Genomic DNA, 57,671 nt, shown 5'->3' with positions numbered 1-57,671 from the left:
ATAAACTGGGTAGTCAATTTGTGTGGTGAGCCCTTCGGCAACTAAGTGCATCATTCGATAGCTCGTAAATAACACAAAACAACGCCCTTGCGCTGACTTTATAAGCTCAAGTGTTAATTTTACAATCGCATGGGGCATATTATCAGCGTGCGATTCAGGTAAGTAACGCGGTAAACACAGCAGCGCCTGATTAGGGTAATCAAACGGGCTATCGACCATCATGCTTTGCTTTGGTTTTAAACCAAGGCTTGCATTAAAATGCTCGAGTTTGTTATCAACCGAAAGTGTTGCTGAAGTGAATACAAAGCCTGCGCCCGTGTCTTGCATCATTTGAGCAAACTTAGCTGATACATTTAATGGCGTTATATTAATTGTTAAATAACGGCGCGTTGTTTCATACCAATAACTAAAGCCGGTTTGGGCTGTATCAAAAACCCGCTCTAACTGCCCTTTAAACGCAAGTGCACGCTCAAACGGATGCTCAATTTTGTCGCTTCTATCTAGGCAAAGTTTAAGTACTTGATAAACAAAATCTAAATCACTAATGACACGATGAAGTGCCGCGCATATTTGTTTATCACTTAGCTTTTCTCGCCAATCGCCTCTACTGCCATCAACACCAAACTGTAATCGTAAATCAGCAACGCTTGTTTCAAGCTTATTTAAGCTTTTACCTAGCTGCAGCATATCGGGAATTTCGGCTCTATAAATAGCACGTAAATCATTAATTAAATCCACCAGCTTTTTAGTACTAATACTCTCACCAAAATAATCACTGGCAATTTCGCTTAACTGATGGGCTTCATCAAATATATACGCGTCAGCTTTTGGCATAAGTTCAGCAAAGCCACTTTCTTTTACAGCCATGTCGGCAAAAAATAAATGATGGTTAATAACAACCACATCAGCATCAGCTGCTGTTAATCGTGCTTTGCGTATATAACAGCTTTGAAAATCTGGACACTCTTTACCTAAGCAATTATCGGCTGTTGAATTTACATAAGGCAGTACTTTCGCGTCATCTTCTATACCAATACAATCGGCCAAATCGCCCGATTGCGTTTCACTGGCAAACTTAGCCACCATCGCTAGTTGGTGCATTACGTCGGAGTCATCAGTAGGTACATGCGCAACATGCTGATTAAGTCGGTAGGTACATAAGTAATTGGCACGCCCTTTTAATAAGGCGGTTTTTTTAGAAGCACCAAGCGCTTTCACTAATTGAGGTAAATCGCGGTGATATAACTGTTCTTGTAAGGCTTTAGAACCAGTCGATATTATCGTTCGGCCTTTTGATTTAAGTGCAGGGGCTAAATATGCAAATGTTTTACCAGTACCCGTGCCTGCTTCAACAACTAATTGCGAACTGTTTTTTAATGCATCTGCAACAGCTACTGCCATATCAATTTGTGGTTGGCGAGGCGTATATCCATCTAATGATGACGCCAAAGGTCCGGTTGCACTAAACAGCTGTTTGATAATACCAATCACTTTAAAATAAATAATAGCGGGATTTTACGTAAGCAAAGCATTTAGGGCAAGTAATTACAAAATCGACTTTTATTTTATGATGCAACACACGTTTCAATAATGTGATTAACCACTAAAGTTTACAACAAACACTGTATTTATAACGTACATTTAATTTAATAATGACAATATTTACAAAGCCACATTTCCTATTAACTCTTACTAAAAACAATCCGTATTAAAAGCTATATTTAGGCATAAATACTGTGACTCTCAAATATTACAGGAGTAACATACGCGGGTTTATAATCCTCCTTTTTGTGTGTCGTTTAAAAAATAGTTAAGGTTAATCAATGAATGCTTGGTACCTCATTTGTTTTCTCTCTGCAATTGCAATTTTTATAGCCTTTGCAAACCAGTACATCCTCAAAATGCAAACTACCATTGCCATTACTACTGGCTCTGTGGTTATTTCTTTATTACTGATTATTGCAGTAAAATTATTAGGCGATCAGAACGCATTAGCAATGACCCAAATTGTTTCCAGTATTGACTTTAACGAGTTACTACTTAAAGGCATGTTGGGGTTTTTACTTTATGCGGGTGCGCTCGAAATAAACCTACTTGCCCTGCGTAAGCAGCGGTGGGAAATTACTGCCCTGGTCTTGTTTTCAACCATTGCCTCCACATTTATAGTGGGTTATTTAAGCTTTTATTTATTTTCAGTTTTTGGTTTTGATGTCCCTTTTATTTATTGTTTACTGTTTGGTGCGCTTATTAGCCCAACCGACCCTATCGCTGTACTTGCTATTATTAAACAAATGCGAGCGCCAGAAGGCATCTCAGTTCAAGTAGAAGGTGAGTCGCTATTTAACGATGGTATTGGTTTAGTTATATTTACCACTATATTTTCTGTTGCTTTTTATGGCACAGATGCACAATTTGGTGACATAGCAGAGCTATTCTTTGTTGATGCAATAGGGGGCATTGCGTTTGGTTTAGTCATTGCATTAGTAGGCCACTTTTTAATTATTAATAGCCGCGATGTAAATATTCGCCTATTAATTACCTTAACTATCCCAACAGCAGGTTTTGCTGCAGCAAATATTTGGGAAATATCTGGCGCACTTGCCATGGTAACCAGTGGCATATTGATGGGTAATATTACCCGCACTAAAGCAACCGAGCGTACGGGTCCCGAAGACACCCGCTACGTAAAAGATTTTTGGCATGCAACCGACAGCTTTCTAAATGCTCTACTGTTTTTAATAATAGGTATGCTAATAGTCACTATGCCAATCACGCTTGGCGAAATTGGTTTAGGGTTATTAATGGTACCTGTTGTACTGCTAGCACGCTTTATAAGTGTAGGCGCACCATTTGTAATTTTTAAACGCTTTAGAACTTACGATAAACACAGTGTTAAAATTTTGACCTGGGGTGGACTACGTGGTGGCCTTGCCCTGGCAATGGCGGCAGCAATCCCACGCGAGCAAGTTTTTGTAGGCGGTTCAGACCTACATAACCTAATCGTTATTGTTACTTACGTAGTGGTTATATTTTCTATTATTGTACAAGGCTTAACTATTTCGCCGCTTATTCAAAGTAGCATTAAGTCAGCTGAGCAAGCCAAGTAATAAATGCTTTGTCTGCAACATATTCAGTAACCAAGTTATTATAAAAATCACTTGGTTACTGTTACTCACGTGTTACAAAAACACTTTAAAGTTCTATAAATTGTTATCCTTTTTATTTATCTGCTTTGTTTAAATTAATCCGCTTGAAATGCAAATGAAAACAATTATAATTTTGACTTTTCCTCTACAGGGCTTTTCGATGTCCATAAATAATTCTCACATGTTTTTAAATTTGGTGTCTCTGAGCAAACGACAATTTCAATGTTTTTTTATGCTTTTTATAATGGTCATGGCAAGCTTTAGTGTTTCAGCCTCGCCTAATGAGCAAACAAAAATAAAACAAATTGCACAGCTTGCAGAGTATGTAGGTGTTGATTACGTGGCAGCTGTTGGGAATGGTGAAATACTTGATCCTGACGAATATCAAGAAATGACTGAATTTTCGCACGTTATTATTGAGCAAGCTGGACAGCTATCAAGCCAAACAAATGAGTTTGATACAGTAAAAGCACAAGCTAAAGCCCTGCATACAGCGATTGCCAATAAAGCGAGTGTTGCCGATGTACGTGCAGCAAGCTCAGCGCTTCGTGAGTCGCTACTGACCTTTATGCCGCAACTATCGTTACCTACATCACTACTTCCTGTTGAGCAAACCAAAGCGCTTTTTGCTGCTAACTGTTCAATGTGTCACGGCCCTAGTGGTCAAGGCGACGGCCCGCTTGCAAAAAACTTATCACCAGAGCCTACCAATTTTACCGATGAAGAACGCGCAACTAACCGCTCATTAATGGGTTTATTTGACGCTGTAAGTAACGGTATTAACGACACGCCAATGGTTGCTTTTACTCAATTTAATGAACAACAACGTTGGTCTTTAGCTTTTTATGTAGGTAGCTTGGCATTTAAAGATGTTCAAAAACCACAAAATCTAGAGCAAAACATTACCGCTTCGCAGATTGTAAACTTAAACCCTGCACAATTATCGGCAGGTCAAAGTGAAGCACAAGCACATTACGTTAAATGGCTTCGTGGTAATCCAGAGCAACTATTTACCGGTAAAAAGAATCCGATAACGGTTACTCGCACACAGTTGCTTGCAGCGCAAGCCGCGCATGCTAAAGGCAATTACTCACAAGCAAGTGATTTAGCAATTAGCGCTTACCTAGATGGCTTTGAGCTTGTTGAAAACAACTTAAATGCCTACGACGAAACACTGCGTAAAAACATCGAAGTACAACTGATGAACCTGCGCCAAACATTTAAAAACGAGAAAGATACAGCCATCGTTGGCGAAAAAGTAAGTGCAGCGCTAGCTCAACTCGCTAAAGCAGATAGCATGCTAAACGAAACCAAACTAACTGATGGTGCACTCCTCTCAGCGAGTTTAGTTATATTACTACGCGAAGGCCTAGAAGCACTCCTCGTTATTATTGCCCTTATGACCGTACTTATTAAAACTAAACGCCAAGACGCACTTAAATATGTACATATTGGTTGGGTAAGCGCACTTCTTGCAGGTGGTTTAACGTGGGCTGCGGCGCAAACATTAATAGAAATAAGTGGTGCAAGTCGCGAAGTTATGGAAGGTGCTGGTGCATTGTTTGCCGCTGTAATTTTACTTTATGTTGGCGTATGGATGCACAGTAAAACCAGTGCGCAGCAATGGCAAAAATACATCAAAGACAATATAGATAAGCGTCTTGAGTCGGGTACATTATGGGGTTTAGCAGGGCTTTCGTTTATAGCCGTATACCGAGAAGTCTTTGAAACTGTATTGTTCTATCAGTCTTTATTAACGCAAAGCTCGCCTGCCCAATATTCATCTATTGCTTCGGGTTTTGCGATAGCTGTAGCAATACTGGCTATTATTACGTGGGTATTAATTAAGTACTCAATTAAATTACCGGTTGCTAAGTTTTTTGCCATTACCACTTACCTATTATTTGCACTCTCGTTTGTGCTTATGGGCAAAGCTGTTATTGCATTACAAGAGGCCGACATAATAGGTATTGCGCCGCTACCAATGAGCTTTGATATTGCATGGCTTGGTATAAAGTCAACATGGCAAGGTATTGTGGCTCAAGTATGCGTGTTCGCTATATTTAGCTTTTATATATTAAAAAGCAAAAACCAAGAGTAATGCCAATCTGCTTAAGAGTTTAAGCTAATTGGCATAAGCAAAATACATAGTAAAAAGGCCCGCAAGGGCCTTTTTGAGTTAATTGCTTATGTATTTAGTAAAGTTGGTATTATCAAGCCCATGTATCTAAATGGGTGTTTTCGTCATCATCTAGGTTAGACTTTTTTTTATTATTTTGATCATCAAGCATATTGAGCTTTTTCTTTTTCTGTAACTCACGCCTTTTTTTATTCTCTAGTTCAACTTTTTCAGTAGCCGATCCACTTTGTACACCCGCAATATGAAAAGCACTTTTTGACTCAACTTCTAGCCTGGTGATTTTTCCTAAATAAGGGATCATGATATCCATACGTACTTCCTTATTTAACTGTTTGATTATCAAAATGCTAAATTTGAATGATAAACAAACAATTATTCGCTAAAATTGCGCTTATTATCTTAATATTATCGACAGTTATAACATATGCTTTAATTAAGCTAAAAAAAACTTGCCATAATATAGCTGTTTATGTTTTTATGAATGCGAAATTTATTTAAACAGATAACAACTGCACGTTAACAAAGCAACGGGCAGTTATATAGGATAAAAAATGCGCTTAAACCTGACAACAGTACATCATCACCACCATTCACCGGAATAACCTGTCAGGTCTTTCGCTGAGAGGTTATTCCTAAAAGGAACCTCTGGCGATTCAAATAACATTGATTCATTTTCGCCCTGAGGTTCCCCTCGGGGTTTTTAGTTTTTAAATTAAAGGAAAATGAATAATGAACAACAGTAATCGTCTACGTATCGCCATCCAAAAAGGCGGCCGCCTATCTAAAGATTGTCAAGATCTGCTTAAACAGTTAGGTGTTAAACTTAACCTTCGTGAACAACGCTTAATTGCACACTCAACTAATATGCCAATTGACGTACTACGTGTGCGCGATGACGATATTCCGGGTTTAGTAATGGACGGTGTATGTGACTTAGGCATAGTTGGCGAAAACGTACTTGTAGAAGTTCAAGCAGAACGTGAACGACAAGGTGTTCCAAGTGAAGTAACCAAACTTTCAAAACTAGACTTTGGTTACTGTCGTCTTGCACTTGCATGGCCACAAGAGCTTGGCGCTCGCGATAAGAGCTGGTTTGAAGGCAAACGTATTGCGACTACCTACCCAGAAATTTTAACTCAGTGGTTAAAGCGCGAAGGCATTAACGCAAGTACAGTAATGCTTACGGGTTCTGTTGAAGTAGCACCGCGTGCAGGTTTATCTGATGCAATTTGTGATTTAGTATCTACTGGCGCAACACTTGAAGCTAACGGCTTGATTCAAGGCGAAACAATTTTAGAATCAAACGCGTGTTTAATTCAAAATAAAGATCTTCAAGATGCTGACAAACTAGCACTAATCAATAAGCTTATGCCGCGCCTACGTGGTGTTAGACAAGCTAAAGAAAGCAAATACATCATGCTACACGCACCAAAAAACAAACTTGATGAAATTTGTGAAATTTTACCAGGTTCTGGTCAACCTACTCTGCTTGCCCTTGCTGGTAACGATGAATACGTAGCACTTCACATGGTAAGCAGCGAAACATTATTTTGGGAAACAATGGAGCAGTTAAAAGCCCTAGGCGCTAACTCTATTTTAGTTATGCCAATTGAAAAAATGATGGAGTAAGTGCCATGCTTCGTTGGAATGAGGAATCTTCACAAGTACAAGCAGCGGCGCTAATGCGCCCTGCAGTTTCTGCCAGTGCCAAGGTTGAAGCTATATGTAAAACTATTTTAGCTAACGTAAAAGAGCAAGGCGATGAAGCCTTACTTAGTATGGCTAAAGAGTTTGATAATAGATCTAACCCTCGCTTATGTGTTCCGCTTGATGAAATTAACGCATCAGAGCAAGCACTGAGTGCAGAGCTTAAATACGCAATTGATACTGCTTATGCAAACGTTAAACGTTTTCACGAAGCGCAATTGCCAAAAGATATTAAATTATCGACCCAACCAGGCGTTGTATGTGAACTGAAATATCAAGCCATCGAAGCAGTCGGTATTTATGTACCCGGTGGCAGTGCTCCACTGCCATCGTCGGTTATTATGCAGGGTGTATTAGCGCAGTTAAGCGGCGCAAAAACCGTTGTACTTGCTACACCAGTACAAGGTGATAAAGCGATTAACCCTGCTATTTTATATGCAGCTAAGTTATGTGGCATTACTACTTTGATAGAAAGTGGTGGCGCAGGCGCAATTGCAGCAATGGCTTATGGCACCGAATCGGTTCCTAAAGTGAACAAAATATTTGGCCCAGGTAATAGCTTTGTAACAATGGCTAAACAGCTCGTTGCGCAAACTATTCCAGGTATGGCAATTGATATGCCAGCAGGTCCGTCTGAAGTACTTGTTATTGCAGATGAACGCGCAAACCCAGAATTTATAGCCGCCGATTTACTCTCACAAGCAGAGCACGGCGCAGACTCGCAAGTTATTTTATTATGTAACAGTGAGAGTATTATAGAACAAACTCAGCAGGCACTTACACGCCAGCTGGCTAATTTGAGCCGCAAAGAAACAGCCGAGCAAGCGCTCGCTAATTCTTCACTTATTTTAGTTGATTCAATTGAGCAAGCATTTGATGTATCTGCGCAGTACGGACCAGAGCACTTAATTTTACAACTAGGCGATGCAACACCTTACCTAGATAAAGTTAAAAACGCAGGCTCAGTATTTGTAGGTGACTACACGCCAGAATCTGCAGGCGATTACGCATCGGGTACTAACCACGTGTTACCAACATATGGTTATAGTGCAACTTACTCGAGCTTAAACTTACTTGATTTTTTTCGTACATACACAGTGCAAACAATTACTAAAAGTGGTTTAACGCAGCTTTCAAAAGCTATTTTACCACTTGCAGATGCAGAAGGCCTTGATGCCCACGCTAATGCGGTTTCAATTCGTTTAGAGGCAATTAAAAATGAGCAATGAGAGCGCACAAGCGTCTAGCTTATTACCTAAAAATATTGCAGCCCTTGCTGCATACAGCTCTGCAAAAAGTGAAAAGCTAACCGGTACTACGTGGCTAAATGCTAACGAAAGCCCGTATGCTAGAAATCTTGAACTGAGTATTGAGGATTTAAATCGCTACCCCGATCCACAACCGCAACTGGTTATTGACAGGTACGCCGCTTATACAGAGCTTGAAAGCGAAAATATATTAATGACGCGCGGCGCAGATGAAGGCATTGAGCTTTTAGTGCGCACATACTGTGAGCCAGCTAAAGATAGTATTGCGCTATTTTTACCAACCTACGGTATGTACAAAGTTACCGCCGATACACACAACGTTGGTATTAACGCGCTTACCCAAGAATTATTATTAAGTGGCAGTGCTGACGAAATAGTTGCAGCTGTTGGCAGCTCAAAACTAGTATTTATTTGTAACCCAAATAATCCAACGGGCAGCCTAACACCACTTGATAAAGTAAAAGCGATTGCTACAGCACTTGCGGGTTCTGCATTAGTTATTGTTGATGAAGCCTATATAGAGTTTTGCCCAGAGCAAAGCGCGACTAAGCTTATTAATGAGTTTAGTAATGTAGTCGTATTGCGTACGCTTTCTAAAGCCTTTGCGCTAGCGGGCCTTAGAACAGGCTTTACCCTTGCACAAGCAGCAACTCTTGCGCCAATTCGTAAAGTCATTGCGCCGTATCCGGTATCGGGCGTAGTAGCAAGTATTGCAGCGCAAGCAATTGCACCTGATGCAATTACATCAATGCGCCGCCAAGTTACTATTTTAAATAGCTTAAAAGCTAAATTAGTGGATTGGCTAAACGCCTCCCCTGCTGCATTAAAAATTCTCACTGGTGAAGGTAACTTTGTTACTTTAAAATTAGCCGATAAAAACTACTTTAAAATTGCACTTGAGCAAGGTTTGGTTATGCGCGCTTTTACGCTATACGGTGAAGACGACTGGCTACGAATTTCAATTGGTAGTGAACAAGAACTTGAACAAGTAAAAATTTGGTTAGATGGCTTACAAACGCCAGCTTCCACAGCATCTTTAGCAGGAAACGAAGTATCATGAGTAACCCCTATTTATTTATCGACCGCGACGGCACTATCATTGAAGAGCCAATTACCGACAAACAGGTAGATAGCCTTGAAAAGCTAGCATTTTTACCTGGCGTTATCCCTGCGTTATTACAATTACAAGCTGCAGGTTACCGTTTAGTTATGGTATCTAACCAAGATGGTTTGGGCACAGATAGCTTCCCTATTGCTGATTTTGATATAGCACAAGACAAAATGATGGACATAATGCAAAGCCAAGGCATTAGCTTTGACGAAGTATTAATTTGCCCTCACTTTAACGAGCAAAACTGCGATTGCCGTAAACCTAAAACAGGCTTACTTACCGAGCTTATGCGCTCAGGCAAAGTAGACTTAGCGCGCTCTTTTGTTATTGGCGACCGTGAAACTGATATTGGTCTTGCTCAAAATCTATGTTGTGAAGGTATTTTATACGATGGCGATTGGAGTGCCATAGTAACTAAATTGACCACCGCAAACCGCGAAGGTCGTGTTACACGCAATACCAAAGAAACCCAAATTGATGTGGCAATAAACTTAGATCAAACTAAGAATGGCAGCATAGACACCGGTCTTGGCTTTTTTGATCACATGCTTGATCAAATTCGCACGCACGCAAACATTGGTTTAAACATTAAAGCCAAAGGCGATTTACACATAGACGAGCACCACCTGGTTGAAGACATTGGTATTGCTCTTGGTGTCGCACTTAAACAAGCGCTTGGCACTAAATCGCAAATTGCGCGCTATGGTTTTGCTCTTCCTATGGATGAATGTAAAGCTGAAGCACAAATTGATTTATCGGGTCGTGCATCATTTGTATTAAACGCTAACTTTAGCCGCGAAAAAGCCGGTGATTTAGACGTACAAATGGTTGAGCACTTTTTCAAAAGCTTAAGTGATAACGCCGCCATTAGCCTTATTTTATCGGTAAGCGACGGTAACTGTCATCACCAAGTAGAAGGCTTATTTAAAGCGTTTTCACGCGCCCTTCGTATGGCAGTAGCACAAGATACGACCCAACAAACAGCCAGCTCTAAGGGATGTTTATGATTGCCATAATTAATACCGGTTGTGCCAATATAAATTCAGTACGTTTTGCGTTTGAACGCTTAGGGCAAACGCCAACAGTAATTACATCACCAGAGCAATTAGCGGGTTTTGAGCGCGCTATATTGCCAGGTGTAGGTCACGCGTCGGTTGCTATGAAACGCCTAGTCGATAATGGTTGGCAGCAAGCTATTAACGAGTATCAACGCCCGCTAATGGGGATTTGTTTAGGGATGCAGTTGCTGTGCGAAAGCACCGAAGAAGGCAACGTGCAATGCTTAGGTAAAATACCAGGCCTAGTAAAAGCACTGGATGTAGGTAGTTTAACGTCACCGCATATGGGGTGGAATAACTTATCTATCCAACAAGCGCACCCACTAACCAAAGGCTTACATAAAGACGATCAGGTTTATTATGTGCACAGCTTTGCGCACACCGTTAACGATGCCACTTTAGTCAGTAGTGAATACGGGCAAACTTTCTCAGCCATTGTCGCTAAAGATAACTATGCCGGTATGCAATTTCACCCAGAGCGAAGCGCGAAAGTAGGCACCCGTTTATTACAAAACTTTCTAGATTGGCAGTTATAAGCTGCCCATTAACTAACAAAAAAGAGATTATTTGTGATTATTCCAGCATTAGACGTATTACAAAATCAAATTGTGCGCTTGTACCAAGGTAAATACGACACAGCACAGTTTTACCCTTTCGAACTTGGCGCGCGTTTAAAAGAATACGCCGACAGCGGCGCAGGTAAACTACACCTTGTTGATTTAGAAGGTGCACGCGATCCAAGTAAAAAGCAGTGGAAACATATTCAAGCTGCAACCAAAGCACTTAACGTACCGTACCAAGTGGGCGGCGGTATTCGCTCAGAGCAAGACGTGAGCGATTGGCTAAAAGCCGGTGCAAACCAAGTGGTTATTGGTTCTATGGCAGTTGAAAAGCGTGAACAGGTTAAAGCTTGGATTGAAAAGTTTGGCGCTGAGCACTTTGTAATTGCCCTTGATGTTAATAAAACAGAGTCCGGTTGGGCGCCTGCAACCCATGGTTGGTTAAATGAATCTGAGTTTGGGCTATTTGAACTTATTGATTTTTATGTTGAGCTGGGCATTATTGATTTTTTATGCACGGACATCAGTAAAGACGGCACCATGACAGGCCCTTCATTTGAACTATACGAAGACCTAGTAAAGCACAACGCTGATATTAAAGTACAAGCCTCAGGTGGTGTGAGTTCGTTGGATGATATTAAAAAGCTAAACGAACTTGGTGTGGGCGGCGTAATTTTGGGTAAATCTTTATTAGATGGTGCCTTTAGCGTAGAAGAGGCGCTTAAATTAAGCTAAACAGATAGGTCTAAGCAGCTAAATCAAAAAAGGCACAGGTGCGAGCGCATCTGTGCCTTTTTTGTATAAAACAATCAGTTTATTTATGCTTACCCGGCAACATAGAGCCTAATACGCCATCTTGCTTTATTAAACCATGGTAAAGCGCGGCACTAACATGCATAAAAATAAACAATAAAAATGCATAAGCAATAAACCCATGTGCTTCACGGAAAAAAGCATATAGTTCAATATCTTTACTTACTAGGCTAGGCAAAGTAAATAAACCAAAAAAGCTCACATGGCGGCCATCAGCGCTTTGCATTAACCAGCCTGAAATCGGCATTAAAATCATAGATGCATATAAACCCACTTGGGTTAAATGCGCTGCTAATGCCTGAGCTTTAGGCACACTGGGTGGTAATGCAGGGCTGGTGGTGACTAGTTTATTGATTAATCTAATAGCAACTAACACTAACGCTAAAACACCAAACGACTTATGCAGCGCAATGGCCTCTACTTGCCAAACCGCTAAACTTTGCACCATCGACAGACCAAGAAATAACATAGAAAGTATGATTAATGCCATCGCCCAGTGAATAAGCATACTCGACGCTGAGTATTTATTAATTGTTTTCATTCGATATTTCCTGTTATTAATTATTTAAAAGTACTTCTTTAGCACGACGACGAAATGACTCAGCATAAGCCGCGCCACGGGCACGTAATATAGGATCGGCGCTTGGCTCTATCCCTGTAGGAAGTACCAAGGGATCAAAGTTCATATCAGCACACACGCCTCCTTCTTGCGCCTGAAGGCTTGAGATAACTAATGTGCCTGCGTTAATTGTTTTGCGTGATTGTGGCCATAAAACAGTTGGGTTATTTTCATCATCTTCAGCGGTTGCAAAGCTAAACAGCATGTCGAATTTAACGGGGGCTTGTGCTACTTGATCTTTAAGTTGTAGCTGCAATGCATCGACTGAATCATTATTAAGTGGTTGAATGTTTTCATCATTTAATTGTGGTTTAGCAATCCAGCGTACGGCGTGCTTTTTACCGTGTTCATCAACCAAATAAAAAGCGTTAATGCTGTGGTATTGCTCAGTGGCAAAACTGCTGGTTGGTTTGTAACTGGCTTTCCAGTTATTAAATGCGGCACTTTCTGGATGCGCAGCAAAAAAGGCTTTAATTTTTTCAGGGCTGCGTTTTTTGGTTACCGGATCAGGGGATAGCGCTTGTAACTGTTTAAAAAACGCATCTGGCGTCGCTACAGCCATAACTGGAGGCGTATTCATTGCCACGCGCCATTCTTGGTTATCATCGGTAGTTATAGAAAACGCTAAACTGCGCACCGGTGCTTTTAAATCAGGCGCGGTTGGGTTATTCCCTGCAATAGAAAAACGGCCAACAAAAGGAGTGGCGCCTAAATCAAATACCTTGGCTTGTGAATATATAGCAAGCTCACCGGTAGACTCAAAAGACCCCGCTAAACAAATACCTTTAGCGTGAGCACGACGAAAACCCGCATGGGCTTGATCACCTTGTTGTAAATTAACAAAACGCTGCGCAGTAACCGCATCGCTGTTAAAAGCGTCGGTAAAATATAAAATCGTCAGTGCAAATAAAGTGATTATTGCAATTAAGGTGATTTTTTTACTCATGGTAGGATTAGACCTCGTATGATTATTTTCATGATGATTATGTTTGGAATTTTTCATAGTTTTAATTACGTCTTTAAATTAATGGCTAACCATTACTGAGATATGCTTTAGATCGGATAGCTTTTATTTAGTTATACCGACACGACACTCACAAGACCGACCCCAAGCAATTAATATTTCAATTCAATTAATAAAAATCCCACTTTAAGTATTTTAAATTCCAAAAATATAATCTTTATAAGCTGCGCTTTAAAAAAACCGATTGTTAATTATACTAATGTTGATACAAAGCAAGCATTGGGGTGCTGATTTATTACGTTCTACAAAATCACACAAATTAAAACAAAACCGTACAGCAATAATAAACTGTTGAAATTAAAATATTATTTATTACTCACTAGTTATCTACTGCTTTTTTCAAGTAGTAAGTAGTTATAGCTTAATAAACAGCATTACAGGTAAATTCGAAAATAAACACATTTACGCATTTTATAATTTTAAACCACACAAAAATGCCAACGATTAACACCGCACTTTTTATTTAAGGTAAGCAAGATGATCAATAAACGATGTTTTACTAAATTTAATTTTATTAGTATTGCGCTACTGTTTTTGTTAGCCGGTTGTTCAGATAGCGAAGTCAGCACTCAAAAACAAAAAAAGCCTCGTCCTGTTAAGTTAATAACCATTGATGATGGGTCTCAATCAAAAACACTCACCTACCCTGCCACTATAGATACAATAAACAGCTCAAAACTGGCCTTTCAGGTCAGTGGTAAACTAGAAAAGCTCAACGTTATTGCCGCGCAAAACGTAAAAAAAGGAGACGTAATAGCCGCATTGGAGCAACGTAATTTTGTTAATGAAGTTAAATCAAGCAAGGTACAGTTTGAAACGGCCGACAATGACTATCAACGTGGTTTACAGCTTGCAAAAGATGGGGTTATTTCACAGCGAGATATAGAGCAACTAAAATCTAAAAAAGAAGTAGCCGAATCACAGTATGACTCAGCGCAAAAAGCCTTAACGGATAGCACTATTGTTGCTCCTTATGATGCCATTGTTGCAGAAGTTCCGGTAAAGCAGCTTGAAAACATCAGTGCTGGGCAACATGTAGTTACCCTTTTTGGTAAAGGTGAAATGGAAGCGGTTGTAAATATTCCCGCTTCAGTTGTGGCTACGGTTGATTCTAAACAAAACAATTCAGCGACTGTTATTTTACAAGATGTATCGGCTCCCCCTATTGCTGCCACATTTAGACGTGCCAATTTAGAAGCCGATTCTGCCAGTCAAACCTATGAAGTACGCTTTTCGTTTGCTGTGCCCAATAACCTTAATATATTACCTGGCATGAATGCCAGCCTAAAAATAGAGCGTCAAACGAGTTCAACTGCTACACGACTGGCGGTACCTACCTTTGCCATTTTTGAAGAAAACGGCCAGCATTTTGTATGGACTGTTGACCAACAAACAATGCAAGTATCAAAAACACTCGTCACTATTGAACAAGGTATTGGCGAACAACTGATTATTACTGCGGGGTTAAAAGCAGGTGATGTGATTGTAGGTGCAGGTGCAAACTATGTGACTGAGGGTATGAAAGTACGTCCTTGGACTAAAGCATAGGAGCGCAGTAATGGATTTAGCAAAGTGGACAATAAATAATAAATTAATTAGCACTATACTCATCATTTTAACGCTTGGCTTTGGTTTTTCGTCATACAAAAACATGGCTCGGTTTGAAGACCCCGAATTTATAATTCGCACCGCACAAGTATTTGTTTCTTATTCAGGCGCGAGCCCGCTTGAGGTTGCTAAAGAAGTGACCGAGCCGCTTGAGCGTGCCATTCAAGAGTTACAAGAAGTCGATACTATATCGTCGACCTCATCAACGGGCTTATCTGAAATTAAAGTAGAAATTAAATCAGAATTTTCGCCAACCAAATCTGAGCTACAAGTTATTTGGACTAAACTCAGAAACAAAATTAACGATACTCGCCCAACACTTCCTCCTGGTACAGGGACCCCCAAAGTGTTTGATGATTATGGCGATGTATATGGCTTGAGTTATTTAATTACTGCCGAAGGTTACTCCCCCGATGAACTGCATGCCTATGCTAAAACGCTACAAAGTGACATTTTACAAGTAGACGGTGTAGCAAAAGTTGCCATGACGGGCGTACAACAAGAGGGGATATTTGTAGAAATAGCCCGAGAAGAGTTAGCTTCTTTAGGCGTGTCTATTAATAACATTTACGGTATTTTGGATGAACAAAACGCCGTATTGAGTGCAGGTAATACCCAAATTGGCGATCAACGTATTTTTATTGATCCCACCGGGGAAATAAACTCCGTTGATACCATTAAAAACCTACTGGTAAGTGCCAGTGCTAAAGGTAAAACCATTTACCTAAAAGATATTGCCAATGTATACCGCGGTTTTCAAAGCCCAGCAACCAAGTTAGTGCGCTACAACTCCAAGCCTGCCATATCACTGGGAGTTGCCAGTGTATTAGGCGCTAATGTGGTAAAAGTATTTGACCGCGTTGATGACAAAGTAAAGCAAACTGAAAACCTAAGACCGCTTGGCATCAGCGTGCATGAGTTTTATCACCAAGGAAAAGTGGTACAAGACTCTGTCGATAACTTTGTGGTTAATGTATTAGTGGCGCTGGTGATTGTCATGGTCACGCTGCTGCTATTTATGGGGTTACGCTCTGGGGTTATTATTGGTGCCGTGTTACTGCTAACTATTTTTGCGACCCTTGCTACCATGGACTTTAGCGGTATACCCATGCACCGTATTTCCTTAGGTGCGCTTATTATTGCCCTCGGTATGATGGTTGATAATGCGATTGTGGTGACAGAAGGAATTTTGGTAGGCACACAACAAGGGCGTAAAAAGTTAGACATTGCCAGTGAAGTTGTAAAACAAACTAAATGGCCACTACTTGGCGGCACATTAGTCGGCATTGTTGCCTTTGCACCTATTGGCCTCGCACCGGGCGATACAGCTGAATTTACCGGTCATTTATTTTGGGTTATTTTAATCTCTTTGTTATACAGCTGGTTATTTGCCATTACCCTAACGCCCCTGTTTTGTTATTGCTTATTTAAAGAACAAGATACCGATACCTCAGCATCAGTAAAACCTAATAAACTTATGGCGTTGTATCAATCGGTTGTGGTGTCGGCGCTTCATCATCGCTGGTTAACGGTTACTGTCGTGGTTGCCATGTTTAGTGTGTCTATGTGGGGTTTTCAATTTGTAAAATCAGGATTTTTCCCAGCTTCTACCACGCCGCAAATGGTGGTTGATTTTTGGTTACCGCAAGGCACCGATATTGAAAAAACCAAAAAAGACATGCTCAAACTTGAAGCGTTTGTAAAACAACAAAACGGCGTTGAAGGCATACAAACTCTTATTGGTGGCGGCGGATTACGTTACATGCTTATTTATGGCAGCGAATCACCCAACAGCTCTTACGGGCAAATTTTAGCTAAAGTCGATGATTATAAAAAACTAGATCAACTCTTACCTAGGGTACAAAACTTCATCGATAACAACTTTGTGGATGCGCAAGGCAAAGTATGGCGCTTTGTAATGGGCCCCGGTGGTGGCTCTAAAATAGAAGCCACATTTAAAGGCCCCGATCCGAGTGTACTAAGAGAGCTGGCAGCTAAAGCAAAAGCCGTATTAATTGAAGATGGCGGTGCGCTGTCAATTAAAGACACCTGGCGACAACGCATTAGTGTTATTGAGCCACAGTACTCTGCCATTAATGCACAGCGCGCGGGTGTAACGCGCAAAGCCGTTGCCGAAGCACTGCAACAAAACTTTTCAGGGCAAATCGTTGGCCAATATCGTGAAGGCGAAGAGCTCATTCCTATTATTGTCAGAGCGCCACAAAAAGAACGCGTAGACATAAACGATATTGGTAACATTCAAGTGCAAAGCAATATAACCGGTGAAACACTGCCCCTTGCTCAAGTCACCAATGGCTTTAAAACCGTATGGCGCGACGGCATATTAAAACGCGAAGACCGCGAATGGACCATAAAAGCTCAGGCCGATCCGCTGCCAGGCGAGCTTGCTTCTGAGTTGTTTAATAGAGTAAAACCTAAAATAGACGCCATTGAGCTACCACAAGGCTACCGCCTAGAATGGGATGGCGAATATGGTCAATCCAAAGAGTCTAATGAAATGCTCGCCTCAACCATTCCGCTTGGTTTTTTAGCCATGGTGTTAATAGTGATCGTGCTGTTTAACGCATTAAAACAACCTATTATAATTTGGCTAGTCGTGCCCTTAGCGTTAATTGGCGTTGTTTTTGGGCTGGTAACCACACAAATCCCATTAGAATTTATGGGACTGCTAGGCTTGTTATCACTCTCTGGTTTATTGATTAAAAATGCCATTGTATTAGTGGATCAAATGGATATGGAAATACGCCAAGGAAAACCACGCTATGAGGCCATTATCGATTCGGCAAATAGTCGTGTAAGGCCAGTAATGATGGGCACACTCACCACCGTACTAGGGGTAATACCACTATACTTTGATGCGTTTTTCCAATCGATGTCAGTGGTACTGGTGTTTGGTCTACTGTTTGCCACCCTACTGACTTTAATTGTGATCCCCGTGCTCTACGCGATATTTATGAACGTTAAACAAGGCGAACAAACAACTAATTAATACTAACGAAAAAAATTGGCCATGCTTAGTAAAAAGTCATGGCCAATTATTAAATCGCGACTATGCAATTTATAAAAAATTCCAGCCAACATTACAGACTTTTCAAGCACTTTACGAGGCTAAAAATTCCGGTCGAAACTGCTATCGATTTTCTAAAGAAACACGCTAATTTTTAGTATTTTATGAATTTAGTCTACGGTTTCAAGATTGCGCGTTTTTCCGGAATGAATTATCACTTTTAGTTCTAACTTTTGCCATTAACATACCGCAAGTTTTATTATATAGTGGAGCCAAGAATTCATTGCATAGTAATGCATTTAGATTCATTCATTAAATTAACTATTCATTTTTATTAAAAATATAACATATCAAGTGCAGTCTATGTGTCTTCTAATGAGTTATACCAATAACAAACGTAATAATAACCATATTACAATCCAGAATTTTAAAAACGAGGTAAGCGCATGTTATCAAAACGCATAATTCCTTGTTTAGACGTAAAAGACGGCCAAGTCGTTAAAGGCGTTAAATTTAAGGGCCATGAAATAGTCGGCGATGTTTTAACACTTGCTAAAGCGTACAGTGAAGCCGGTGCCGACGAACTGGTATTTTACGAGATCAGTGCAAGCGTTGAAAAACGATTACTCGATGTGAATTGGGTAGAAAATATTGCCCGCCATATCGATATTCCATTTTGTGTAGCGGGTGGCATTAAATCGGTAGCCGATGCAGCGCGCGTGCTTGAGCGCGGCGCTGACAAAATCAGTATTAACAGCCCAGCCATTGCCCGTCCTGAGCTTATAAAAGAGTTACACGATGAGTTTGGCAAGCAGTGTGTGGTTGTCGGTATTGATAGCTTTTACGATGAAACAACCGGTGAATACTTAGTGTATCAGCTTACAGGCGATCCTAATGCCTCAAGCCGTACTCGTTATAAAACCCAAGAGTGGGTTCAGCGCGTGCAAGACTTAGGCGCTGGCGAAATTGTTTTAAACTGTATGAACCAAGATGGCGTTCGTAATGGTTACGACAATGAGCAGCTGAGTAAAATTCGCGAGCTGTGTGATATTCCTTTAATCGCCTCTGGCGGTGCGGGTAGCATGCAAGATTTTGTTGATGTATTTAAACAAAGCAAAGTAGATGGTGCATTAGCCGCCAGCGTTTTTCATAAAAATGTGATTAACATTGGCGAACTAAAACAATTTTTAACAGATAACCAAGTGGCAGCAAGATTATGCAAGTAACACAACAAAACCAAGCTCAAGTCGATTTCGCTAAAAGTGAAATGATCCCTGCTATTATTCAAGATGCCCGCTCGGGTGTTATTTTAATGCAAGGCTTTATGAACAGCGAAGCACTAAACGTTACGCTTGAGAGTAATAAAGTGACGTTTTACTCGCGTTCAAAATCGCGTTTATGGACTAAAGGTGAGTCATCAGAAAACTACTTAAACGTAGTATCTGTGCATACCGATTGTGACTACGATTCAATTTTAGTACTTGCCAATCCAGAAGGTCCAACGTGCCACTTAGGCACACAAAGCTGTTTTGGTGATGAAGCAAAACCAAGTTTAAGCTTTTTAGCACAGTTAGAAGATGTGATTGTAGCGCGTAAAAACGACGACCCTGAAAAAAGCTACACAGCGTCATTATTTGCAAAAGACTTAAGCCGTAGTTGTCAAAAAGTAGGTGAAGAAGGCGTAGAAGTTGCCCTTGCCGCTATGAAACACGATAACGATGAGCTAACAAACGAGTCTGCTGATTTAATTTATCACCTTACAGTATTGCTACAACGCCAAGGCTTAGCCCTTGAAGATGTAGTTAAATGCTTGCAAGGTCGCCATAAATAGCACCTGCTAAAGCAAATTGAAAAAGGCTCATATCTTATGGGCCTTTTTATTTTTACAGTAAATCACGTGTGATATAGTGCGTGGCTAAATTAATCGGTTACTGTGAACTATGAAAAACTATATTACTCCTTCTATTGTCGCATTTATTTTAGTTATCGCGTTTATTTTAGCGGGCTGTACCAGCAAAACTAATCAGACTACAACTACAGCAACCACTACTACAACGAATCAGTCTGTAAAAACCACAGTAACACTCGATGAATGCAGCACCATAAATAACCTAATAAATGGTTATGAGTCTGGTTTTAATTCAATCAAAACAGATAAAGTAAATAACCAGTTTACTAATAAATGGCGTACTAATACTCATATTATTGGAGCAACCTGTACGGTTACTTTAAATAATTCAGAGCAAGCAAGCTACCAATGCCAAACACCTGTTAATACACAAACGCAAACCGTAAGGTCTCATCAAAAACTGGCTAAGCAATTACGCCAATGCTTAACCACAACAGGTTGGTTTGAAAGCCAAAAAGAAACAGCAAGTTCAATTTACAGCACATTTGTACTTAATACTAAAACCCCTGTCATTACACTCTCTACCAATCAAGAAGGTAATGGGTTTTCTACTCGCTTTGAAATTGCACCACCGTTAGGGCTATAATTATGCGCCAATTAAATCAAAACAAAAAACCATCTAAATTTAAAACTGATTGCCTAGGAATATGCGAAAGGCGCAGCGGTTACTGCACCGGTTGTGGGCGTACTAACGAAGAAATTTTTGATTGGATAATATTATCTGAAGATGAAAAAAAAGCGATTTTAGAAACACCACGAGCAGATGCTAACTCATAAAAAATAAAGCCCCTAAATGTTAAAAGTAACAGTTAACTAAAAACTTTTAACTTGTTGTGACTATTCATTTTAGTTGCGCTAATACAGCTTTCGACTACTTGCTCGAATGAGTTATTAATATCTATATTTATAACATTGGGCTCATCTTCTTTTGGCACTTCTAGCGCTTCAAATTGGCTTTTGAGTAAATCAACAGGCATAAAATGTCCTTTTCTGTCCTGCATACGGCTTTTAACCAGTTCAAAATCACCATAAAGATGTAAAAAGGTAATACCTGTATTTCCGTCACATATTTGTTCTCGGTATTTCTTTTTTAATGCAGAGCAGACTATTACCGCAATTTCATTTTTCTTTTCAATGCTAAATGCAGCATCACGTATTCTTTCTAGCCAAGGCACACGATCAGCATCGTTTAAAGGCTGCCCAGATGACATTTTTAATATATTAGCCTTGGGATGTAAATCGTCTCCGTCGATAAATTTAGCGCCAATGCGCTTTGCTAATGCATCACCCACACTTGACTTTCCTGTGCTTGAAACCCCCATTACAATATAAACACGACCTACATTTGTGTTACTCATGTATTTACCCTCGCCTTAATTTAATAATTAATTATTTTCAATGTATATATTATATTGAGTTACGGGTAACATGTTACCGGTAACAAATACGAAAGTGAAGTTAAACACACACTAAACATCATAATTCACACTGAATATAAGTAGGGAAAAATGTCAGATCTATCTTTAATACTAACAGCGGCAGGCTCCATATTTTTATTGCTTTTCTTAGTAATGAAAGTACGACTACATGCTGTCGTCTCTTTAATCCTTGTTTCTATGATTACAGGATTACTCTCAGGAATGAGCCCTGAAATAATTGCCGGTACAATTCAAAAGGGAATGGCTGGAACGCTAGGCTTTGTAGCGGTGGTGGTCGCTTTAGGCGCCATGTTTGGCAAAGTAATGGAAGAAACCGGCGCGCTGGATCGTATTGCCCACACACTTTTACACCGTTTTGGAGAAAAAAACGCTAATTGGGCGCTTACCTTTACGGGCTTTATTTGTGCCCTCCCCCTGTTTTTTGATGTAGCCGTTGTACTTTTAATCGGTATTGTTTTTGCTGTGGTAAGAAAAGGCGGTGGCAGCGTTGTTAAAATTGGTATTGGGCTACTTGCTGGAATAGCGTCTTGTCAGGCGTTTCTTATTCCTGCGCCAGGGCCGATTTTGGTTGCCTCTCAATTAGGCGCTGACTATGGTTATATGATTTTATTTGGCCTTATTGCTGCCATACCGGCAATGATTATAGGAGGTCCAATTTGGGGCTCTATTATTTCTAAATCTATTCATGTAGAACTCCCACAGCACGAACAAATCGACGATAACCAAAGAGTTGGTAAAGGGACGCCTAGTTTTGGATTAGCATTAGGTTTGATTGCTTTACCATTAATTATGATTAGTTTAAATACTATTGGTAGTCGCTTTGTTGAAAAAGACTCTGATTTATATAATTGGTTAGCCTTTATAGGTCATCCATTTACTGCAATTTTAGTTGCCTGCCTAATGGCATTTTATTTGCTCGGCGCAAGGCGCGGTGTCCCTAATGCTAGAATCATGGAAATTTGTGGTAGTGCCTTACAACCTGCGGGAATTATTATTCTTGTCACTGGTGCCGGTGGGGTATTTAAACAAGTATTAGTTGATTCAGGAGTAGGTACGGCACTGGGTAATTACTTAGCTGGCTCAGGCTTACCGATTGTAATACTCGCTTTTGTATTATCAGCCGCTGTGCGGGTCATTCAAGGCTCTGCGACAGTAGCTATGCTTACAGCGTGTGGCTTAATTATTCCAATGCTTCAGCCTTTAGGCCTTGATGGAGCGCAGCTTGCCGCTGTTACCATCGCTATTGGTGGGGGCTCTATTGTGCTCTCTCATGTAAACGACTCAGGATTTTGGTTAGCGAGTCGCTATCTCGGTTTGAGCGAAATGCAAACTCTTAAAACATGGACAGTTATGGAAACCATTATTGGTACTGTTGGCGCACTTGTCGCTATGATTATTTCTCTGTTTTTGTAAAATTACAGTATGTAGAGTTATCATCACACATATAAAAATTACCTGAGCCTTTTGTTATTTAGGCTCAGGTAATTAAGATCATGTAATTAAGCTCATGTAATTTGAGTATTTAAACACTCTCACCTAGATGAACTATATAACCAGTATCAATTACTTGCTTATAATTCATGCTAGTATCCAAATCGGAATTAATCCGGCTCAACAATTCTCTTCCCGCAACATTACCTATCTGATAACGAGGGGTGATCACACTTGCTAATTGAGGCACCATTGCTTGGCCAATATCATGACCATGAAAACCCACAACCCCCATTTGGCTAGGCACTAAAATATTGTTTCGCTGGCACTCAAAAATAGCCCCAATTGCTAAATCATCATTAGTACAAAACAAACAGTCAGTATTTGGGTATTCGGCACGCGCTTTTTGTAAAAGTTCAGCGCCTAAACTGTAAGATGAAGCTTGATCAGTCATCACACTTTTAGGCGTAAAGCCTTTAGCTAACATAGCATCTGAATAACCTTGAAATTTTAGGCGTGTTCGTACATCGAGCCTTGCTCCAATATAAACAATATTGCGATAACCTTTATTTAAAAGTGCTGTCGTCATATCAAAAGCTGCTTTAAGGTTATCAAAACCAACCGCTTGTTGCATAGGAGAGTGATGAGTATCCATTATTTCAATCACAGGTACGCCTGACATTTCAATCATTTTTAGCGTTCTGTCTGTGTGTGTGGTTTCTGATAAAATTAAACCATCAACGTGGTACGACAATAAATACTCAACCCGTTTTTCTTCAATTTCAGGGTTGTAACCATAATGGGCCAACATTGTTTGATACCCTGCAGGCCCTGTTACATCTTCAATACCTCTTATAACTTGAGCAAACACGTGATTCGTTAACGATGGAACGAGTACACCAATAGAGTAGCTTTTAGCATTAGAGAGTAAATCAGGGGCTTTATTTGCAATGTAACCTAGCGTATCAATAGCTGCACTAATTTTAGTGCGAGTAGACTCTGATACTTTTTCGGGATTACGTAAATAACGACTCACCGTCATTTTGGTTACACCAACCGCATCGGCAATATCTTGAAGAGAAGAACGTTTGTTTTTTTTCATCACACACAATTAAATAAAATGTTACTTGTAACATACCAACTATTGTGAAAAATCACTACTTTTAGCCATTTTTATTTAGGTTATCACTAAGCGATTACCCAAGAGATTTAAATAACCTAGACCTATTTTAATGAATAAATCTGTATTTGTACCAATAACATTAAACAGAGGCTCAGATACTCCGAGCCTCATCGTAATTAAAAACTTATAGCAATCTCAACAATTGCGAACCAGGTACGCCGCTTTGTGGTAATAACGCGGGGGTAACTGCAAATACTTCTGGAATTTTACTTTTAATTTCATCCATCTTTTTACGGTTATTTTGTTTATCATAAACATAATATTTAAGGATATTTCCGTATACATTGTCTTTTGCATCAACCTGCTCTAGGGTTTTTAATGCTTTATCGTAATCAGCAAGGTAAATGTATGCCAGTGCTAAGTTATCAGCAGAGCCAACATGTAGCTTCCCTTCAAGCTGTTTTGATAAATCTTCAAGCTCTGCAACAGCAAGCTCATAACGCCCTAGCTGTATATAGGCCGTTGCTAGTGAATTTTTTAAAAAGTAAGGCGGGTTACTGCCCGGCTCGTACCATTTTTCGTAAGCACTCAGTATGTCATCATATTGCTCAAGTTTAGAGTAAACGTGATTTAGCAGCCTAAAGCTTTGTAGTTTGATTTCAGCTTCTTCAAAACCAGTAAGTTTGTCTCTATTCAAGTGCCAATCTTGAATGCCTTGCGCAGCTTGGCTTAACAGTTCAGGGTTATCACTTTTTGCCCCAGCAGCGCTTTTTAGAAGCTGTGCAAGTTGTTGTTTATATTCTTCACTTTTAACAGGAGCCTGAGACGTATTATTACTTTGCTGTTTGTTATCTGAACTACCGTCTACAATTTGCGCTGCAGCTAAAGCACTAAAAGACATTGCCGCCGCAACCATAACCAAATATTTACTTTTCATTGTTTTTTCCTTGTTTAACATTTTGATCCTCTGAATATTAAAACTCTTAGAATGAGCAATATTCAAAAGTGGGGGGGTAAAAAAGTTAGGCGAGCTTTTAGCACTTTGCTCTTGTAGCAATAAACTGGCTAAATCCAATTGGTATTTACCTTTTAGCTTTTGCATACACAACTCATCACAGCTAAGTTCGAGTTGCTCTTTTGCTAAACCAGTTAACTTTAAGCAAATAGGATTCCACCAAAAAACGCTTTCTATAAAACAAATAAGCCACGTCCAATAAATATCACCTTGTTGTAAATGAGTTACCTCGTGTTGAATGACTGAATCTAATTCTTTACGGTGTGTCATCGTCGACTCTAACCAAATAACAGGCTTTATTAACCCGGTAGCAAAAGCAGGTTCTGTATGGGTTGTTAGTCTAATTGGATACTGATTGTTAATGTGGTTAAGTTCAGGACTTGGCTTTGAGTTAATGTATAAATTTTTTATAAGCTTTACATATAAGCCCACGCGTAATAAAAACAGTCCAAAACCACTAACAAGCAAAATAATAAAAATATTACTCATTGATGGAACAAAGTCCCACATACTCTGCTTACTTAGTAGCGTGTTCGGAGTCGTTGTGTGTAAGGTATCTGGTATTAATACTTTTATATCGGGAACAATTTGCGCCACATTTAATGTGTAACGTTCTGATCCTTCAAAAAATGATAACTGAGATAAGTATTGCCAAGGGACAAACCAACATGCCAAGGCAATCATTAAAATGTAAAAGTTTAATCGTGCTGGGGCATTTTTAAGCCCTTTTACTGTAAGCAAAATACATAAGCTAATAAGTGTGCAAGTTAGTAAATAATCCGTCATTACCCTCTCCTTTAATCTAACTTCTTATTTTTTAAAAGCGTTTGTAAATATTCTATATCTTCATCATTTAGCTTTTCTTCTTTGATAAAGTGGGCAATTAAACTACGAGAATTACCTTTAAAAAATCGTTGCATAAAACTAGGCATAGCTTGCTCCGATAATGTGTCTTGAGTAACTATTGTTCTAAAAACAATAGCTCGCCCTTCATGTCCACAACGCTCAATCGCTCCTTTGTGTTCTAACCTATCTACAATAGTCTTAACTGTTGTATAGGCTACTTTTTTATCTTTTTGCTTATCAGCTAAAAGCACCTTATGTAGTTGACTCGCGGTACAGGGTTCTTCCTGCCAGAGCAGCTGCATAATATCCATTTCAAAATCACTAAGTTTCATTGTCGCTCCTATTACTACACTTGTAGTGGTACTGTTACAAATGTAGTAGTAAGTAATCTTAGTGTCAATACAAAATTGACATGTGAATAAAAAACAAACGGTAGAAATATAAAAGTCTTAGGAAGGTTTTATAAAAAAGGTAGATAAAATAAAGAGGTATACTTATTAATAGATTTTAGAAAAACATAAAAAACGATAGTTTATTTTCAACTAACGCTTTTTATGCTTTAAAGTTTTTTATGAAAGGTAGTGAGGTAACTATGCTTTATCGAGCGCTTGGCTTACATCGGCAATTATGTCAGCAATGTTCTCAATACCGACCGATAAACGAATTAAATCGCGGCTTACGCCCGCATTAGCAAGCTCTTCATCATTTAATTGGCGGTGTGTGGTTGACGCAGGATGACACGCAAGCGACTTGGCATCGCCAATATTAACTAAGCGTAAAATCATGTTTAGCGCATCAATAAAACGAGTGCCTGCTTCTAGGCCACCAGCAATACCAAAGCTTAAAATACCCGATGCTTTGCCACTGGTAATTTTTTGACTCATTTCGTTATACGGGCTTGATTCAAGCCCTGCGTAGTTAACCCAAAGCACTTTTGGATGATTTTCTAAATACTCAGCCAAGTGCTGTGCATTTTCGCAGTGGCGATCCATTCTTAAGCCTAAGGTTTCAAGGCCGATTAAAATGTCAGATGCGTTTTTAGGGGCAAGCGCTGCGCCAGTATTTCTAAGTGGCACTACTCTACAACGACCAATAAATGCAGCTTCAGCAAAAGCTTCGGTATAAACCACATTGTGATACGACGGATCGGGCTCGTTCATCATTGCAAAACGCGTGGCATTCGCTTTCCAATCAAATTTTCCTGAGTCGACAATCATGCCGCCAATAGCAGTACCGTGCCCGTTTATATACTTTGTAAGTGAGTGAACCACTATATCGGCGCCCAGCTCAAATGGGCGGCATAAATACGGCGTAGCCACGGTATTATCAACAATAAGCGGCACACCTTTGCTATGTGCAATACGTGCTAAACGTTCAATATCAACAATATTACCTGCAGGATTACCAATAGATTCACAAAAAACAGCGCGGGTGTTGTCGTCAATTGCATTCTCGAACGCGGTAAAGTCATCGGCTTTAATCATGCGCGCTTCAATACCTTGCCTAGGTAAGGTATGTGCAAATAAGTTATACGTGCCACCATATACTTGGCTGGTACTTACAATATTAGTGCCTACTTCACACAAGCATTGAATAGCATACGTAATAGCGGCCATCCCAGAGGCAACAGCTAGCCCACCAATACCCCCTTCCATTGCAGCAATACGTTGCTCAAGTACGGCATTAGTTGGGTTCATTATGCGGGTGTAAATATTTCCAGGTACTTTTAAATCGAATAAATCAGCGCCATGCTGCGTGTTGTCAAATGTATAAGAAGAAGTGTGATAAATAGGCACGGCTGCCGATTTGGTCGTAGGCTCAGATTCGTAACCGTGGTGCAGTGCTAATGACTCTAATTTCATAATTATTTCCTTCAATTAATTTACCACTAACCTAGCACTTCTTGGTTATAAAATGTACATGAAATATATTTAAGGGTGTTAAGGTGATTTGATTTAAGTTAAGGCGGTTAATAGCTATGAGTTCAAGGATTATGTTCTTTTGAACTTTTTAGAAAAGCCATATAAAAAAACTTTATATGGCTGTGTTCTTCCATTAGGTAGTAAGTTATTTTAAGGTTATATTTAATGAATTAGTATTAAGCACTAAATAAAACAAGCTTAATCGAAATATGTATTAGAAACTTTAGAGGACAACATAAATTACTAATATTATTTGTATTGTATGGCTCGAATATATTCAATAAGTTGGTCAACAGGAAGCGGCTTTGAGAAAAAGTATCCTTGAATCCTAATACCTTTATATCTAGATAAGTGTGTAATTAGCTTTTCATCTTCTACCCCCTCTACTACCACTTTTTTGCCTAAGTCATAACAAACTTTGATAATGGTATCTAAAAGCTTTCGTTCTTTCGTATCTTTATCCGCTCCAAGAGTAAACTCTCGATCAATTTTAATAATGTTCGCGGGCTGATTAGCAAGATATGACAAACTTGAAAAACCAGTCCCAAAATCGTCTATAGCAACATTCAAACCTGAATTAATTAATTCAAGTAATGTTTTCTCTATAGATGTCTTTTCTTGAAAGGAGGACTCAGTGACTTCAACAGTGAAATTTTTATATGTGATGTTATTTTGAGTAAGTAAATGGAGTAAGTCGATAGAAAAATTGTCTTTAATAATCTGCTTGGTTGAAAAATTAACTGCTACGGTTATATTTTGCAGTTGCGAATGTTTTTTTATATCGTGAAGGACTTGATTTAAAACTTGTTTACCTACTTGAACTATTTGACCCGTAGTTTCTGCTACAGGGATAAATTTTGCCGGAGAGATCCATTCACCGTTACAACACCACCTAACTAGCGCTTCAACACCTACAATTTGGTTCCCATTCAAGTTATGTATAGGTTGGTAGAACACTTCTAATTCGTTGTTCTTTAGAGCCGTGTGTAAATTATTTCGGATAATAATTTTTTCGCTGTGTTTATCATCCATTATTTGTTGATAAAAGTGTATTTGATTCCCTCCAAGCTCTGTAGATTTTTCAAGGGCTATATTTGCTTGCTGAAGGTTAAGCTTAAAATTAAATAATTCGGGGGTTTGATAAAATACCACTCCAGCACTTGCAGTAAGATTGAAGTCAAATGTGTCTATACAGTACGCTTTAGATAAATCGAGTATTAGAGCCTCAATTTTTTGCTCAAGGATAGCTGGTGTAGTATCTGTAAAATATAAAACAAAGCTATCGTTAATTCCCTTAGAAATTAATACTCGGTTGTCAACATTTATACTTATTCTTTCAGAAGCTTTTTTCAGAATTTTATCACTGATTTCATAACCTAAAGAGTTATGTATCTCTTCATAAAAATCTAGTTTAACTATTACAGTTGCAAAATTACTATATCCTCTAACCGAGCTAAGCTGCAGAAACTCTTCTTCCAAAGCTTTCAATCTCAGTAAACCAGTTAATTCATCATGCTTTGTACTAAACTCTAAGGCTCTTGATGAATCAGCTACCAGTACAAAAATAAATATAAATAGAAACGTAAACCATAATATTAATTGATCAATTATGGTATCAATGTGTATTGCTTCATAGTCATTGATAAAGGTATAGACATTATGTTCAACTAAACCCATCACATTTATTTTTTCAGTGATAAAATGGTTATAACGGCTAGTTAGCTTGTTTAAATCAGACTGAGTTTTATTTTTATAGTCTACTGAAAAGTATACATTTGGAGTTAATTCTAAATATGTATCATACCGACTAAGATATTTTAAATAACTTTTCTCTAATAATAAGTTCATATCTAGTAAATTTAATATATAAAAACGACTTTGATTCGCAAGTTTAACAGGGGCTAAAAACATTAAAATTGGTATATCGGAGTCTAGAGTTAATGAGTTAGCTGCAAATTGGACTTCCTCTATATCTCTTTTAAGCCATAATTTTATTGTAGGTTTTTCTAGCATTCCATTTAAGTAAAAACTGCTAGAAAAATTATCGCCTGAAATATAATTTAATTCATTATCAAGAACTAAAACACCTTTGATTATATTATAATCACTAATGTAATTTTTTGAGTCTATATTAATTAGACGCATAAAATCTTCAAAACTAACTTTTTCTACTCTAGTCTTTATTCTAGCTAGAGCTTTTTTCTGTGAAGCCAAAGAGCGGTTTATCATTGTTTCTAATAAGTGTATTTTTTCTCTTGCATTAGCATCTTGGGTTCTGACTAGATTCAAAGATGACTGATGCCACACAGTTGAACCGATTAATACAACTATAAATACGACTAATTTTATTTTTTTCATTTCATTTATTTTTATATTTTTATGAAAAGCTTTGATAGTAATTGCTGAAAAACAAGTAAACATAAAAATGGCGTACAATGATAAAGTAAATGGGTTGTTATCAAGGCTTCCCAGATCGAAATTAACCTGCATATGAAATAAAAAAGAAAACTGAATAAATAGAAAACACAATGCAGCAACTGTAGCTATTGCGATGCAATACTTCTTTGTATATAGACTTACTTTTTTTATGGTTGCTAAAACGCCTGCAATTAACAGTGAAATTATTGCCGTCGTGGGGCTTATCACCTTCATTAATTCATACCCAGAAAAAGTAGATTCAACCATTCCTAGTGCAAAAATAATACAGTGAAAATACAAAATAGCGCTATATAAAATACTAGTCGCACTTCTTGTCACATTCAATCTCATATCATAACCCATTAAATTTATCAGCTGCCCCAATGCAGTTTAAAAGGATTGCTTATATAATTCAATGCAAACATAAAGTATTACTTATTAATCATTTTTCTTGTGAAGTGGCCGAGAAATACACTTTTGATTGTAAGACCTCCAAGTTGACATCCATGTTTTCATTATATACGATACATAATAAATCATATACGGTATATACAATGGGAATAGTGAAAATATCAGATGGGCTGCATGAAGAAATTAGAAAATCGAGTAATATCATGTCCAGATCTATCAATTCACAAGCAGAGTTTTGGATTAAAATAGGCATGCTTGCTGAGTTAAATCCGACACTTACCTACCATGAAATAATTAAAAAACAACTCATAAAAGAAAAGCTTACTATTCAGGATCTTTTGCATGAGTAAAGCAACAATAAAGACTGATGCAGAAATTGAGCTCATGAGAGATTCAGGAAAGCTTTTAGCTCAGGTATTTAAAATGCTTGATGATTTTATTTGCGAGGGCATAACTACGTTAGATATAGACACTAAAGTAGAAAGCTATATTACCAATGTGTTACATGCTCGTCCTGCCAGTAAAGGCCAATATGGCTATCGGTATTCATTGAACTCATCTGTTAATGACGTAGTGTGCCATGGTGTACCCAATAATATTTATAAATTAAAAAACAAAGATATTTTAAATATTGATATTACCTTAGAGAAAAATGGTTATATCAGTGATTCAAGTAAAATGTATACTTTTGCAGCGACAAGCTCAGAAGCCAAACGATTGGTTAAAACGACTTATGATGCTATGTGGGAAGGTATTAAGGTGGTAAAGCCAAAAGCAACGCTTGGTGATATTGGCTATGCTATTCAAAAGCACGCTGAATCTTCTGGTTATAGTGTAGTACGTGAATATTGCGGTCATGGTATTGGTAAAGAAATGCATGAAGAGCCGCAAGTTTTGCATTATGGTAAACCTCATACAGGGTTAGTGCTTGAAGCAGGTATGACCTTTACTATAGAGCCTATGATCAACCAAGGTTCCAAGAAGGTAAAAACTAAAAAAGATGGATGGACAGTCGTAACAAAAGACAAGAAACTTTCTGCTCAGTGGGAACATACCGTTCTAGTAACAGAAACGGGCTTCGAAGTTTTAACACTTCGCGATGAAGAGAAGCGTGCTTAGCAAAACTAAGTTATGCTACTGACGTATACAAACCGTAACCCATTATGATTAATAAAAAAGGCGCTTCCTTTACGGTAAGCGCCCTTCTGTTATCTCACTAATTACTTATTTTACGATTGTCATTTCGTCTAATAAGTTTTGTGCATTATCTACTTTATCCATTACCCACAGCATGTAGCGTGAATCAACGTGGATTGAGCGATTAAGCTCAGGGTTGTAATCCCAGTCACCAATAATACTTTCGTAAACACCGTCAAACAGTAAACCAACAAGCTCTGCTTTGCCGTTAAGTGTTGGCGAACCTGAGTTACCACCGGTAGTGTCTACATTTGATAAAAAGTTTACTGGTACTGTATTCATGCCGCCCGTGTAATCACCGTAAAGCTTGGCTTTAATTTGCTCTTGTAACTTTTTAGGTGCATTAAATGGGTCAACATCGGTGTTTTTAGCGAGTAACCCTTCAAGCGAGGTAAAAGGTGTTGCTACCAAGCCATCTTGAGGTGAGTAGCCACCTACGGTGCCATAGGTTACTCGTAATGTGCTATTGGCATCGGCGTATACAGGTTTGTTTTTAGCTTTGTTAAACGCAATGATTGCGCTCATTAGCTCTGGGCGAGCTGCTTGTAATTTACCTGCAAGTGCTTTTGATTTATCTTCCTGTGCTTTCATTACTTTAAATATGGCTTTAGCATACTGCACAAATGGGTCTTGGCTTTGATTTAGCTGGCTAAACGATTGTTCAAATAATGAATTGCGAACAGTGGCATTATCGAGTCTTGACTGCTCATACATGCTATCAAGTAACGCGCTTTGAGTTGCTTTATCAAACCCATTTTGTACTTTAAATACGTTATCAACTTCGCTAAAACGCTCTTCTTTTGGAAGTGCTGCATACAGCTCTAAAAAGTGCAGTAAAATAGCTTTATCTACTTTGCTATCATAACGGCGGCTCATACGCTCAAGCCCCGCTTTAATGCGAGGTAAATCACGTTCTTGATAACCAGATTCACGTTCGCTATTTGGCTTTTGTTTTTCGTAAGCTAGGCGGTATAAACGTCGTGCTGTGCTGATCATTTGTGAGCGATGTACATAACCTAACATTCGGTCGCGTTCACTGTGCTCTTGTGATTGTGCAATTAGCTCAGATAGCTCACCTAATACGCTTCCGTATTGCTCTTTACGCTCACCATCACTATTGATCCATTGTGTTAACTCTTGCTCAAACTGTTTTTTGCGCTCAAGCATAGTGCCTTTTTTGAAGCTTTCGATCATCGAACCATAGTTTTTAATATAGTTGTTATAACCTGCAATGGTGCTTTCGTAAGCAATACGCGCTTTACTGCCGTCTTCTGAGTTTTCTTCAATAAGCGACACGTATTTTGAGTTATGAACGCGTGCTTTAGGGTAGCTGTCGTTAAATACGTTATCTACCTCTGTTGCTATACGGTAGCGGTTAGTACGCCCTGGGTAGCCTGTAACCATTACAAAGTCGCCTTCTTGCACGCCTTTGGCACTTACTTTTAGGTAAGAGTCAGGTACGTAAGGTACGTTGTCTTCGCTGTACTCAGCTGGTTTTCCATCTTTGCCTACATAAGCACGGTAAAAACCAAAGTCGCCTGTGTGGCGCGGCCACATCCAGTTATCTATATCGCCACCGTATTTACCTACGCCCATTGCCGGTGCATAAGATAAACGTACGTCTTTAATTTCAAGTGACTTAATTAGGTAAAACTCTAAGCCACCATGAAATGAATACACATTACAACGGTAGCTTTCGTCGGCTTCACACTGGGCTACTAGCGCTTTTTCGTTTTTTACTATTGCGTCGTAGCGTGCTTTACCGCTTAGTTCTTCAATACCTTTACTAACTTTGTCAGTCACATTAGTAACTGTTTCTGTGACGTATACGCGTGAACCCGGCGCTGCTGGTAAGTCCTCAGCAGGACTTTTAGCTAAAAAGCCATTTTCTAAGATATTGTTTTCAGGCGTTGAGTTGTATTGTACCGAGCCATAAACACAGTGATGGTTTGACACAACTAAACCTTTAGGCGATACAAACGATGCTGTACAACCACCTAGGCTAATTACCGCATTCATTGGGAATTCGGTTAATTTAGAAATAGATTCAACATCAATTTCAAGCCCCTTGGCTTTTAAAATTGATTCTAACTCTGGAAGTTGGTGTGGTTGCCACATGCCTTCGTCGGCTAAGGCACTACTTGAAAGTGATAAAGAAAATGTGGCTACTAATGTAGCTACAAGAGGTTTTAAACGCATTATAGAATCCTTTTTATTTGTTTCTATAACAGGTTACTCGCGATGGGACAATAAGGTCAATAGCCGTGCAATGAATTGTTACAATCGAGTGTTTAATCTTACTTTTTATCAAAATTCATCGAAAAATCAAGAAACTGTTTTGCTGGTATTGGTTTACTAAAATAGAAGCCTTGCATAAAATCACAACCCAATTCGTTCAATAAAGTATGCTGCTCTTTTGTTTCTACACCTTCGGCTACCACTGTCAGTCCTAAGCTGTGCGACATAGCAATAATTGCCTTTACGAGATTACAATCTTCATTGTTTAGTACAATACCATCAATAAAACTTCTATCTATTTTAAGTACATTAAAAGGGTATTCTCTCAAATAACTTAATGATGAATAACCTGTACCAAAGTCATCCATTGATAAGTTAATGCCTAATGCAGTAATTTCAGTCAGTATATCAACAACATTAGTGTGGCAACTCATCAATACTCCCTCAGTTATTTCAAGCTCTAAACTTTCGGGGTTTACGTTTGCTTCACTCAATGAGTTTTGAATAAAACTGAGCAACCCTACGTCTCTAAATTGGCGAGGAGATAAGTTAACAGCCATGGTGTATTTTTGTTGGCGTTTACAGGTACTTTGCCATGTGTTTAAAAAGTGTAATACTTGGCTAATTACAAACTTACCAATAGGTACAATTAATCCTGTATTTTCGGCAATAGGTATAAACTCATCGGGTGTTACATTACCTAGCACAGGGTTATGCCAGCGTAATAACGCTTCTGCACCAATGATGTGTTTATTTTTGGCGTCAAATTGGGGTTGGTAGAATAACTCGAATTCATTACGCTCAAGGGCGCCACGCATCTGCTCTTCTATTACGAGTCGGCGCTGAATAATTACGTTCATCTTTTTAGTAAAAAATGAATAAGTATTACGACCATATGATTTTGCTTGATACATTGCAGTGTCAGCATTTCGTAATAAATCAGCAACGGTTGTACCATTTTCTGGGTATATGGCTACACCAATACTCGCTGTTAGTATGTGTTCCCGACCCTCAATCTTAAAAGGGGCTCTAAAGTTATTGACCAGTTTTTCAGTGATTTTTAGCGCTGCATGGTGATCAGTTATACCTCGTAGTAATACGATAAACTCATCTCCACCTAGGCGCCCTACCGTGTCGTCTTTTCGCAGTGCCTCTTGCAGCCTTTGCGCTGATTCAATTAAAAGTTTGTCTCCTGTTTCATGGCCTAAAGAGTCATTTATTTTTTTAAAATCATCTAAATCCAAAAACAGTACCGCCGCTTTCTCGTTATTTCTTTGTGCTTCAATAAGTAATTGCGACAAACGATCAAGTGCTAAAAAACGATTTGGGAGTAAAGTTAGACTATCGTAATACGCTTGATGTCTAATTATTTCATCTGATTTATGCTGTTCTGTAATATCTCGAATAATAACCATTAACTGGTTATGTTCTGTTATTTTATTTATTCTTGCTTCAAAAAAAACGAGCCCATGGGGCAAAGCTAGCTCGTATTTAAAGCTCATCATCTGCTCTTTTTCTAATACAAGATTGATATAAGTTTCAAATTTTTTGGCTACGTCCTCAGGTAATACATCACCCATTCTTTTACCAATAAATTGCTTTGGCTTGGTATAGAGATCGGTCTCATTACTGGCATGATACTCAATAATAGTTCCATCGTTTTCCATCAAGAAAAATAAGTCAGGAATTGCTCCAAAAATAGTTTTTAGCATATGCTCATTAAATGACGCATCCGCTTGTGCCTTTTTAACCTCAGATAAATCAATATCAATACAGTACATTTGTTTTGTATTATATTGATTTGTAAACATAACATGGCTGGAAAAAACCGATACATTGTTTCCATCTTTGTCTTGTAAGATAATTTCAGATGCTGGAATTTCTATATCTTTTTTTACCCAATCACTATGTGCGTTAATAACTAACTCACACATTGGCTCTGGAATTATAAGGTCTTCTATTTTTTGTCCTATGGCTTCTTCTTTGGTATATCCATAAAGTCGCTCACTGCCTTCATTCCAATAAATAACACGACGTTCATTGTCATAACCTTGAACAGAAATAACATTTACCGCATCAAATAACTGATGCAAATAGTCGTTAATTACAAATTGATGGGTTAAGTTTGAAGTCGGGTTATCTAATTTCATTTTGAGGCTATATCCATAAATAATTTTATTTAATAATAGAGAAATACTAAATAATAATTAAATTTAATTTTAATATTAAATTTCCATGTACATTATATACGCCATTATACAAAACAAAAAAAGAGCAGAAGCTCTTTTTTAATAATTGTTAACTATATTTAAACGCTATAAAAACTGAATTTATTTTTTTGCCACATCATTTGGATGTTCCACGCCAATCCATGCTTTGAATAGTGCTTTTTGCTCAGGCGTTGCCTCTTTATTAGCAACTACTTTTTTAGGCTTATCAAAATCTTCTGATAATACTAATGTTAAGCTTTCAAGAGCATCGCGACGAAGATAGTCAATAGTTACTTTATCGCCTTTTTTAAACGTTTCTAAGCTGGTTTTTAAATCTTTACCTACGTGATGTTTGTTTATAGCGACAATTTTATCATCGGTAGTTAAACCTGCTTTCCACGCACTGCCACCACGGCGAACGTAACTTAACGTAAGTAACTCGCCTGTGTTTTTAGCGGTAGCATCAATGCTTGCAAGGGCTTTTGCTTTTTCAGGACGTTCAAATTTCAAGCCTACTTTAGTAAGTAAGTCGTCAAAGTTAATACTTGCAGGCGACTCAACATTTTCTTGCCACCAGCTTGAGTAATCACGCCCTGTTAAATCTTTTAAGATATTAAGTACATCTATATCTGTAAAACCAGCTGGCATTTTATGATTGTTATAAAGTGCTTTGTGTACGTCGCGATAGCTTATTTTACCTTGGCTTTTTTCTAGCAAGTCGATATCTAAAACTAATGAAAGTAATGAACCTTCTGAATAAATATTAGTGCTGTAATTACGTGCATGATCGCCACCTTGGTTAATCCATTTATCAAAGCTTGTTTCGCTTGCGCTTTGCACTTCACGGCCCGGTGTTTGTAAATGACGATTAATGGTTTTACTCATCACTTTAAAAAATTCATCTGTGGTTTCAATACCAGAGCGAACCATTAAATGATCTTCAAAATAACTTGTTGAACCCTCTGCAATCCAAAGCAGTTTAGAGTAATTCATATTAGTGTAATCGTACGGCACTAAACCTTGAGGGCGGTATGCTTTAACATTCCATGTATGAACAAACTCATGCGCAGCGGTGCTAATAAAGGCTAGGTAATCTTCGCGGCTACCAAATCTATCGCGTGGACGTTGAATAATTGTTGAGTTTAAATGCTCTGTTGCACCACCAGCACCCGACGTAGCATGTACCATAAATACATAACGTTCATACGGATAGCCATCCCAAATTACATTACCAGTGGCAACTAATTTTTTAAGATCGGTAAGCACTTGCTCTACATCGTAGTTACCATCGCCCCATATAACTAAATCGTATTCACGGCCATCTACTTCAAATGTGTGTAGTTGGTTAATACCCGTTTCGATTGGTGAATCAACAAGTACGTCGTAATCTGCTGCTTTAAATGAATTTTTGCCTTTTAAATTATCCATACCCGATACAGAGCGCCACTTTTTAGGTACCTCTAAATTAACGGTTACTGGCTCTTGGCGGAATGATTCACTAAACATAAAAAAGCCTGATGCATCTATAAATGCATGGCTGTCGTCAATGTGGCGAGCGCGCTTACCAAGCTCATTTGCATACACCTGGTAGTCAACATTAACTTCTGTTGGCTCATTAAGGTGAACACGCCATGTACTATGGTCAATTTTTTCCCATTTTAACTCTTTGCCATCTTCATCTTTAGCTTTGAAATAACGAACACCATTGGCAAGGTTTAGCATTTCATAGCGACCCGTTCGCCATGCAGGAAGTTTTATATCAAGATGTGCTTGCGCTGTTTTTGGAAACTCAACACTTACATCGCCTAAATGATGTTGTGGTTGTGAGATTTCTAAAGAATAATTTACATCGGCAAATACAGGTGCTGAACATGCAGCTAAAATAGATAGGGCTAATAACTTTTTCATAGAGACTCTTAGTGGAAACTTAATTGCCTGCAAGACTAGCAAGCCCCTATTTAAAAGTGAATTAAATACGACAAATTGCCCCGTATACGAGTTTATACGTAGTAGCTTATTAAAATTTCTAAGTTTTTTACTAGATAACTACACATAATAAAAATTTGTTGTAAACTGAAGATAATAAAATTAATTTGATGGCGGTACGCTTAGGTGTCTGAAAGATCTAATCCAACAGATAAAAAACTCAAACAAGCAATTGATGCTCGTATGGCTATTGAGAGTGCACGCAAACATCAAGTGGATATTTTGTGCGACTTTGCAGCTAAACTTTCGCTAAGCTGTAAAGGGCTTGATATTGAGTTAGATAATCGCCTTGCTAAATTTAGAAGTGCACTCAATAAAGGTATGAGCTTTGAAGACCTCTCTCCCCTTGTTAGTGAAACTTTGATATTACTTAAAAATCAAGAATCGATTCAGCAAGCTCAGCAACGTGATTTATTCAACAGTGTACAAAATGCAGGTAAACAGTTACAAAAAACTAAAGGTTTACCAGACGATACTCGCAGAGCCCTGAGAAATTTACTCGATCAAGAGATTAATAACGTTCAATCAACCCATGGTTATATTCCGCTACTTGATCAACTTATTCTCTTTTATCATGAAGCATTGCTAACTAAGCAAGACCCTCAAGCCGATAATCAGGGCCCTGTAAAACAGGCTCGTGCAAAAAAACTACTTGAGCTAGCTAACGAACTTATACTTGAAGAAGAAGCTACACTACAAATTAATAGTATAAAAAATAATATTACAGAAAGTGACACAATCGACGCATTACTCGATGTCGCGATAAAGATAATTGAAGTCGTAGTAAAAAACATTAGCAAAGAGCGCAAATCTGCACAAAGCTTTTTAGTTTCATTAAATCAAACCCTCGAAGATCTACATAATTCTATTGTCTCTACTAGTAGACACTCAGAATCGATGAGTATTGAGTTTGATTCGTTGAATAAAAGCATTGAACTAAAAATTAAAAACCTCAACGAACAAACACAAAAAGCAACGTCAATCTCATCTTTAAAAGAACTCGTAGATAACGAATTAAAATCACTAAGCGAAGATTTTCTAGCAAAAGAAAAGTTAGAACGAAAAGATAGAGAAATGCTTAGCACTAGCTTTAGTGAAATAAACAAACGAATTGTTACTTTAGAAGATAAGTTAACAACGTATAAAAAACGCTTAAACGAACAGCGCTTTAAAAGTTTACTTGATGGGCTTACAAAACTGCCTAACCGAGCTGCATTTGATGAACGTTACAATCACGAAATGCATTTGTTTAATGTGCAGCCATCAGATGTTACGCTTGCGGTTATTGATGTTGACCACTTTAAATCTATCAATGATAGATTTGGCCACACCGCAGGTGACATTACCTTACAGGTTATATCAAAAGCGTTGCAAAAATCGGTAAGAAAGTCCGATTTTATAGCGCGTTACGGCGGTGAAGAATTTGTATTGTTAATGCCAGGTGTATCGCTAGAAAACGCAACATTACCTCTGGATAAAGTAAGAAAGGTAATTAAAAATATACCTTTTAAATTTAGAGAAAAACAAATTGAGATCACTATCTCGGTAGGTGCAACTCAGTTTAAAAAAGGCGATACTCTGTTAAAGGCATTTGATAGAGCAGATGATGCTCTTTACGAGGCCAAAAACTCAGGACGAGATAGACTTTGTACCAGTAAATAATGTCATAGCCATTATAGATTTTATGACAAGTAGTTTTTTACGATTTAGCAGTAAGGAGAACGTCTATGTTAATACAGTTAAACCCAACTGGGGTTTTAGATTTACTGTCGCAATTAGAAGTTGATTTATTAGAGCAATCTTCTGCTAGTGAGCGTTATAAGTTATTTAGAAACTGCGTACTAGCAGTGCTTAATGTAGGTAGCCATACCGACGAAAGTAGCGATATATACGACAAATACAAAGATTTTGATATTCGTTTAGTAAGCCGCGAACGAGGTATTAAAATTGAGCTTGAAAACCCACCCGAAACCGCATTTGTTGATGGCGAAATAATTACCGGAATTCACGAGCATATATTTTCTGTTATTCGCGATATTTTGTTTATTTGTCAAAAATACGAAAAAGATTTAAAAGAGCAAAAAGCCATTACTCATATGGTGTTCGATATGCTCAGAAATGCAGGTGCTTTGCGTGTTAATAGCGAACCAAGTATGGTTGTTTGCTGGGGCGGACACTCAATAAACGAAGTTGAATATAAATACACAAAACAAGTAGGTTACGAACTGGGCTTACGTGGATTAAATATTTGTACTGGTTGTGGCCCTGGTGCCATGAAAGGCCCAATGAAAGGTGCCACTATTGGCCATGCAAAACAGCGCAATACCAATAACCGTTACTTAGGCCTAACAGAGCCAAGCATTATTGCTGCAGAGCCACCAAACCCTATTGTTAACGAATTAGTTATTTTACCTGACATTGAAAAGCGCCTTGAAGCTTTTATAAGAACAGCTCACGCTATTATCATTTTTCCTGGAGGCGCAGGTACTGCTGAAGAATTGCTATATTTATTAGGGATATTACTTCATCCAGATAACACCAAACAATGTTTGCCTGTTATTTTAACTGGCCCTAAAGAAAGTGAAGCGTACTTTAAAGAGCTGTGTGAATTTGTTGAAATGACGCTTGGTAAAGAAGCATTAGATAAGTTTGAAGTTATTATTGATAATCCTGAGTTAGTTGGGCAAAAGCTAAGATCGGCTATGGCCAATGTTCGTGATTACCGTAAAAGTGAAGGCGATGCCTACTACTTTAACTGGACGTTAAAAATCGATAACGATTTTCAACAACCTTTTGCACCAACACACGAAAATATGGCAAGTCTTGATTTACATCTTGATCAACCAAAGCAGTTATTAGCGGCTAATTTACGCAGAGCTTTTTCAGGTATTGTAGCTGGAAATGTAAAAGACGAAGGCGTTAAAGCCATTAAGCAAAACGGTCCATACATTTTAAGTGGCGAGCCTGCCCTTATGGAAAATATGGATACGTTATTACAAGCATTTGTTGATCAAGGCCGTATGAAACTCCCTGGCAGCAAATACATTCCGTGTTACAAAATAAAAGCATGAGTTTTATAGTTTGAAACCCCATTTACTTCTTATTGATGCGCTTAATTTAATTAGGCGCATTTACGCCGTTGACGCTAATCAAAAACATCACAGTGATGAGCAAATGATACAAACGTGCTGTGCACGTGTAGCTCATGCGTGTAAAAAGCTTTTAGATACAAGTAATGCAACCCATGCGATTGCGGTATTTGATGGTGACAAAAGCTGGCGTTATCATTTTTATAAAGACTACAAACACTCCCGTGCCCCAATGCCTCAAGTGCTAAAAGATGCCTTAGAGCACTTTAAAACCGCAATAGAAGAAACCGGTATTGTTGTATTTGAGCCTATTAACGATGAAGCCGATGACATTATTGCAACGCTTGCGTTTAAGGCATCAAATAATCAAATAGCTAATACTGTTGCCTCTACTGATAAAGGCTTTTTACCCTATATAGGCCCCTACATTACAGTTTATGATTATTTTAAAAAACTCTATTTAGATGAGACAAGTATAAAAGAGCGTTTTGGTGTTGAGCAAAATAAGCTCGTTGATTTTTGGGCTTTGGCTGGTGATAAAACAAATGATATTCCGGGAGTAAAAGGAATAGGCACTAAGTCTGCGCAGCAAATAGTTAATAACTATAATTCAATTGAGCATGCGGCCGAAGATGAGTCTCTAAGCCCGAGTATTAAAGCAAAGTTAGCCGCTAATATGGATATGTACGTAATCTCAAAGCACTTGGTTAGTTTACGCACCGATATAAATTTAGGCTTTAGTTTAAAGCAGTTAAGGCTTAATTAATCGCAAGTTAATAGCCTCTAAACATTACAAAACGTATACTATTTATTAGTTACCGGAGTTAGAGTAAACCATATTGAAAAAATTTATCCGATATTTAATCTTAGGTTTAGGGCTATATGCATTGATAGCAGCGTTGGTGATCACCTTTTATAAAGATGATCCTCAGGCTATGATTTGGCAAGACCGAGAGGCTTTCAATAAACGTTATATCGAAAAACTATCACTTGAGCAGCCAACAACACTAAATACTGTGCTTGATTATTTAGGCAGCCCCGACCTTACTTATGCCAAACGAGATGGTGAACAGGTATTTCAGATTGTTTTTTACCGTACACAGCATAAAACATCTGACGGTATAACCACTATGGATGAATGTACTGGGTTATTATTTAAAAATGGGCAGCTATTTTTATGGGGTCCTAGTGCATATAATAAATATCAAGAACAAAATTAGGTGAAGGTTTAATGGATGAAGCTGTTTCAACTACTTTAGAGCAGCTGCTTAATAATACGCAGCTGTTTTTAAGCTATTATAACAATAAACAAAAATGGACAGCCTTATACCCCATGGCAAGTAAGCTAGCTGAGCAATATAGAGTGCTCTATAGCGAACAGCCATTCGCATTACAAGCTCGTTTAACACTTTATAATCCTAATTATTCTTATGCCACCAACTTAGTTGTTAGTCAGAGTGTAATAACCGCTGCACTTTGTAAATCTCAACACTATAACAATGCCCTAAGCGAGCTATACATAGCGGCTTCACTCATTGAGCATTTATGTGTTGGAGCGCAATTAAACAAGCTCTGTGAGCAAACACCTTTTCAAGACTCTGATAAAAACATATGGAAAATGCGTCATCAGTTAGCTGCTAAAGTAATGTTATCCAGTGGCGATTCTGCCAAACCCGTTACGCAATTATTAGCTAAGTTAAGTAAATATAAACAAGCATTGGTAAGTGCTCCTAAAATAATGCTTTACGATGGGGGCATAACACTAATTGCTTTAGCAAATATTATTAGTATGAACATTACTAGTAATACGGCTAATAAACACATGAGTTTATTTAAAGCACTTACTGACTTGTACATTCGCACACCAAATTTGTTTGCACTGCAGCTAATCAAATCACTTATAGCCCATTTGGGGCCACTATTACCGGGAAGCCGCGTTTTTTATGCCGAGCAAACCATGATTTATTTAGCGACTGATGCGCAGCAAAAACATATTTTAATTAGTACCGCTAATCCAAATAAATTGGCTTGGTTTAGCGTTAAAGCAACGCTTAACGACAACCCAAAACAATGGCATTGCGCTGATAAAACCATTAGCTTCAAAGTGTTTAACAGTGAACATGTTAAGTCAAAAAGTGTGGTTGACGTTGATAAAGCACAGTCTTTACTTGAACTAATAAGTAATATTAAGTCACAGCACGAATATAGCTATAAAGGGCTAAGCCAGCTAATGGCGGCTCACCCTCAGGTAGTTGCTAATTTATGTGAGGCAGTAAAACCTTATAATAAGGAGCATCAGGCCGCTAAAGACTTAAAGCATAGTTTATCGATGGTCGGTTATTATAATGCGCCTGCGATAATTCAAAGAGTTGTTTTTGAGCAATTAGTTAATGTCACCCCACACCCTCTGCAAGCCTACGTTACTAACAGATTAAATGGCTTAGTGAAAATAATGGCCTTATTAGTTAGTAAAAATAAACATGACCAGTTTGAACACATTACATTACCTTTATATGCTTATGCTCATTTTTTATTAACGCAATGCAGTACACAGCTTTCTCGTAAAACGCTGATTGACGACACACCAAATAAAACATTGAGTGCCCCTATTTGCTCATTTTTTGGTGTGGATTCAATTAATAACGAGCAACTAACGCAACAGCTTACTCATTTATTAAGTGACAACCCATGGACAACGGCACTTTTAGAAGCAGAGCAAACACCTAAAAAACACTTAACTGATTCTCATAAACTCTGGATCACACTTAAAATTGTTGCACAGAGTGTTTTTAAACCAGAACTTGCGCTAACAGCGTGGCAACTGCAAACATTAAACGAACAGCTGAAAATACTAAATTGGCAAAACCCAACTGATTTTAATCAAAAATTAGAATCTCTCGCGTTATTTAATAGTATTTAATTTATGGGACCCTATTTAACGTCTTTATACCCATTATAACTTTGGTGTATACCCAGTATTTCTTGTATAAACTAGCAAAATGGGTGATAAGTTGATATAAATGCGCCCTTAAATTTTCAAGCACGTTCACATAAATGATCTAACAAGCGATTACTCTCTCAGGGTAATAATTTATGTGCAAATCAAACTCTTTAAAGGAAAAGTCAATGGCCAAACAAACCATCACAGTGATCAAAGGCGACGGCATCGGTCCGAGCATTATCGACTCAGCACTTGAAATATTAAAAGCCGCAGGTTGCGACTTTGATTATGAATTTGTTGATGCTGGCCTAGCTGCACTTGAAAAAACAGGTGAGTTACTTCCACAAGACACGGTTGATACAATAGCTAGAAACAAAATCACTCTTAAAGGCCCATTAACAACGCCTGTAGGTGAAGGTTTTACGTCTATTAACGTAACACTTCGTAAGCAATTTGGTTTATACGCTAACGTACGCCCTGTTAAATCATTTGTTGGCACTAAAGCGCGTTACGACGATATTGATATCATTACTATTCGTGAAAATACGCAAGGTATGTACTCAGGTGCAGGCCAAATAGTAAGTGAAGACGGTAATGAAGCAGAAGCAAAATCGATAATTACGCGTGAAGGCGCAGAAAAAATCGTAACTTTTGCATATGAGCTAGCGGTACGTGAAGGTCGTAAAAAAGTAACTGCTGTTCATAAAGCTAACATTTTAAAATCAACATCTGGTTTGTTTTTAAAAGTAGCACGTGAAGTAGCTGAGCGTTACCCACAAATTGAATCAAATGAAATGATTGTTGATGCAACGTGTATGAAACTGGTAATGACACCTGAAGAGTTTGACGTAATTGTTACGACTAACTTATTTGGTGATATTTTATCTGACCTTTGTGCTGGTTTAGTTGGCGGTTTAGGTATGGCTCCAGGTGCTAACATTGGTGAAGACGCTGCAATTTTTGAAGCTGTACACGGTAGTGCACCAGATATTGCTGGTAAAAACCTAGCTAACCCAACATCTGTAATTTTAGCGTCTATCCAAATGCTTGAGCATTTAGATATGGGCGATACAGCAGAGCGTATTCGTAGTGCTGTTGCTGATGTAATTAAATCAGGCGACCGTACAACTCGCGATTTAGGCGGCAGCCACGGTACAACTGATTTCACTCAATCAGTAATTGACCGTTTATAATTAATATTTGTTATTAATTTAAATAGCCCGCTAATTTAGCGGGCTTTTTTTTATTTGTTAATTAAGCTTATACCAACCTGCTTATATAGTTAGTATTAAACCTAAATAAACTTAACAGTAGTAATCCTAATAAACCTGCCAATGATCCGCCACTTGAACCCGAACTACTTTGTTGCTTTTGCACTGTAAGAGATAACTCTTTAGCAAAAGTGTCATTTGTTTGAGTGTCAGTAACATTCAACGTTACACTAAATGCCCCGTCAGTTTGATAAGTATGCCTTGGGTTTTGTAAGTTTGATACCGCACTGCCATCACCAAAATCCCAACTGTAAGTATAACTATTAAAGCCGCCGGTTACTTGCGCATTAAATTGAGCGCTTAAATCATTTACTGTAACGTTTGCGTCTATGCTAAGCGGAACAGTTGCCGTTACATCAACCGCTTTAGTTTGCTCCGTGCCTTCGTTATCTGTCACTGTAAGCGTTACTTGGTAATCACCAGAGTATAAATAATTATAAGTGAGCGATTGCGTCGTTAAAGTACTTCCATCCCCTAGCTGCCAATTATAAGTATACGGTGCGACTCCACCTGTAAACGAAGCTTGAGCTGTTAATATTCCTTGGTTTATTTCATATTCAATTTCATTTACAGATAATGGCTCAGCTAATGTAACTTGAGCTACAGCTACTTGCTGTGAAGTATCATTACTTGCCATAAACTCAACGCTATAGGTGCCATAGTCTTGGTATTCATGAGTAGGCGTTAACTCTGTGCTTGAGCTACCATCGTCAAAATTCCACGTGAATTTATCCGCTGGCGTGAGTGCAAAACCTTCTACATTAAAATTAACGATTAAACCTGTTTTGGTAAAATTAATACCTTTAGTAACATCGTAATTAAGCTCTACTTCTATATCTTCACTATCAGCTGACTGGCTTATAATATTAAACCCAAAGCCAACCTGTGGAAGCACAACGCCCGATGGCTGTTGCGCTGAAAAACTATAGTCGGTTTTATCAGTAAACTCTGTAATAGCTGATAAATCATCATCACCTAACCCAGCTCGCTGTGGATATAAACTAAAAGCAGCATCACGAATTTGAATTGCTGAAGCAGCCGGAGTTTGCGTACTGCCTTTATTTATCGAGCGCTGATCAGCATCTACCACTAATGCAAAACCACTACCTGGATGCTCTGTCGTGTTGTTATCGGCTTGAGATTCATTGCTATACCACAATAATAATCCCGGTGAGTACTGCTCTGCTTGCAAACTACTGTCAACACCTGTGTATGAACGCAATTGTAAATAGTAATGTGATGGCGATGCATATGTGTAACTACCTATTTTTTCAAAGCCATTAAACTCGGTGTTAATTTGATCTTGTGCATTATTTTGCCAAATTAAGGTATCACTTTGCTCAATACGCATATCATCCACAACAAAACCATAATAATGTGTGTTCGCATCTGTTATGTATTCAATTTTTAGATCAATCATTTGCCCAGCATAAGCTGATAAATCAAACTTATGAGTTAAATAGCCGTTAGGCTGCTTAGCATCACTATTAAAAAATGAATCACCTGATATATACGGACCAATGTCACCATAGTATGGGTTTATTGCTTGGGTATAATTACTAGCAATAGGCTCCCCATTTACTTTTACCTGTACTAAATCATAGTCGCGCTCAATACTGTAATAAGCAATAAAGCTTAAAGTAAGTGCCTCAGTTGTGTTTGGTAGCGTTACTGTATTAACTAGGCTGTTACTAACATTGTCGCCCGTATTTGAATAGTATTGAAAATCGCCTTCTACTGGCGTTTTAAATTTTTCGAGTCGAGATGGCAGTGTTATTTTTATTTGGCTTTGTAGTTGTGAAGTACTCGCAGTATTAATTAATGTTTGCTGTGCGTTAGCATCTATCTCATCCATATCAAGCGTGAGCTGATTAGCCCAATTACCCTGGTATCGATTTTGTAAATATTCAAGCGCATAAGGACTAAACATAACAGGCTCTGAACCTCGTGGCGAACCTGCCCAACTTCCTGTCGACATAACTGACCAAGACGCAACAGGCTCACCTACCGTGTTAGATTGTAAGTCGTATTCATCTAATAATCCCAAGTCATGCCCAAACTCATGTACCACCACGCCAATCCCAGCATCAATTGGATTAATTGTGTAACCAAAGAGTTTAATACTGCTGCCTGCAATCTCGCTCGGCCCACTATTTTCATCAAATACATAGTAGCGGTGCGACCAAATAGCGTCGGTGCTTAGGTAACCGCCACCTGACTCCTCACCAATACTTGAATGAAAAATCATTACATGATCAATAATTCCATTAGGCTCGTTGAGGATGCCATCGCCATCAACATCATCTAAATCAGTTAAATCATAATCAGCTAAATTAATATTAAACTTTGCAACCGCCTTCTCCACAGCCTCTTTGACTAAAGCGGGCGCATTTTTATCAAGCGTACTGCCTTGGCGTTCACCATATATTTTTGCATTGCTATCAGCGGTTACCCAGCCATATACCTGCCCGTTAAAGTTTAAGCTATTACCAGATGCTGCTTTATAATAATCTGCAGCCGTTGATAAGCTTTGTCCATCAGGGCCCGCATAACCTTGAGTATTAAAAAGCATTTGCTGATAGTGTTCAGTTGAATAATCAGCGTAAAACATGTCTGTGTCTTGCTCTACAAGTCGATTATCGTCATGTTTGAGGTCAGGAAAATCAATTAAGATAGCTAACACTTTTACATCATTAACGCTTTGATCAGGCACTAGCGACGTTGAAAAAGCGGCTTGTTGTTTATTTGTGTTTGAAAAATCCGTAGAGGAGGATTTAAATTGCCTAAAGCCATTTTTAATTGAGTGATTGGCAACTTCTTTGTTACTCATATATGACTTAAATGAACTATCTAACTCACTAGAGGATATTTGGTCTCTTTTTTTAAGCCAATATAAAATACGTTCTTCGTTAGTTATACCAACATCATGCGGGCTTAAATTATTAGCCGCTACCATAGGGCTTAATAGCGTAGTTAAAAGCGCAATTAACGTCACTTTTTTCACTGTTTTTTCCTCAAACATAATTATGTAGTAATCATACCTAATAATAGAAATTTAAACATGCGATAAAAACATATAGTTAACATGTGCAATAAAGGTTAATGGTCTGTCACACTCTTTTATAACTAAAATCAAACACACAACCTAAAACGCATAATTTCTGCTAGTTAACTCAGTTAAATACAGTATTTCTGAAGATTTAAATTAAAAAAAGCTACAAAACGAATTTAAAATGCAAAAAACCACTTTCAAGGTTGACATAAGGGTTCAAAACCCTTAAAAATAAACCTATACAGAATTTTTAATTTAAAAGCAGTGTTTTGCTAAGTAGAGTAAAAACTATGAACACACAAATTAACCTTTTAGTCGTACTCGTACTGGTCTTAGTTATAAGCCCAGCGGGGATGTATTAAAAGGTGATACTGCTTTTTAAAAACCCTCGCACTACGCGGGGGTTTTTTTATGCATAAAAAAAGCGCACAGAGGAATGAGGATGAGCAAACAAGAATATAATGGCTCTGAACTAGTAGTTCAGGCATTAAAAGAGTTAAAGGTAAAATACATATTTGGCTACCCCGGTGGTTCGGTTTTAGACTTATATGATGCACTTTTTCAGCAAGATGATATTGAGCATATATTAGTACGTCATGAACAAGCTGCCACACATATGGCTGATGGTTATGCTCGTGCTACTGGAGACGTTGGTGTTGTACTTGCAACCTCAGGCCCTGGCGCTACAAACTGTATAACGGGTATTGCAACGGCCTACATGGATTCAATTCCTATGGTTGTATTGTCAGGCCAAGTACCTACAAATTTAATTGGTGACGATGCATTCCAAGAAACTGATATTGTTGGCTGTTCTCGCCCTATAGTTAAACACAGCTTTAACTGTAGAAGTGCTAAAGAAATCCCAACAATCTTAGCTAAAGCCTTTTACATAGCCAGTACAGGTCGTCCTGGACCTGTTGTAGTTGAGCTTCCTAAAGATATGCTTAACCCTGCTATAAAGTTTGAATACGAATTTCCTAAAACAACAGAGCTAAGAACATACAGCCCTAATACTAAAGGGCATTCAAAACAAATTCGTAAAGCGGTAACAACTATTCTAGAGGCCAAAAAACTGGTTATCTATTCTGGCGGTGGTATTGTTATTTCAAATACGTCAGAGCAATTAACGCATCTAGTTGAATCGTTAAATGCACCCATTACCAATACACTAATGGGGCTTGGCGGCATATCAGGTGTACATCCAAACTTTGTAGGTATGCTAGGCATGCACGGTACGCTTGAGGCTAACAAAGCAATGGCAAACGCCGATGTGATTTTAGCGCTTGGTGCACGATTTGATGACAGGGTAACTAATAACGTTAAAAAGTTTTGTCCAAATGCCACAATTGTTCATGTTGATGTTGACCCAACTTCAATTTCAAAAACAATCAAAGCACACATACCAGTTGTAGGTTGTTTAGCAACCGTACTTGAACAACTACAAACGGGTATTGATAAAAGCCCAATTAAAATAGATCGCAGCGCGCAAGAAGATTGGTGGCGCCAGATTATCAGCTGGCGTGAACAAAAATGTTTAAGCTACAACACTGATGGCGACAAAATTAAGCCACAAGCCGTTATTGAAGCTGTTTATAAAGCCACTAATGGCGATGCTTACGTAAGTTCTGACGTTGGTCAGCACCAAATGTTTGCAGCACAATATTACCCATTTAAGCATCCTCGTCAGTGGATAAATTCAGGCGGCCTAGGCACTATGGGCTTTGGCTTACCTGCTGCTATGGGCGTAAAATTAGCCTTTCCTGATAAAGAATCTGTATGTATTACGGGTGATGGCTCTATTCAAATGAATATTCAAGAGCTATCTACCTGCTTGCAGTACAACCTAGCGGTAAAAGTTGTATCACTCAATAACCGCTCTTTAGGTATGGTACGCCAATGGCAAGATATGGTTTACGGCGGTCGTCATTCATCATCTTACATGGACTCGCTGCCTGATTTTGTTAAGTTGGTTGAAAGCTACGGGCATGTGGGTATTAAAGTAAACACACTTGATGAGTTACAACCTGCAATCGATAAAGCTATGAGCATAAACGATCGTTTAGTCTTTTTAGATATTCTTGTAGACGAGAAAGAACATGTATACCCAATGCAAATCAAGTTAGGTGGCATTGATGAGATGTGGTTACGTAAAGGAGTAAAAGCATAATGCGTCGTATTTTATCTATTTTACTGGAAAACGAACCAGGTGCACTGTCGCGTATTGTTGGGCTTTTTTCACAACGTGCATACAACATTGACAGCCTAACTGTTGGCACAACTGATGATCAGTCGTTATCACGTATTACCATTACCACCATGGGTGATGACAGAGTGGTTGAGCAGATCACAAAACAAGTTAACAAATTAGTCGACGTGCTTAAAATTATCGATTTAACAGAAATGAGTCACATTGAGCGAGAGTTATTGCTTGTTAAGGTATTTGCTCAAGACGAGACGACTCGTGCAGCGGTTACCCGCGTAGTTGATGTGTTTCAGGGTGTTATTTTAGATATGGGCCGACAAAGCTATAGCCTGCAACTAGTGAGCAGTACAGACAAAATAGAATCGTTTTTAGACACACTTCGCCATGAAACCGATATTATTGAAGTTGTACGTTCTGGTGCTGTTGGCATTGGCCGAGGCGATAAAGCCTTAAAAGCATAAATTTATAATATAAAGGCATCAATTGATGTCTTTATTAAACATAAAAAAAAAGAGCTAAATAGCTCTTTTTTTATTTTAATTCGTTAAACCTATTAAGGGTTTACTTGGTCTTTAAGACCTTTACCTGCTTTAAAGCTTGGGATAGTTGCCGCTGCGATTTGGATCTCAGCACCCGTTTGTGGGTTACGGCCAGTGCGAGCTGCACGTTCTTTTACTGAGAAAGTACCAAAACCAACTAATGCTACTGAATCACCTTCTTTTAAAGAAGAAGTTACAGCACCTGTAAACGCGTCAAGAGCACGAGTAGCAGCGGCTTTAGAGATTTCTGCATCAGTAGCAATTTTTTCAACTAATTGAGCTTTATTCATTGTTAGATTCCTATTCGTTATTATTTTGCCTTCGCAAAACCTATCTTTATGCATTTTTAAAGAGTTAGCAACAGCAAATTGCATTTTTTGCTTAAATTCTTAAAAAATGAGTAAAATTTAAATAATTCTCGGTAGAATACAGCGTGTTGGGTTAACAAAGACTTAATTTGAGTACAATTTTGGCGCAAGTTAAGCAACTGGGTAAATAAGCTATATTTTTTCGATAACTAAGGTCACTTCCCCGACCTCGACTCCAAACTTAACAATAGATGTGCGGTTTATCAAGCGCGATTGTGTAACCAGGTACATCCAATCGTCAAAATTCACTTCTAAAGTACTGCCATCGTATGGAAGCTCTACATCATAATTCCAATGAAATACGCTGCCGTCACTTTTGCCTTTTGCTGTACCTATAACATCAGCTGCTGTCCCCGTTAAACTATTGTCTTCATTTAACGTTATTTTCCAGATTCGCTTTTGGGTTTCGCCATCATCATAAACAAAGTCTTCTTCAATAACGCCCTGGTTACCGTCCCAAGTCGCATTCATATCTACGACAAGCTTTCGGGTCAATTCGCCTTTAAAGTCTTGTACAACACCATAGGCTTTCAAATTTCCGCTAAAAAACGTTTTAAAGTCGAAATTTGGCGATGTATTTTTATAATGTTCAACATTTGGTGCCGAACAGCTAATTAAAAGTAGAGCCGAGAGGCTCATAACAGCTGCTTTTAACGTGTTTAATATGTTCATATTAATTCCCTAATAATTGCTTTCGTAATTTTGGCTCAGAAGTTTTTTCATCAAGCCAAATAGCTAAAAAGTCACTCGAAAATTGAGGTTCATCAATTTCACCCATTTTTTCATCATTATGATAAAAAGTGCTCATACCTTGCTCATTTGTCACTAATGTTAGTGAGTCACCCTTTTTTATATCAGGCCAAATAGACAACAATTTACTGTCGTATTTATCTGCCAGCCCTGTTTTTCCAAGATGTTCCCACTGCTCATTTGTTGCTTTTACTATTTCTTTAGCGTCAAAGTCACGTAAATAGGTAAGCTTAAACTTAACAGGATGTGTTTCTGCGCTGTAATTACCTGAAGGGGTAAATAGCACGGCGTCATATACATCCCAAAATAAATACTCCATTCGTGCTTCGCCTACTTTATTAAATTGTGTGTTAGCTAAAACAATTGAAGTTGTAAGCAAATAAAAAGTAACTGCCTTTAGTAAAAATTTCAAAATAAGCTCCCTTTGAGTCAATGGGTAATGTTACGAAATAGAAATTGTGGACGATCAGCGATTGATGAATAACTTGATTTTTTGGTTTATAAAAATAATAACAGTAAATACTGTAGACCAAAGCGCGCCGTAAACGAGCCAGAATTGCCATAAAGGGAACCCTAAACTTATTACTTCAAAGCGTGCTCCAGCCCAATAACTTGCTGGCGCAAAAGCCATGCATACTAAAAAGGCCTGCCAAAGCTTTAATTTGCTCAAAAAAACCATAGAGGTATTTAAAGAAAGTAATAATGCAGCCCATAAAAAGACGAGCCATAGAGGGAAGGGATAAACTTTAAATTCTAACAAGCCTAACTTTACCGCTATAAATTCTAACAATAGTGCTAAAGGTAGGGCTTTAATTAGTAGTAAGGAGTCTTGTTTTTTCTGCTTTGACAAACAAAACATTAAAACAATAATCAAGCCACTAAAAAGTAGCGAATTGGCTTCAAGCAGCAATGATAAAAACCACACTGCTTGAAATAAAATAAAATTAGTAACCGAGCGCAATATCATCGTTATCACTAGTAAAACGAGGTTTACGCGCCATTAAATGTACCGTACTTGTTGCTCTCGCTCTAAACGCACCTTCGCAATAAGCAAAATAAAATAACCATAAACGATAAAAGCGTTCATCAAATTTAGAGCGGTCTAAATCAGGCCAACTTTTTATAAAACGAGTTCGCCAATCTGCTAATGTTCGTGCGTAGTGAGCGCCAATATCATTAACAGTATGAATAACCATATCGGTATTATTTTTAATCTGCTCACTCATTTCGTTAAGCGATGGCAAACATCCACCCGGAAAAATATACTGTTGGATAAAGTCAGAATTTTTTAAGTAGTGCTTATAACGCTGATCGCCAATAGTAATTGCTTGTATAAGCATGGCGCCATCGTCTTTTAGGAGCTCACCACACTGAGTGAAAAAGCTCGGCAAATAATCATGACCCACTGCTTCTATCATTTCAATAGAAACAAGCTTGTCGTATTTACCTTTTAGTAGTCTGTAATCGAGCTTGAGTAATGTTATTTTACTTTCAAGACCAAGTTCAACAATCTTGTTAGCTACATAATCATGTTGCTCATCAGATATGGTTGTTGTTGTTACATGGCAATCGTAATGTGTGGCCGCATATATAGCAAATGCCCCCCACCCTGTACCAATTTCAATTACTGAATCATTTTTTTGAAGCTCAACTTGCTCACAAATGCGTTTAAGCTTGTATTGCTGAGCCTCTTCAAGTGTGGCTTCTTTTGTAGGATATACAGCACTTGAATAAAGCATTTCTTTACTTAAAAATGATTCGTACAAATCATTACCTAAGTCGTAATGAGCAACAATATTTTTCTTAGATCCCGATTCTGAATTTTTGTTTTTTATGTGATTAAATCGGTGTGCGATATTACTAAAAAATGCGAATTTTTTTTCAAACTCATCGAGTTGCTTTTCGTTTATAGCAAATATCTCAATGAATGAAGTTAAGTTGTCACAAGACCAATGCCCCAAAATATACGCTTCGCCAGCGCCAACACTCCCAGATAATGCAAATGCTTTATACATAGCTTTATCATTAACTGTAACGGTTGTTTTTAGATCAGAAAACGTATCACCAAAAACAGTTCTTTCGTTGCCTTCGATAAGCACTATTTGACCTGTTTCGATTGATGAAAAGGCTTTAGTTACTAATTTTTTATATATATTAGTTAACCAATTTGTGCTTTGTTCGCAATTTAAGCTCGACACTTTATCCATTAAAATACCTATTAATTGTCCTGACTACCTATGTGCTTTATGGCTTACCTGAGTGGCCTAAAAAAGGCACTCGCTTTATAAACAACTTTAATGCTTGATAATAAATACCTTTGAAAATAGACCATGTCATGGCCGGAAAACGTTTAAACAACTTATTAATCTCTTCGTTAGTGAGTTCTTTACGTTTTAAGCGAAGTGTTGCATCAAATAATAACTCTTCATTTTTCTTATTTTCAATGTGTATCAATGTTTTATCAGGCGATTGTTTAACATGCCAATGATAGTTCATATCTAGATTCATAAAAGGTGATACGGAAAAAACCTTCTTAAAGTTCACTTTTTTTTCTAAAGGGACTAAATAATAATGACGTTCGTTCCAGGGTGTATTACTCACTTCAGCAATCATGTACTTAAAACGAGTGTCGTTGTGGCCAAAGAAGTAAAAATTAACAGGGCTAAAATACACCCCAAAACAACGAAGTTGCCCAAGCATATAAACATGAGTAAAGGTTTCAGTAATACCTAAATTGGTAAGTTGATCATGCGCACGCTCAATAAGAGGTCGTTTAGCACGCTTTGAGGGGTCTTTAAGATAATCAGCTTCATTAAATTTTAACGCTTTTAAGCCTGACGTACCTATGTGTTTATGCACACCATTTAGTTGCTGAGGATTATTTAAATCTACCCACATCATATACAAAGGGTAACTAAAACGATGTTCTTTAACAGCAAAACGGCGATGTTTTACATCGCCTAAATACACTGCACTAGTCAAATTCGACCCCAAGTTGCTTGGCTACATCTACACCACTGTGTACGCCATCTTCATGAAAACCATTGTACCAATAAGCACCACAAAAATAACTATTGTTTTGTCCATCAATACTGTGTTTAAGCTTTTGAGCAGCAATTGACTCTTGGTTAAATACAGGGTGATGATAAGTAAACTCGCGCAAAATTTTACTTTGGCTTATTCCTTCAAGGTGATTAAGCGTTACACAAAACTGTGTATCCGACTGTATGCCTTGCAAAATATTCATTTGGTAAGTAACAACAGCTGCTTTATCAGTGTTGTTATTAAGTAGGTAGTTCCAACTTGCCCATGCCGCTTTTCTATCAGGTAAAAGGTTTGTATCGGTGTGCAGCACAACTGAGTTCTCAGTGTAAGCTATTGCACCCAATACTGACTTTTCTTGCTCAGTCGCATCACCAAGTAGTGCAAGCGCCTGATCTGAATGACAAGCAAATATTACTTTATCAAATTTACTTAATTCACCATTGGCAAACTCTATTGTTACTTCATCATTTTGACGCGTAACAGATTTAATATCTGTATTAAGTTTAATTTTATCAGCAAAGCCTCTGATCAGTGGCTTAATATACTGACGAGAGCCACCTGGTACCACATACCACTGTGGTCTGTTTGTTACATCTAAAAGGCCATGATTAAAGAAAAACTTAACAAAAAATTCAACGCCTACATTCTCCATTTCTTTAATACTGGTAGACCAAATAGCCGCGCCCATAGGAAGAATATAATGGTATTTAAAAAAGTCATTAAAGTGATTGTCACTAAGCAGTTGCCCTAATGATTGATCAGCTTGGTAATTATCTTTTTCATGTAGTGCTTTACACAGTTTATTAAACCTAACAATGTCGTACAATAATCGCCAAAACTTAGGTCTAAAAATATTACGACGCTGTGCAAATAGGCTTGTAAACGTATGGCCATTGTATTCAAAGCCAGTGGCTTCGTTATGAACACTAAAGCTCATCTGCGTTGTTTGTTTATCTACACCAATACGCGATAGTAACTTTTCAAAGTATGGGTATGTTCTGTCATTAAATACAATGAAACCAGTATCAATCGCGTACTTAATACCACCAACATTTACATCAACTGTTGCAGTGTGGCCACCTATGTAATCATTTTTTTCAAATACGGTTACATCATAATGTTTGTGAAGCAAATGCCCACATGTTAAACCAGATACACCAGTTCCTATTATTGCTATTTTTTTCAACGGGCTAATCCTTTTGCGATTTTAAGCCAAATTGGGAGTGGTAAAATACGTAATGCTTTTAATATAAGTGTAAAACGGTACGGAAAGTGAACATCTTTTCGGCGCTTATGTATTCCCTTAATCATATAGTCTGCGGCTTTTTCAGCGGTAACAGCCATAGGCATCGGGAAATCATTTTTATTAGTAAGCGGAGTTTTCACAAAGCCAGGGTGAACTAAAGTCACATCAACATCATCTAAATCAACAGCTAAGCTTTTTGCTAAGTAACTTACACCCGCTTTTGATGCACCATAAGCTTCTGAACGAGGTAGCGCAAGGTAGGTAACACTTGAGCTGACCAAAACAAGCTGACCACCTGAATTTATTTTAGGAAGTAGCGCCTCAAGGCAATACCCCATAGAGAGTAAATTTACGTTTATTACACGCTCAAACAATGCACTATCAAAATTTCGCGCGTCATCTATGTATTCACAATTACCGGCGTTTAAAATAACACGGTCAAAATGAGGAAAGCCAATAGTAGACTCTTTAATGTCTTGTAGATTAGTTGCATCAAATTTACACGCTTGAATATTGTCGTATTTAGCAAGCTCAGCGAGCTTTTCACTATTACGGCCACAAGCAATAACAGTGTCTCCCAACTGCGCATATTTAATTGCTAACTGCTCACCAATACCAGAAGTAGCACCCGTTATAAGTGTGATCATAATTAACCTGCCCTTTTATCAATTAGCTTTATAACGCTACCAAGTAAAGGAATGTGTTTGTATAACAACTCGCCCATATTAAAGTAGTCTCTGTGCTTGATAATTTTGCCATTTTCAAAAATAAGCTTGCTATGACCTTCTACCGAAATAGTTTTACCTGATGAAAGCTTTGGATGTGCATAGTGCATAGTCCAATAAATAAAAGCATTGTTTCCGCTATTAAACGAATCACTAATATCAAACTGGCAATGCTTAACATTGCTATATAAGTTAGCAAAGTACCTGCGCAATTC

Annotated in this window: 48 protein-coding genes (2 of these 48 cut by a window edge); 25 read left to right on the top strand and 23 right to left on the bottom strand. The window is 38.2% G+C overall.

Annotated features, from left to right (window positions below; translation table 11 throughout):
• Positions 1-1,491: the 5' portion of a DNA repair helicase YoaA gene (yoaA, locus tag AAEY62_RS00780; RefSeq protein ID WP_101163490.1), read on the bottom strand. The gene continues 426 nt to the left of window position 1, outside the view; 1,491 of the gene's 1,917 nt are visible here — the first part of the coding sequence; its start codon is at positions 1,489-1,491; its stop codon lies beyond the left edge, outside the window.
• A 332-nt stretch (positions 1,492-1,823) separates the two neighbouring features.
• Here yoaA and AAEY62_RS00775 point away from each other — a divergent pair, with 332 nt between their 5' ends.
• Positions 1,824-3,107 carry a cation:proton antiporter gene (locus tag AAEY62_RS00775; RefSeq protein ID WP_007580638.1) on the top strand — a complete coding sequence of 428 codons (1,284 nt, stop codon included), beginning with the start codon at positions 1,824-1,826 and terminating at the stop codon, positions 3,105-3,107.
• A gap of 283 nt (positions 3,108-3,390) precedes the next feature.
• Positions 3,391-5,247 (top strand): cytochrome c/FTR1 family iron permease, encoded by a 1,857-nt coding sequence (locus AAEY62_RS00770; RefSeq protein ID WP_350634446.1) that lies wholly within the window; start codon positions 3,391-3,393, stop codon positions 5,245-5,247.
• Between the two features lie 112 nt (positions 5,248-5,359).
• Here AAEY62_RS00770 and AAEY62_RS00765 read toward each other — a convergent pair whose 3' ends face one another.
• A complete protein-coding gene (locus AAEY62_RS00765) occupies positions 5,360-5,596 on the bottom strand; it encodes a hypothetical protein (protein WP_350634425.1) in 237 nt (78 codons plus the stop codon).
• A 419-nt stretch (positions 5,597-6,015) separates the two neighbouring features.
• Between AAEY62_RS00765 and hisG the strand changes: the two genes are divergently transcribed.
• The 6 genes from hisG to hisA are packed head-to-tail and all read left to right on the top strand — an operon-like array spanning position 6,016 to position 11,725.
• Positions 6,016-6,915 carry an ATP phosphoribosyltransferase gene (gene hisG / locus AAEY62_RS00760; RefSeq protein WP_007580644.1) on the top strand — a complete coding sequence of 300 codons (900 nt, stop codon included), beginning with the start codon at positions 6,016-6,018 and terminating at the stop codon, positions 6,913-6,915.
• Positions 6,916-6,920: 5 nt separating this feature from the next.
• Positions 6,921-8,222 carry a histidinol dehydrogenase gene (gene hisD / locus AAEY62_RS00755; protein WP_007580646.1) on the top strand — a complete coding sequence of 434 codons (1,302 nt, stop codon included), beginning with the start codon at positions 6,921-6,923 and terminating at the stop codon, positions 8,220-8,222.
• Positions 8,212-9,321, top strand: coding sequence for a histidinol-phosphate transaminase (gene hisC / locus AAEY62_RS00750; protein WP_197236774.1), 1,110 nt, complete (start codon positions 8,212-8,214; stop codon positions 9,319-9,321). Before hisD ends, hisC begins: the two co-directional genes overlap by 11 nt.
• Positions 9,318-10,379 carry a bifunctional histidinol-phosphatase/imidazoleglycerol-phosphate dehydratase HisB gene (gene hisB / locus AAEY62_RS00745; RefSeq protein WP_024611093.1) on the top strand — a complete coding sequence of 354 codons (1,062 nt, stop codon included), beginning with the start codon at positions 9,318-9,320 and terminating at the stop codon, positions 10,377-10,379. Before hisC ends, hisB begins: the two co-directional genes overlap by 4 nt.
• Entirely contained in the window at positions 10,376-10,966 is a 591-nt protein-coding gene (hisH, locus tag AAEY62_RS00740) for an imidazole glycerol phosphate synthase subunit HisH (RefSeq protein WP_197236775.1), read from the top strand. The genes hisB and hisH overlap by 4 nt, the downstream gene beginning before the upstream one ends.
• Positions 10,967-10,999: 33 nt before the next feature.
• Positions 11,000-11,725 carry a 1-(5-phosphoribosyl)-5-[(5-phosphoribosylamino)methylideneamino]imidazole-4-carboxamide isomerase gene (gene hisA / locus AAEY62_RS00735; RefSeq protein WP_101163487.1) on the top strand — a complete coding sequence of 242 codons (726 nt, stop codon included), beginning with the start codon at positions 11,000-11,002 and terminating at the stop codon, positions 11,723-11,725.
• A 79-nt stretch (positions 11,726-11,804) separates the two neighbouring features.
• Here the strand turns inward: hisA and AAEY62_RS00730 are convergent, their stop codons facing one another.
• Positions 11,805-12,344: a cytochrome b gene (locus tag AAEY62_RS00730; RefSeq protein WP_101163486.1), complete on the bottom strand. Its 540-nt coding sequence runs from the start codon at positions 12,342-12,344 to the stop codon at positions 11,805-11,807.
• Positions 12,345-12,360: 16 nt separating this feature from the next.
• Positions 12,361-13,368, bottom strand: coding sequence for a catalase family peroxidase (locus tag AAEY62_RS00725; protein WP_350634424.1), 1,008 nt, complete (start codon positions 13,366-13,368; stop codon positions 12,361-12,363).
• Positions 13,369-13,923: 555 nt separating this feature from the next.
• On the opposite strand from AAEY62_RS00725, the gene AAEY62_RS00720 reads away from it, so the two are divergent.
• From AAEY62_RS00720 to AAEY62_RS00695, 6 genes are all read left to right on the top strand, one after another.
• Entirely contained in the window at positions 13,924-14,994 is a 1,071-nt protein-coding gene (locus tag AAEY62_RS00720; protein WP_101162867.1) for an efflux RND transporter periplasmic adaptor subunit, read from the top strand.
• Between the two features lie 10 nt (positions 14,995-15,004).
• Complete coding sequence (locus tag AAEY62_RS00715; RefSeq protein ID WP_101162866.1) at positions 15,005-18,064, top strand: efflux RND transporter permease subunit; 3,060 nt, start codon at positions 15,005-15,007, stop codon at positions 18,062-18,064.
• 464 nt (positions 18,065-18,528) lie between these two features.
• Complete coding sequence (hisF, locus tag AAEY62_RS00710; RefSeq protein WP_101162865.1) at positions 18,529-19,308, top strand: imidazole glycerol phosphate synthase subunit HisF; 780 nt, start codon at positions 18,529-18,531, stop codon at positions 19,306-19,308.
• Positions 19,299-19,913 carry a bifunctional phosphoribosyl-AMP cyclohydrolase/phosphoribosyl-ATP diphosphatase HisIE gene (gene hisIE / locus AAEY62_RS00705; protein ID WP_007580656.1) on the top strand — a complete coding sequence of 205 codons (615 nt, stop codon included), beginning with the start codon at positions 19,299-19,301 and terminating at the stop codon, positions 19,911-19,913. The genes hisF and hisIE overlap by 10 nt, the downstream gene beginning before the upstream one ends.
• 109 nt (positions 19,914-20,022) lie before the next feature.
• Complete coding sequence (locus AAEY62_RS00700) at positions 20,023-20,577, top strand: hypothetical protein (RefSeq protein ID WP_197236776.1); 555 nt, start codon at positions 20,023-20,025, stop codon at positions 20,575-20,577.
• A 2-nt stretch (positions 20,578-20,579) separates the two neighbouring features.
• Positions 20,580-20,768 carry a DUF1289 domain-containing protein gene (locus AAEY62_RS00695; RefSeq protein WP_002960277.1) on the top strand — a complete coding sequence of 63 codons (189 nt, stop codon included), beginning with the start codon at positions 20,580-20,582 and terminating at the stop codon, positions 20,766-20,768.
• Between the two features lie 32 nt (positions 20,769-20,800).
• Here the strand turns inward: AAEY62_RS00695 and AAEY62_RS00690 are convergent, their stop codons facing one another.
• Positions 20,801-21,349, bottom strand: a complete 549-nt coding sequence (locus tag AAEY62_RS00690; RefSeq protein WP_197236777.1) for a gluconokinase — start codon at positions 21,347-21,349, stop codon at positions 20,801-20,803.
• Positions 21,350-21,499: 150 nt separating this feature from the next.
• Between AAEY62_RS00690 and gntU the strand changes: the two genes are divergently transcribed.
• On the top strand, positions 21,500-22,843 hold the full coding sequence (gene gntU, locus AAEY62_RS00685; RefSeq protein ID WP_350634423.1) for a gluconate transporter: 1,344 nt from the start codon (positions 21,500-21,502) through the stop codon (positions 22,841-22,843).
• A 109-nt stretch (positions 22,844-22,952) separates the two neighbouring features.
• Here the strand turns inward: gntU and gntR are convergent, their stop codons facing one another.
• From gntR to AAEY62_RS00660, 5 genes are all read right to left on the bottom strand, one after another.
• On the bottom strand, positions 22,953-23,963 hold the full coding sequence (gntR, locus tag AAEY62_RS00680; RefSeq protein WP_197236779.1) for a gluconate operon transcriptional repressor GntR: 1,011 nt from the start codon (positions 23,961-23,963) through the stop codon (positions 22,953-22,955).
• 205 nt (positions 23,964-24,168) lie between these two features.
• Positions 24,169-25,785 carry a M56 family metallopeptidase gene (locus tag AAEY62_RS00675; protein WP_010552958.1) on the bottom strand — a complete coding sequence of 539 codons (1,617 nt, stop codon included), beginning with the start codon at positions 25,783-25,785 and terminating at the stop codon, positions 24,169-24,171.
• An 11-nt stretch (positions 25,786-25,796) separates the two neighbouring features.
• Positions 25,797-26,177, bottom strand: a complete 381-nt coding sequence (locus AAEY62_RS00670) for a BlaI/MecI/CopY family transcriptional regulator (RefSeq protein WP_002960288.1) — start codon at positions 26,175-26,177, stop codon at positions 25,797-25,799.
• Positions 26,178-26,435: 258 nt separating this feature from the next.
• The gene (locus AAEY62_RS00665) at positions 26,436-27,707 is read right to left on the bottom strand and encodes an O-acetylhomoserine aminocarboxypropyltransferase/cysteine synthase family protein (protein ID WP_058550287.1); all 1,272 of its coding nucleotides are present in this window, start codon (positions 27,705-27,707) and stop codon (positions 26,436-26,438) included.
• 309 nt (positions 27,708-28,016) lie between these two features.
• Complete coding sequence (locus tag AAEY62_RS00660; RefSeq protein WP_350634422.1) at positions 28,017-30,524, bottom strand: putative bifunctional diguanylate cyclase/phosphodiesterase; 2,508 nt, start codon at positions 30,522-30,524, stop codon at positions 28,017-28,019.
• 215 nt (positions 30,525-30,739) lie between these two features.
• Here AAEY62_RS00660 and AAEY62_RS00655 point away from each other — a divergent pair, with 215 nt between their 5' ends.
• Together AAEY62_RS00655 and map are read left to right on the top strand one after the other, a co-directional pair.
• Complete coding sequence (locus tag AAEY62_RS00655; RefSeq protein ID WP_024596935.1) at positions 30,740-30,946, top strand: ParD-like family protein; 207 nt, start codon at positions 30,740-30,742, stop codon at positions 30,944-30,946.
• Positions 30,939-31,715, top strand: a complete 777-nt coding sequence (gene map, locus AAEY62_RS00650; RefSeq protein WP_197236781.1) for a type I methionyl aminopeptidase — start codon at positions 30,939-30,941, stop codon at positions 31,713-31,715. The genes AAEY62_RS00655 and map overlap by 8 nt, the downstream gene beginning before the upstream one ends.
• Before the next feature lie 105 nt (positions 31,716-31,820).
• Here map and AAEY62_RS00645 read toward each other — a convergent pair whose 3' ends face one another.
• From AAEY62_RS00645 to AAEY62_RS00635, 3 genes are all read right to left on the bottom strand, one after another.
• On the bottom strand, positions 31,821-33,992 hold the full coding sequence (locus AAEY62_RS00645; RefSeq protein ID WP_197236782.1) for a S46 family peptidase: 2,172 nt from the start codon (positions 33,990-33,992) through the stop codon (positions 31,821-31,823).
• Between the two features lie 98 nt (positions 33,993-34,090).
• Positions 34,091-36,181, bottom strand: coding sequence for a bifunctional diguanylate cyclase/phosphodiesterase (locus AAEY62_RS00640; RefSeq protein WP_197236783.1), 2,091 nt, complete (start codon positions 36,179-36,181; stop codon positions 34,091-34,093).
• Positions 36,182-36,361: 180 nt separating this feature from the next.
• Positions 36,362-38,149: a M61 family metallopeptidase gene (locus AAEY62_RS00635; RefSeq protein ID WP_197236784.1), complete on the bottom strand. Its 1,788-nt coding sequence runs from the start codon at positions 38,147-38,149 to the stop codon at positions 36,362-36,364.
• Positions 38,150-38,353: 204 nt separating this feature from the next.
• Between AAEY62_RS00635 and AAEY62_RS00630 the strand changes: the two genes are divergently transcribed.
• The 6 genes from AAEY62_RS00630 to AAEY62_RS00605 all read left to right on the top strand — a co-directional run bounded on the left by AAEY62_RS00630 (position 38,354) and on the right by AAEY62_RS00605 (position 45,450).
• Positions 38,354-39,889 (top strand): diguanylate cyclase, encoded by a 1,536-nt coding sequence (locus tag AAEY62_RS00630; RefSeq protein WP_197236785.1) that lies wholly within the window; start codon positions 38,354-38,356, stop codon positions 39,887-39,889.
• Between the two features lie 65 nt (positions 39,890-39,954).
• Entirely contained in the window at positions 39,955-41,298 is a 1,344-nt protein-coding gene (gene ppnN / locus AAEY62_RS00625) for a nucleotide 5'-monophosphate nucleosidase PpnN (RefSeq protein WP_007580678.1), read from the top strand.
• A 10-nt stretch (positions 41,299-41,308) separates the two neighbouring features.
• Positions 41,309-42,082: a flap endonuclease Xni gene (xni, locus tag AAEY62_RS00620; RefSeq protein ID WP_350634421.1), complete on the top strand. Its 774-nt coding sequence runs from the start codon at positions 41,309-41,311 to the stop codon at positions 42,080-42,082.
• A 70-nt stretch (positions 42,083-42,152) separates the two neighbouring features.
• A complete protein-coding gene (locus AAEY62_RS00615; protein WP_024591078.1) occupies positions 42,153-42,536 on the top strand; it encodes a DUF3192 domain-containing protein in 384 nt (127 codons plus the stop codon).
• Between the two features lie 11 nt (positions 42,537-42,547).
• Positions 42,548-44,236 (top strand): hypothetical protein, encoded by a 1,689-nt coding sequence (locus AAEY62_RS00610; RefSeq protein ID WP_101216952.1) that lies wholly within the window; start codon positions 42,548-42,550, stop codon positions 44,234-44,236.
• Positions 44,237-44,442: 206 nt separating this feature from the next.
• Positions 44,443-45,450, top strand: coding sequence for an isocitrate dehydrogenase (locus tag AAEY62_RS00605; RefSeq protein ID WP_007580684.1), 1,008 nt, complete (start codon positions 44,443-44,445; stop codon positions 45,448-45,450).
• Between the two features lie 67 nt (positions 45,451-45,517).
• Here AAEY62_RS00605 and AAEY62_RS00600 read toward each other — a convergent pair whose 3' ends face one another.
• Positions 45,518-48,532 (bottom strand): immune inhibitor A domain-containing protein, encoded by a 3,015-nt coding sequence (locus AAEY62_RS00600; protein WP_350634420.1) that lies wholly within the window; start codon positions 48,530-48,532, stop codon positions 45,518-45,520.
• Between the two features lie 490 nt (positions 48,533-49,022).
• Here AAEY62_RS00600 and AAEY62_RS00595 point away from each other — a divergent pair, with 490 nt between their 5' ends.
• Positions 49,023-50,747 carry an acetolactate synthase 3 large subunit gene (locus AAEY62_RS00595; protein WP_024609159.1) on the top strand — a complete coding sequence of 575 codons (1,725 nt, stop codon included), beginning with the start codon at positions 49,023-49,025 and terminating at the stop codon, positions 50,745-50,747.
• Positions 50,747-51,244, top strand: a complete 498-nt coding sequence (gene ilvN, locus AAEY62_RS00590; protein WP_007580691.1) for an acetolactate synthase small subunit — start codon at positions 50,747-50,749, stop codon at positions 51,242-51,244. The genes AAEY62_RS00595 and ilvN overlap by 1 nt, the downstream gene beginning before the upstream one ends.
• Positions 51,245-51,336: 92 nt before the next feature.
• On the opposite strand, the gene AAEY62_RS00585 is transcribed toward ilvN, so the two are convergent.
• From AAEY62_RS00585 to AAEY62_RS00545, 9 genes are all read right to left on the bottom strand, one after another.
• Positions 51,337-51,612: an HU family DNA-binding protein gene (locus AAEY62_RS00585; RefSeq protein WP_002962474.1), complete on the bottom strand. Its 276-nt coding sequence runs from the start codon at positions 51,610-51,612 to the stop codon at positions 51,337-51,339.
• A 210-nt stretch (positions 51,613-51,822) separates the two neighbouring features.
• A complete protein-coding gene (locus tag AAEY62_RS00580) occupies positions 51,823-52,362 on the bottom strand; it encodes a DUF3833 domain-containing protein (protein WP_010552971.1) in 540 nt (179 codons plus the stop codon).
• A 1-nt stretch (position 52,363) separates the two neighbouring features.
• Positions 52,364-52,852, bottom strand: coding sequence for a chalcone isomerase family protein (locus AAEY62_RS00575; protein WP_024609161.1), 489 nt, complete (start codon positions 52,850-52,852; stop codon positions 52,364-52,366).
• A gap of 54 nt (positions 52,853-52,906) precedes the next feature.
• Positions 52,907-53,407, bottom strand: coding sequence for a DUF2878 domain-containing protein (locus AAEY62_RS00570; protein ID WP_101163368.1), 501 nt, complete (start codon positions 53,405-53,407; stop codon positions 52,907-52,909).
• Positions 53,385-54,647 (bottom strand): SAM-dependent methyltransferase, encoded by a 1,263-nt coding sequence (locus AAEY62_RS00565; RefSeq protein ID WP_101163367.1) that lies wholly within the window; start codon positions 54,645-54,647, stop codon positions 53,385-53,387. Before AAEY62_RS00565 ends, AAEY62_RS00570 begins: the two co-directional genes overlap by 23 nt.
• 37 nt (positions 54,648-54,684) lie before the next feature.
• Entirely contained in the window at positions 54,685-55,422 is a 738-nt protein-coding gene (locus AAEY62_RS00560) for a DUF1365 domain-containing protein (protein ID WP_024591085.1), read from the bottom strand.
• Complete coding sequence (locus AAEY62_RS00555; RefSeq protein ID WP_024591086.1) at positions 55,415-56,671, bottom strand: NAD(P)/FAD-dependent oxidoreductase; 1,257 nt, start codon at positions 56,669-56,671, stop codon at positions 55,415-55,417. Before AAEY62_RS00555 ends, AAEY62_RS00560 begins: the two co-directional genes overlap by 8 nt.
• The gene (locus AAEY62_RS00550) at positions 56,668-57,378 is read right to left on the bottom strand and encodes an SDR family NAD(P)-dependent oxidoreductase (RefSeq protein WP_024591087.1); all 711 of its coding nucleotides are present in this window, start codon (positions 57,376-57,378) and stop codon (positions 56,668-56,670) included. Before AAEY62_RS00550 ends, AAEY62_RS00555 begins: the two co-directional genes overlap by 4 nt.
• Positions 57,379-57,380: 2 nt before the next feature.
• A protein-coding gene (locus AAEY62_RS00545; RefSeq protein ID WP_024591088.1) for a nuclear transport factor 2 family protein crosses the window boundary here: on the bottom strand, positions 57,381-57,671 show its 3' portion. The gene runs 138 nt beyond the window's last position; the window shows 291 of its 429 coding nt (coding positions 139-429); its start codon lies off the right edge, out of view; its stop codon occupies positions 57,381-57,383.

The sequence above is a fragment of the Pseudoalteromonas sp. GW168-MNA-CIBAN-0100 genome, from assembly GCF_040309225.1.
Classification (GTDB): domain Bacteria; phylum Pseudomonadota; class Gammaproteobacteria; order Enterobacterales; family Alteromonadaceae; genus Pseudoalteromonas; species Pseudoalteromonas arctica.
The sequence above is the reverse complement of the archived record's forward strand: the minus strand, read 5'-3'. Positions and strand labels throughout refer to the sequence as shown.

What these genes read in the sequence shown, in the direction of transcription:
- AAEY62_RS00695 (WP_002960277.1), top strand. Translation starts at nt 20,580, where the DNA reads ATGCGCCAATTAAATCAAAACAAAAAACCATCTAAATTTAAAACTGAT.
- AAEY62_RS00640 (WP_197236783.1), bottom strand. Translation starts at nt 36,181, where the DNA reads ATGAAATTAGATAACCCGACTTCAAACTTAACCCATCAATTTGTAATT.
- AAEY62_RS00655 (WP_024596935.1), top strand. Translation starts at nt 30,740, where the DNA reads ATGGGAATAGTGAAAATATCAGATGGGCTGCATGAAGAAATTAGAAAA.
- ilvN (WP_007580691.1), top strand. Translation starts at nt 50,747, where the DNA reads ATGCGTCGTATTTTATCTATTTTACTGGAAAACGAACCAGGTGCACTG.
- AAEY62_RS00550 (WP_024591087.1), bottom strand. Translation starts at nt 57,378, where the DNA reads ATGATCACACTTATAACGGGTGCTACTTCTGGTATTGGTGAGCAGTTA.
- AAEY62_RS00730 (WP_101163486.1), bottom strand. Translation starts at nt 12,344, where the DNA reads ATGAAAACAATTAATAAATACTCAGCGTCGAGTATGCTTATTCACTGG.
- hisF (WP_101162865.1), top strand. Translation starts at nt 18,529, where the DNA reads ATGTTATCAAAACGCATAATTCCTTGTTTAGACGTAAAAGACGGCCAA.
- hisB (WP_024611093.1), top strand. Translation starts at nt 9,318, where the DNA reads ATGAGTAACCCCTATTTATTTATCGACCGCGACGGCACTATCATTGAA.
- hisD (WP_007580646.1), top strand. Translation starts at nt 6,921, where the DNA reads ATGCTTCGTTGGAATGAGGAATCTTCACAAGTACAAGCAGCGGCGCTA.
- AAEY62_RS00605 (WP_007580684.1), top strand. Translation starts at nt 44,443, where the DNA reads ATGGCCAAACAAACCATCACAGTGATCAAAGGCGACGGCATCGGTCCG.
- AAEY62_RS00720 (WP_101162867.1), top strand. Translation starts at nt 13,924, where the DNA reads ATGATCAATAAACGATGTTTTACTAAATTTAATTTTATTAGTATTGCG.
- AAEY62_RS00725 (WP_350634424.1), bottom strand. Translation starts at nt 13,368, where the DNA reads ATGAGTAAAAAAATCACCTTAATTGCAATAATCACTTTATTTGCACTG.
- hisC (WP_197236774.1), top strand. Translation starts at nt 8,212, where the DNA reads ATGAGCAATGAGAGCGCACAAGCGTCTAGCTTATTACCTAAAAATATT.
- AAEY62_RS00700 (WP_197236776.1), top strand. Translation starts at nt 20,023, where the DNA reads ATGAAAAACTATATTACTCCTTCTATTGTCGCATTTATTTTAGTTATC.
- AAEY62_RS00635 (WP_197236784.1), bottom strand. Translation starts at nt 38,149, where the DNA reads ATGAAAAAGTTATTAGCCCTATCTATTTTAGCTGCATGTTCAGCACCT.
- gntR (WP_197236779.1), bottom strand. Translation starts at nt 23,963, where the DNA reads ATGAAAAAAAACAAACGTTCTTCTCTTCAAGATATTGCCGATGCGGTT.
- AAEY62_RS00715 (WP_101162866.1), top strand. Translation starts at nt 15,005, where the DNA reads ATGGATTTAGCAAAGTGGACAATAAATAATAAATTAATTAGCACTATA.
- hisG (WP_007580644.1), top strand. Translation starts at nt 6,016, where the DNA reads ATGAACAACAGTAATCGTCTACGTATCGCCATCCAAAAAGGCGGCCGC.
- AAEY62_RS00595 (WP_024609159.1), top strand. Translation starts at nt 49,023, where the DNA reads ATGAGCAAACAAGAATATAATGGCTCTGAACTAGTAGTTCAGGCATTA.
- AAEY62_RS00570 (WP_101163368.1), bottom strand. Translation starts at nt 53,407, where the DNA reads ATGATATTGCGCTCGGTTACTAATTTTATTTTATTTCAAGCAGTGTGG.
- AAEY62_RS00610 (WP_101216952.1), top strand. Translation starts at nt 42,548, where the DNA reads ATGGATGAAGCTGTTTCAACTACTTTAGAGCAGCTGCTTAATAATACG.
- hisH (WP_197236775.1), top strand. Translation starts at nt 10,376, where the DNA reads ATGATTGCCATAATTAATACCGGTTGTGCCAATATAAATTCAGTACGT.
- AAEY62_RS00675 (WP_010552958.1), bottom strand. Translation starts at nt 25,785, where the DNA reads ATGACGGATTATTTACTAACTTGCACACTTATTAGCTTATGTATTTTG.
- hisIE (WP_007580656.1), top strand. Translation starts at nt 19,299, where the DNA reads ATGCAAGTAACACAACAAAACCAAGCTCAAGTCGATTTCGCTAAAAGT.
- AAEY62_RS00580 (WP_010552971.1), bottom strand. Translation starts at nt 52,362, where the DNA reads ATGAACATATTAAACACGTTAAAAGCAGCTGTTATGAGCCTCTCGGCT.
- AAEY62_RS00585 (WP_002962474.1), bottom strand. Translation starts at nt 51,612, where the DNA reads ATGAATAAAGCTCAATTAGTTGAAAAAATTGCTACTGATGCAGAAATC.
- AAEY62_RS00645 (WP_197236782.1), bottom strand. Translation starts at nt 33,992, where the DNA reads ATGCGTTTAAAACCTCTTGTAGCTACATTAGTAGCCACATTTTCTTTA.
- AAEY62_RS00765 (WP_350634425.1), bottom strand. Translation starts at nt 5,596, where the DNA reads ATGGATATCATGATCCCTTATTTAGGAAAAATCACCAGGCTAGAAGTT.
- map (WP_197236781.1), top strand. Translation starts at nt 30,939, where the DNA reads ATGAGTAAAGCAACAATAAAGACTGATGCAGAAATTGAGCTCATGAGA.
- AAEY62_RS00775 (WP_007580638.1), top strand. Translation starts at nt 1,824, where the DNA reads ATGAATGCTTGGTACCTCATTTGTTTTCTCTCTGCAATTGCAATTTTT.
- AAEY62_RS00670 (WP_002960288.1), bottom strand. Translation starts at nt 26,177, where the DNA reads ATGAAACTTAGTGATTTTGAAATGGATATTATGCAGCTGCTCTGGCAG.
- AAEY62_RS00565 (WP_101163367.1), bottom strand. Translation starts at nt 54,647, where the DNA reads ATGGATAAAGTGTCGAGCTTAAATTGCGAACAAAGCACAAATTGGTTA.
- AAEY62_RS00665 (WP_058550287.1), bottom strand. Translation starts at nt 27,707, where the DNA reads ATGAAATTAGAGTCATTAGCACTGCACCACGGTTACGAATCTGAGCCT.
- AAEY62_RS00770 (WP_350634446.1), top strand. Translation starts at nt 3,391, where the DNA reads ATGGTCATGGCAAGCTTTAGTGTTTCAGCCTCGCCTAATGAGCAAACA.
- AAEY62_RS00690 (WP_197236777.1), bottom strand. Translation starts at nt 21,349, where the DNA reads ATGAGTAACACAAATGTAGGTCGTGTTTATATTGTAATGGGGGTTTCA.
- ppnN (WP_007580678.1), top strand. Translation starts at nt 39,955, where the DNA reads ATGTTAATACAGTTAAACCCAACTGGGGTTTTAGATTTACTGTCGCAA.
- gntU (WP_350634423.1), top strand. Translation starts at nt 21,500, where the DNA reads ATGTCAGATCTATCTTTAATACTAACAGCGGCAGGCTCCATATTTTTA.